Source organism: Streptomyces sp. SAS_270 (assembly GCF_052543295.1).
Genome location: NZ_JBMNDS010000006.1, coordinates 1 through 56,759, shown reverse-complemented (window position 1 = coordinate 56,759; position 56,759 = coordinate 1). Strand labels below are relative to the sequence as shown.

The window sequence follows — 56,759 nt, the reverse complement described above, 5'->3', positions numbered from 1 at the left end:
CGCGGAAGGTCCGCCAGTCCTCGCGGTCGAGGTCGTACGCGACGAGGTACCAGCGGCGGCCGGTCGACACGAGCCGGTAGGGCTCGGTCAGGCGCCGCGACGGCGTGCCGTCCCCGGAGCGGTACGCGAACCGCAGCCGCTCCTGCCCGGCCACCGTCGAGGCCATCACGGTCAGCGTCTCGGGCGCGATGCTCGCCCCGTCGCCGCTGGTCAACGGGGTGGTCGCGGCCTGGAGGACGGACACCCGGTGCCGCAGCCGGCTCGGCAGCACCTGCTCCAGCTTGGCGAGGGCGCGTACGGAGGCCTCGTCCACGCCCTCGACGGCGTGCCCGGCGCCGGCCCGCAGGCCCACCGCGATCGCCACCGCCTCCTCGTCGTCCAGCACGAGCGGCGGCATCGCCTTCCCGGCCACCAGCCGGTACCCGCCGTCGGAACCCTTGGTGGCCTGCACCGGATACCCCAGCTCGCGCAGCCGGTCGACATCGCGGCGGACCGTGCGACGGGACACCCCGAGCCGCTCGGAGAGCTCGCCGCCGGGCCATTCGCGGGGGGTCTGGAGGAGCGAGAGGAGCTGAAGCAGCCGTGCCGGCGTGTCGGTGGTCATGAGGCCCCCTCGGGCGGGCGTTCGTCACGGTCGTCGTTCCGTGTTGTCGTCATGTCTTTCAGATTGCCGCACAACTAGGACACGATCTGACCTAATGGGGTCCTAATCTTCGATGCATGACCTCCACCGAGACCCCTCCGAGCACACCGGCCGCCGAGGCCGCCGGGGCCGCCGCAGCGGACACCACCGACCGGCGCCGCTGGTTCGCGCTCGCCATCGTGATGACCGCCGCCTTCATGGACCTGGTCGACGTCACGATCGTCAACATCGCGATCCCGTCGATCCAGCGCGACGCGGGCGCGTCGTTCAGCCAGATCCAGTGGATCACGGCGGGCTACGCGCTGGCCTTCGCCGCCGGGCTCATCACCGGTGGACGGCTCGGCGACATCCACGGCCGCAAGCGGCTGTTCCTCATAGGCGTCGGCGGATTCACGCTCGCCTCCGCGCTCTGCGGCTTCGCCGCGAACCCGGAGATGCTCGTCGCCTCGCGCATTCTGCAGGGCGGCATGGCCGCGATGATGGTGCCGCAGGTGCTGTCGATCGTGCACGCGACGTTCCCGGCGCACGAGCGCGGCAAGGTCTTCGGGCTCTTCGGCGCGGTCGTCGGACTCGGCGCGGTGTCCGGTCCGCTGCTCGGCGCCCTGCTCACCGAGTGGAACCTGTTCGGGCTCGAATGGCGGCCGATCTTCCTCATCAACCTGCCGGTGGGCGTGGCCGCGCTGATCCTGGGCCGGAAGTTCATCACCGAGTCCAAGGCGCCGAAGGCGCTCAAGCTGGACCTCGTCGGCGTCGCGCTCGTCACCCTCGGCCTGCTGATGCTGCTCTACCCGCTCACCCGCGGCCGTGAGCTGGGCTGGCCGCTGTGGGGGTACGTGTCGATGGTCGGCGCGCTCGGTGTGTTCGCGGCGCTGGTGGCGTACGAGCGGCGGAAGGCGGCGCGGGACGGTTCGCCGCTGGTCGAGCTGTCGCTGTTCAAGGTGAAGAGCTTCGCCGCGGGCATCGCCGTACAGACCGTCTTCGGTGTCGCGCTCGGCATCTTCTTCCTGGTCTGGACGATGTACATGCAGTACGGGCTGGGCTGGACCCCGCTGCACGCCGGTCTGACCGGCGTCCCGTTCTCGATCGCCGTGTCGGCCGCGGCGGGCATGTCGGTACAGCTGCTGGTCCCGCGCTTCGGACGCAAGGTGCTCCAGGCGGGCGCCCTGATCATGGGGCTCGGCGTGCTCATCTACATCTGGGAGTCCGACCGGTACGGCATGGACATCGCCTCCTGGCAGATGGCGCTCCCCCTGGTGGTCATGGGCGCCGGGATGGGCTTCATCGTGGCCCCGCTGACCGACGCGGTGCTCTCGGAGGTCCCGCGCGAGCACGCCGGTTCGGCGTCCGGACTCATCAACACCGTGCAGCAGATGGGCAACGCGCTCGGACTCGGGCTGGTGTCCGTGGTCTTCTTCGGCGAGATAAGCGACCGGATCACCGCGGCCCAGGTGGGACCCGCCTTCGCGAACGCCTTCGAGCATTCGCTGGGCTGGGTCGCGGCGGTGATGGGCGTCATCTTCCTGCTGATGTTCGCCCTGCCGAAGCGGCCGGCGCAGCACGTGGAGGGTGCCGAGGACGGGGCGACGGAGGGGGCGGCGAAGGAGCCGGAGCTCGTCTCCTGACCCCTTCCGAACCAGAGCACTGCCTCATGGCCCCGCACCTCAGGTGCGGGGCCATGGCTGTTCCCTCACGCGTGACGAAAGTCCGTTCATGCCCACTTGAAGCCCGAACCTGTTTACTTTCCGGAAATCCGGGCGTAGCCTCCGACTGAAACCACAGGTTCGGGCATCAATCGGAGGCGAACGGACATGTACGCACCGGAGCGGCAGCAGGAGATCCTGCGGCTCGCCCGTGACGGCGGCCGGGTGGACGTCCTGTCGCTGGCCGAGGAGTTCCAGGTCACCGCGGAGACCATCCGCCGCGATCTGAAGGCCCTCGACCGCGCGGGCCTGGTACGCCGCGTGCACGGTGGTGCGATACCGGCCGGACGCCTGGACTTCGAGCCCGACCTCGCCGAGCGCGAGTCCACCGCGGCCGACGAGAAGGACCGGATCGCCAAGTCCGCCCTCGCGGAGCTGCCGGCCGAGGGCACGATGATCCTCGACGCCGGTACGACGGTCGCGCGGCTGGCCGGAATGATCCCGCTGGAGTCGACGCTCACCGTCGTCACCCACAGCCTGCCGAACGCGGCCCGCCTCGCGGACCATCCCGGCATCCAGCTCCACCTGGTCGGGGGGCGCGTACGGAACCGGACGCGCGCCGCCGTGGACGCCTGGGCGCTGCGCGCGTACGGCGAGATCCGCGCCGACGTCCTGTTCATCGCCGCCAACGGCTTCTCCGCCGAGTACGGACTGACCACCCCCGACCTCGCCGAGGCCGCCGTGAAGCGCGCCGCCGTGCACGCCGCGCGCCGTGTGGTCCTGCTCGCCGACTCCGCCAAGCACGGCCAGGAGCACTTCGCCCGCTTCGGTGACCTGAGCGATGTGGACCTGCTGATCACCGACAGCGGGTTGAGCCCCGAGGACGCCACCGCCATCGAGCGCGCCGGCACGGAAGTAGTACGCGCATGATCGTCACCGTCACCCCCAACCCCTCCCTGGACCGCACCTACGAGGTCCCCTCGCTCGACCGCGGCGAGGTCATCCGGGCCACCGGCGAGCGCATGGACCCCGGCGGCAAGGGCGTGAACGTCTCACGGGCGGTCGCCGCCGCCGGACAGCGCACGGTGGCCGTACTGCCCCTGGGCGGTGCACCGGGCGCACTCGTCGCGGACCTGCTCGACGCGCAGGGCATCGAGGTCGCGCCGGTCCCGGTCGCCGGGGCCACCCGCTCGAACATCGCGCTCGCCGAGGCGGACGGCGTACTGACGAAGATCAACGCTCCCGGTCCTGAACTGTCGGCGGCCGAGGAGGAACTGCTCCTGGAGACCGTACGACAGCAGTCCCGCGACGCCGCCTGGATCGCGTGCTGCGGGAGCCTGCCGCGGGGGCTCGCGCCGTCGTGGTACGCCACCCTGGTCGCGCGGGCGCACGCCGAGGGCGCGCGGATCGCGCTGGACACCTCCGGGCCCGCTCTGCTGGCCGCGCTGCGCGAGCGGCCCGACGTGGTCAAGCCGAACGCCGAGGAGCTCGCGGAAGCCGTCGGGCGCCCTCTCGCCACGGTGGGCGACGCGATGAAGGCGGCCGAGGAACTGCGCGAACTGGGCGCCCGCGCCGTGCTCGCGAGCCTCGGCGCGGACGGGCAACTGCTCGTCGACGGGTCGGGCGCCTGGTTCGGCAGCGCGCGCGTCGACGCCATACGCAGCAACGTGGGCGCCGGCGACTCCTCGCTCGCCGGCTTCCTGATCGCCGGCGGCAGCGGTCCCGAGGCCCTCGCCTCCGCCGTCGCCCACGGCGCCGCGGCCGTCCGACTTCCCGGCAGCGTCATGCCGACCCCGGCCGACCTCGACCCCTCCACCGTCACGGTCACCCCGGAGATCCCCATGGACCGCGCCCTGACGGAGCCGGTGTCATGAACACCGGACGACGCACCCGCGGCGCATGCGGTGAGCCGCACACCTGCGCGACGGGCGCGTTCCGTACGACGGTCGGCGAGTCCTGGGTGTCCCGTGCGTCCTGTACGGCGATGTCCGCACCCCGCACATCCCCTGAACCGGCCCAGGCGCGGCGGTACTCCCCGTTCCCCGCCGCAGCTGTCCGGAGGCGGGGCTTCCCCGGCCCCGCCTCCGCCCCTCGTGCCACCCCTGGCACTCCTGCCACCCCTGGCATCCCCATCCCCTCGGAACCCCCCTCCGGGTGCAGCACCCCCGTCCCCACCCCCGCCCACCACTCCCCTCGGGCGGCACGCGTGCGAAGGAGCCCGCGATGAGCGAGATGATCACCGCGGACCTGGTCGACCTCGACCTGTCCGCCGATACCAAAGAGGCGGCGGCACGCGCCCTCGCCGAGCGCATGGTGACCCTGGGCCGGGTGACCGACCTCGACGGCTTCCTCGCCGACGTGGCCGCCCGCGAGGCCCAGATGCCGACCGGCCTCGACGGCGGCATCGGCATCCCGCACTGCCGGAGCGCCCATGTCACCGAGCCGACGCTCGCCTTCGGGCGCAGCGCCGCCGGCATCGACTTCGGCGCGCCGGACGGGCCCGCCGACCTGATCTTCCTGATCGCCGCACCGGCGGGCGCCGACGACGCGCATCTCACGATCCTGTCGTCCCTGGCCCGCCAGCTGATGAACGCCGAGTTCACGTCCGCGCTGCGGTCCGTGGACGACGCGGGGGCCGCGGCCGCACTCATCCGCGGGGACTCGTCCCCGGCGGCCGCGGCCGCGTCGGACGGCACCCAGGAAGCCACGGACTCCGCGGCGGCGCCGGCCGGGACGGCTTCCTCCGACGCCGCCGCGGGCAGCACGGCCCCGGTGCCGGGCGCGACCGTCGAGGACGGACCCGCCCCGGCGCCGGGCGCCACCGGCGGCGAGGACGCGCGCCCCTTCCGTATCGTCGCCGTCACCTCCTGCCCCACCGGCATCGCGCACACGTACATGGCCGCCGAGTCGCTGGAGAACGCGGGACGCGACGCCGCCGACGTCGAGATCGTCGTGGAGACGCAGGGCTCGGCCGGCTTCGCCCGGCTCGACCCGGCCGTCATCGCCGCCGCGGACGGCGTGATCTTCGCCCACGACGTGCCCGTACGGGAAAAGGACCGCTTCGCCGGAAAGCCGACCGTCGACGTCGGCGTGAAGGCGGGCATCAACCGCCCCGCCGAGCTGATCTCCGAGGTCCGCGGCAAGGCGGAGCGCGGCGAGGTCACCGCGGGCGCCGCGTCGCCCGGCAGCCCCGTCGAGCGCGTCGGCGACTCCGGCGAGGGCTACGGCACCAAGCTCCGCAAGTGGCTGATGTCCGGCGTCAGTTACATGGTGCCGTTCGTCGCCGCGGGCGGTCTGCTGATCGCCCTCGGCTTCGCCCTGGGCGGCGACAACGGGTACCTGGTCGCCAAGATGCCGTCGGTCACCCAGCACTTCGACTGGGGCCAGATCGACAGCTGGGGTGCGCTCAGCTTCCAGATCGGCGTCGCGGCCTTCGGCTTCCTGGTCCCGGTCCTGGCGGGCTACATCGCCTACGGCATGGCGGACCGGCCAGGCCTCGTCCCCGGCTTCGTCGGCGGTGCGATCTCCCTCACCATCAACGCGGGCTTCCTCGGCGGTCTGGCCGCGGGGCTGATCGCCGGCGCGATCGTCCTGGCGATCCAGAAGATCGACATCCCGCCGGTGATGCGCGGCATCATGCCGGTCGTCGTGATCCCACTGATCTCCTCGATCGTCGTCGGCTTCCTGATGTTCGTGGTGATCGGCAAGCCGATCGCGTCCGCCCAGAAGGGCATGACCGACTGGCTCAACGGCCTCTCCGGAGCCAACGCCATCGGACTCGGCGTCATCCTCGGCCTGATGATGTGCTTCGACCTCGGCGGCCCCGTCAACAAGGTCGCGTACACCTTCGCCACCGCCGGTATCGCGGTCGCCAGCCCCAGCGACTCCGCCATGAAGATCATGGCCGCGGTGATGGCGGCCGGCATGGTTCCGCCGCTGGCCATGGCCCTCGCCACGACCGTGCGCGGCAAGCTCTTCACCGAGACCGAACGCGAGAACGGCAAGGCGGCCTGGGTCCTCGGCGCCTCCTTCATCTCGGAGGGCGCGATCCCGTTCGCCGCGGCCGACCCGCTGCGCGTCATCCCGGCCTCGATGGCGGGCGGCGCGGTCACCGGCGCCCTGTCGATGGCCTTCGGCGCCTCGCAGCGCGTCCCGCACGGCGGCGTCTTCGTGGTCCCGCTGATGGGCAACCCGTTCCTCTACCTCGTCGCCATCGCCGCGGGTGTCTGCGTCTCCACCGCCCTGGTGGTCGTCCTGAAGGGCATGCGGAAGCAGGCTCCCGGGGGCGCCGCCGAGCCGGCCGGGGCACCGATATCCGCCAAGGCCGACTCAAAGGAGCCGGTCGCGGCCTGAATTACCCTTTGCGGCAACGGTGAGTCATTTGCCGCACCTGCGAGATGCGTCACGGTCCGGGACCAAAGTCCCGGACTGTGGTGTCTACTGGAACGTATGCCCGAGCACGCGTCGATCCTCCAACTGACAGGCGTGGCCGTCCTCGCCCTGGCGACCGCCGTCTGGGTCGTCGGCCTGATACGGCTCCTGCGCCGGAACCGGTTCGAGGCCGCGGCGGTGCGCCCCGGCGACGCTCTGTGGGCCCTGCCCAGTCAGCGCCAGACGGGCCCCGGCGTGGAATGCGTCGAGCTGACCCCGGCGGAACGCGACGCATTCGCCGGTCTGGTACGCCAGTTCAGCGACGGCCGACCGTAACCGGAAGGCCCGCTTCGGCCGGATGGGCCGGCAGCCTCGCCAGGGTGATGGGCTAACTGCGCTGAGCCGCCCGGCGCTCCATCGCCTCGCGCGCCGCGCCCTCCGTCGGATAGACCTCGCACATGTGCCGTTTGTCCGGCGTCGCCGTGTGCTCGACCTCCCACAGGGAGATCTCCTGCCCGTCGCGCAGCAGGAAAGCGTGCTCGTACAGCGAGAAGCAGAGCCTCACCTGACCGGCCCGGCACGGGCGCCCGAAGGCCTGGGTGATCTGGTGGGCGGTCGCCGTGCGCAGCAGCGCGACGATGTCCGCACCCGGGCCGTCCGGATTCTCCGCCCGCCGCAGCAGCCGGCGCGCGTGATCCGCCGAGTCGTCGGGCACGTAGGCGTGCCGGGGCTCGGGGATCGGCGACAGCTGCACCATCACGGGCAGTTCGAAGTCGGGGGCGTCCGGCGGCAGCGGCAGCCTGGCCGTCGCCGCGCGCAGCTCCTCCTCGTCCACGTACACCTCGTGCTGCGGATGGCTGCCGGGTGCAGTGTTGTGAACGAGCTCCCACAGGGTGAGCGCCGAGCCGTCCACGAGCAGCCATGTGTGCCGGTACGTCTCGCGGTGCAGCCCCGCGCTGTGGTGCGCGGAGTGCAGTGAACTGTCGTGCGCCAGCGCGCAGTCGAGTCGCCGTATCGCGTCGTCGGGCAGCTCGAAGGAGTTCAGGGCACGCCCGAGAAGTCGCTCAAGGTGCTCCTCCGGAGACTCGGGCGACTCGGGTTGTTCGTACGCTGCCGTCTCGTACGGAACGCTCAAGGTTTCTCCCGGCGTTGCTGCATGTCACCTCGTGGGTGCATACCGTAGCCCCTCGGTCGGACATCATGTCCTCGAACCGAGAAAACGTCCGCACAGAAAACGAGCGGGCCGCGCGGCAAGTTCCCCCGCGGCCCGCCGAAGCGCCAAAAAGCCCTCGTCAGACGGCACTTCCCGCGGTCCACGCGCTCCACGCCATGTTCCAGCCGTTGAGACCGTTGTCCGGCGCGACCGTCTTGTCGGGGGAGTTCTTCACGACGACCACGTCCCCGACGAGGGAGTTGTCGAAGAACCAGTGGGCGGGCGTGTCGCCCTGCGCCCCCTGCACGTCCGCGAGCCCGACACAGCCGTGGCTCGTGCCCTCCCGGCCGAACGGCGGGTTCCCCTGGTTGTACCAGTAGTTGCCGTGCACGAACGTCCCCGACGTCGTCAGCCGCATCGCGTCCGGCACGTCCGGGATGTCGTACTCGCCGCCATAACCGACCGTCGAGCCGTTCATACGCGTCTGCCGGAACTTCTCGGAGATCACCATCTGCCCGTTGTACGTGGTGTGTTCCGCGCTGCCCGCCGAGATCGGGATCGACTTGAGGGTCCTGCCGTCGCGCACGACCGTCATGGTCTGCGTCTTCACGTCGACCGTGGACACCTGGGAGCGCCCGACGGTGAAGGTGACCGTCTTCTTCTGCACGCCGTAGATGCCACCGGCACCCTGCACACCGTCCAGGTCGATCTTCATGGTGACCTTGGAGCCCGCCTTCCAGTACTCCTTCGGCCGGAAGTCGAGCCGCTGCGTCCCGAACCAGTGCCCGACAACCTGCTGCCCGCTGCTGGAGGTGACCGTGATGTGCGACTGCACGGCCTTCTTCGCGCTGATCGCCTTGTCGAAGGTGAAGGACACCGGCATGCCGGCGCCGACCGTGGTGCCGTTGTCCGGCGTGTACGTGCCGATGAAGCTGTTGGCCGAATCGACGGTCGTGAAAATGGAGTTGGCGGCCGAGGTGCGGCCGTCGGAGTCCTTGGCGGTCGCGGAGATCCGGTACTTGGTGCCGCGCTCCAACTGCTTCGCGGGCTTCCAGCTCTTCCCGTCCCCGGAGACCGACCCGGCCACCTCCGTGCCCGCCTCCGCCACCGTCATCCTCACATCGGTCAGCTTCCCGTCGCTGACCTTCACCCCGGTGGCGTTGATGGACGCGCTCGTCGAACCGTCCTTGGCGGAGATCGCGATCTTCGCCGTCGACGTCTTGGTGCCGCCCCTGCCGTTCTTGCCGTCGGTGTCGGCGTTGGCATTGCCGCCGCAGGCGGTCAGGGTGAGGGCGCCGACCACCAGGGCGGCACAGGCGCCCAGTGCGCGCCGCGCTGTTATGTCCGGCGTTGCCACGGGCTGCTCCAAGTGTCGTGATGTGCGTGATCCGCTCCAGTACGTGGAGAGAGAGCGAGCCGTGGCGCGAAGGGTTCCCGCCCTCCGCGCCTGACGCCATCACGTGACAGAACCAGGACAATCAGCCAACCGTCGTCCCTAATCGCCGCCGTGTCCGCTGCCGCAATCGCTGCCGTGTCCGCTGCCGCGTTCGCTGCCGTAGAGCTCCCGGTACGAGGGCCATGACCCGCCGGGCCCGTCCACCGACTCGGCTGCGCGCACGGCCCGGACGATCGCGCGCGTGACCAGGTCCGCGCCCGCCGCGAGGATCTCGTTCAGCGCGAGGGGATTCCCGGCGGCGAGCGGCCGAGCACCCGTGGCCAGCGCGAACACCGTGTCCCCGTCGTTCAGCAGATGCACCGGCCGCACGGCCCGCGCGATGCCGTCGTGCGCCGTGCCCGCGAGCTTCTGCGCCTGCGCGCGCGTCAGGTCGGCGTCGGTGGCGACGACCGCGAGCGTGGTGTTCAGCGGGGGAGGGGAGTTCTTCGCGGCCGCCTCGGCCAGCCGCAGCCGCGCCGTCTCGTGGACCTCGTCCGACGGATATGCCATACGGCCCTGGAACAACTCCCCGTACAGCGCCCCCGTCAGCGGATCCACCGCCGATCCCGCCGCGTTGGCCACCACCAGCGCCGCCACCGTGATCCCCGAGTCGAGGACGGCACTCGCCGTTCCGATCCCGCCCTTGACCGCGCCGACGGTCGCTCCCGTGCCGGCGCCCACGCACCCCTCCCGCACCGGAGCACCGGGTTCGCTCGCGGCGGCGGCCTCGACCGCGGCCCGGCCCGTCGACGCGTCCGGCCTCGCCCGGAACTCGCCGCCGCGGCCCAGGTCGAAGACGCAGGCGGCGGGCACGACCGGGACGACGTGCGCCGGGCTCGGGCCCACACGTACCCCGCGTCCCCTTTCCTCCAGCCAGGCCATCACCCCGGACGCCGAGTCCAGCCCGTAGGCGCTGCCACCGGTCAGGACGACCGCCTCGACCTTCTGCACCAGGTTGCGCGGGTCGAGCGCGTCGGTCTCCTTCGTGCCGGGGCCGCCTCCACGTACGTCCACAGCCGCGATCGCGCCCCCCTCAGGGGTGAGCACGACCGTGCTGCCGGTGAGCCAACCGTCGCCGGTGCGTGTCGCATGCCCCACACGCAGGCCCGCGACATCCGTCAGAGCGTCAACTGTCATGCGCCCAGTGTTCCTTCGCTAGACGGCCTCCGCCTCCCCCCGCTCCGGGGCCCGCCCGATCAGCGTCACCCCGGCCACCACCGCCAGCGCCGCCACGATGCCGGCCGCGAGCACTCCCCAGTCGCCCAGGAACGTGCACACGAGGACCAGCAGCGCGGTCACCGGAAGGACGAGCTGCTGGGCGATGCCCACCTTGAAGTGGCGGGCATGCAACGCCCACACCGTCAGCAGGTACAGCGCCGTCGGCAGGGTCACCGCGCCGGACGCGGCAAGCGTCGAGATGTGCGCCTTGCCGACCGCCTGCTCCACCGCGACCTCCAGGCCCGCACCGATCGCCGCCGCCGACGCGAAGATCACGTAGTGGCCGTAACCCCACAGGAAGGCCTGCCCGTTGGAGCGCAGCCGACCGTGGATGGGGACCGCGAAGTAGATCCACCACGCGGAGAAGACGATCAGCAGCCCGCCCGCGGCGATCGGCAGCAACTCGCCCAGGGCCTCCTGCTCGTCCATGGCCGACTTCACGGCGACCGTGGCGGCGGCGATCGTCTCGCCCAGCACGATGATCGTGAACAGCCCGTACCGCTCGGAGATGTGGTGCGGGTGCCAGGACGTGGTGAAGCTCTTCTCCGCGTACAGCGGGACGCACAGCTCGGCGGCCACCATCACCAGGAACACCCAGGGAAGGGCGGGCTCCGGCAGGAACAAACCCACCCAGCCGACCTGGCACAGCAGCACACCGCCCGCATACCGCAGCGCCGTGGTTCTCTCACTGCCCTCGGCCGCGCGTGACGCCCGCAGCCACTGCGCGATCATCGCGAACCGCATGATCACGTAACCGAGCCAGACGAGCAGGAACGCGTGGTCCTCGAACGCCCGCGTCACCCCGGCGGCGAGCACCAGGACTCCGGCGATCTGGACCAGGGTGACGACCCGGTACAGCGCGTCGTCGTTGTCGTACGCGGAGGCGAACCACGTGAAGTTCATCCACGCCCACCAGATGGAGAAGAAGACCATCGCGTAGTTGAGGACGCCCTCACCCGCGTGCCCCTCGGCCACGGAGTGCACCAGTTGGACACCGGCCTGGGCGATGGCCACCACGAAACAGAGGTCGAAGAAGAGTTCCAGCGGCGACGCGACCCGGTGTTCCTCGTCCCGACCGCGTGCGGTCATGGTGCGCAGCGGTCCGCGCGGGACCGGCTGTGGCGTGGAAGCGGCTTCTGATGGGGAAGTGGACGTCATACGGCCAAGCACATCAGAAACTCCCGGGCCCGGGAGACGGCTCGGCACCCGAAGACGACGGGGCGGGCGCGGGCGTGGGCCGATGCGGCGGACCGGCTCCCCGTGCGCCGGCGGTGCGGTGCCGGCCGGGACCCCCGGTGGCGCGGCGCCGGCCGGGACCCCCGGTGGTGCAGCGCTGACCGGGACCCCCGGTGGTGCGGCGCCGACCCGGTCCCCAGCTGGACCAGGGGGCGGCGGCCCCTCGGCGTACCCTGGGGGCATGAGTACCGCCCCCGCCCCCGAACCGCGCGACCCGAAGAACGCGCTCGACTTCGACGACCCGCTGTACCGGCAGTCCTCAGACGACACGGACGACGGCTGGGGCGAGCGGCCCACCACCGGCGGCGACAGCGCGGCCGACCTGAAGCGCTTCCTCGACGAGAAGCCGCCCCACCACATCTGAGCCCGGGCCCGGCACCCCAGGGCCCCGAACCCCCGTGTCCGGGCCCCGAGGTGCCGTGCCAGGCGCGGCAACGCGCCGGCTACTCCCGGCTGTGCCCCGAACCGCGCTGCGCCACCAGGGCGTCGCGGATCTCCTTGAGGACCTCCAGCTCGGACACCTCGATGATCTCCTGCGTGCCCTCCTTCGCCTTCTGGCGGGCGGTCTGCCGGGCCAGGTACTTGGACATCGGCAGGACCATCAGGAAGTAGACGACGGCCGCGGTGATCAGGAACGTGAGCGTGGCGCTGAGGACCGTGCCCCACATGATCGGGATGCCGCTCGTGACCGCACCCGTCGCCTTGTCGACCGTGCAGGGCGACTTCAGGCACGAGCGGTACTTGTCGAGATCCTTGGTGCCGAACGCGCCGACCAGTGGATTGATGATGCCCTTCACCACCGAGTTGACGACATTCGTGAAGGCGGCGCCGATGACCACGGCGACTGCCAGATCGACGACGTTCCCACGTGTCAGGAAGGTCTTGAAGCCCACCCAGACGCCTGGCTTCTTCTCGCTCACCAAGAGGCCCCTCTGCACAAGTTGTGGAACAAACAGCTCCGCAACCTACGTCAGGGTCTGCCGGGCCTGTCCAATTGGGTAGCTCCAACGAGGGACTTGACACCTGGTCGGTGGTGCGTCCTGGGAGGCTCAGCACAGCGTCACCGCCAGCCGAGAGGTCGCGCTCGCCCCGGCCAGCCGCGCGGCCGCGGCCCGTGGGACCGACAGGACGAGCAGCGCTCCCGTCTCGGTGGCACCGATGTCCGGCACGTCGGTCACCCGCGCACCGGACGCGACCACCCGCGCCGCACCGCCGCTGTCCGCGGCGACCACGTCGACCCGGTCGCCCGGCCGCAGCAGCCGGACGGTGGCCGCGTCGGCGATCCGTACCGGCGCCGTCACCCTCTCGACCGCACGCCGCTCGCGCCCGGAGACAGAACCGGAGACAGAAGCAGGGGCTGAAGCAGGAGCGGAGGCGGAGGCCGGTGCCGCCGCGGGACGCCCTCGTGCACGCTCGGCGTCACGAGGGCCCGCCGCCACCAGCGCGGCCGCCGTGACCGCGAGCCCCGCGGCCACGGCTCGCCTCCGGTGCCGCAGCAGACGCCGCAGCAGATACGCGCCGCCCCGCACCCGCACGGGGGCGAAGTGCGGCACCTCGCACGTGGGAGGAGCGTCCGTGCCCAGCGGGCGTACCGAAGGAGAGACCGAGCGAGGGACCGAGCGAGAGACCGCGGAAGGGAGCTGTGCCATGGTGACCACCACCTGCGACGAGAGATCGGCTTGCGATCCCACGATGAGGCCTTGCGGCGAAGCCCGCCGCGGCCGGTGGGTTACTGGCGGGTTGTGGACAACTCCCTCACCCGAACGGGAAGTTCCGCCCCGGCGACCGGTGGTGGCGAGCGGTCGGCCGGAGGGTCACGGCAGCTCGAAGCCCGGGTCCATCCCGCCCAGCGCCCTGGTGCACGGACAATCCCGCGTCTCGTTCGCCGGCAGCCCCGCCACCAGGTCGAACAGCACGCTGCGCAGCCGGTCGACGTTCGCCGCGAACACCTTCAGCACCTCGTCGTGCGAGACGCCCTCGCCGGTCTCGGCACCCGCGTCAAGGTCGGTGACCAGGGTCAACGACGTGTAGCAGAGCTCCAGTTCACGGGCGAGAGCCGCCTCGGGGTGACCGGTCATGCCCACCACGGACCAGCCCTGCGCCCGGTGCCACAGCGATTCGGCGCGGGTCGAGAAGCGCGGCCCCTCCACCACCACGAGCGTGCCGCCGTCCACGGGCTCCCAGTCCCGGCCGCGGGCGGCCTCCAGCGCGGCCTTGCGGCCGACGGGGCAGTACGGGTCGGCCAGCGACACGTGCACGACGTTCGGCACGCCCCCACCGGGCAGGGGGTGCCCGTCGAAGTACGTCTGCGCCCGTGCCTTCGTACGGTCGACCATCTGGTCCGGAACGAGCAGCGTCCCCGGCCCGTAGTCGGGGCGCAGACCGCCCACCGCGCAGGGGCCGAGCACCTGGCGGGCGCCGACGGAGCGCAGCGCCCACAGGTTGGCCCGGTAGTTGATGCGGTGCGGCGGCAGATGGTGGCCGCGGCCGTGCCGGGGGAGGAAGGCGACCCGTCGCCCGGCGACCTCGCCGAGGAACAGGGAGTCGCTGGGCGGTCCGTAAGGGGTGTCGACCTGTATCTCGGTGACGTCGTCGAGGAAGGAGTAGAGGCCCGAGCCGCCGATGACACCGATCTCGGCCCTGGCCTGCGTCTTCGCCCCGGCCGGGCCCTGAGGATTCTCCGTGTTCGCCATGGACCGCACCCTAGCCGGGCCGGGGAACGCCGAAGACCCCGTCGTCGTATGACGACAGGGTCCCGTAAGAAGTGAGCCTTACGCGGCGGAGCTGCTGCTGCTGCTGGACGAGCCGCTGCCCGACGACTTCGCGTCCGAGGAGGACGAGGAGCTCGACGAGGACGTGGAAGTCGACGACGAAGAGCTCGGCGACGCGGACGTCGACGGCTTCGACGCCGGCGAGCTGCTCGACGAGGAGCCGCGGCTGTCATTGCGGTAGAAGCCGGAGCCCTTGAAGACGATGCCGACGGCCGAGAACACCTTCTTCAGGCGGCCACCGCAGTTGGGGCACTCGGTCAGGGCATCGTCGGTGAACTTCTGCACCGCCTCGAGGCCCTCGCCGCACTCGGTGCACTGGTACTGGTAGGTCGGCACTTGTCTTCCTCCTGGCACTCTCACTCAGTGAGTGCTAACGATCGTCCATATTAACCTGTGCGGCCAGCAAATGGAGTAACGTGCGTCACCTGCCCGCGGGCGGCGGTCAGGGCTTGACCGTCATGAGGGCCTTGTGCCCAAGTGAGAAGCCGCTTTGCGGCGGAGTCACAGTGACGTATTCCTGCGGAAACGGAATATTCGACACGTCACATCTCACCGATCGCGACAGGCTCGCGATGGGCCACGCCGCGCGTGACCACTCTGGTCGCGCGCGGCGGCGCGAGGTGCGAGCGCAAGGTCACCAGGGTCGCCAGAGCCAGTGCCGTACCGGCCATCGGCACCAGGAAACCTGCACCGTCCCAGAGGCGGTCCTCCAGTTGTCCGGCGACCGTGACGGCCGCCGCCTGGCCGAGCGCGACCGCGCCCGTCAGCCAGGTGAAGGCCTCGGTGCGGGCGGTCGCCGGCACCAGGCCCTCGACCAGCGTGTAGCCGGTGATCAGGGCCGGAGCGATGCACATGCCGACCAGGAGGCCGATTCCGGCGAGCACCACCACGGAGTGGGCGGCCCACAGCCCGGAGGCGGTCAGCGCGAGGGCCGCGTACCCGACGAGCAGCCGCCGCTGCGGGGCGATCTTCCAGGCGACGGCGCCGCAGACGACACCGGAGAGCATGTTGCCCGCGGCGAAGACGCCGTACAGGACACCGTTCAGCCCGGGTTCGCCGATCGACTCGGCGAAGGCGGCGAGCGAGACCTGCATGCCGCCGAAGACGGAGCCGATGCCGAGGAAGGTCACGATCAGGACGCGGATGCCGGGGACGCGCAGCGCGGAAACGTGCTCCACGCGCGCGTGGGTCGCGGGGGCGACGGAAGGCTGGGTGCTCTTCTGTGCGGCGAACAGAAGTCCGCCGATCAGGGTCAGTGCGGACTCGGTCAGCAGGCCCGCGGAGGGGTCCACGGTGGTGCACAGGGCGGTCGCCACCAGCGGGCCGAGCACGAAGGTCAGCTCGTCCGTGACGGACTCGAAGGCCGCCGCGGTGGTCATCAGGGGTGAGCCCTGGAGCTTCACGCCCCAGCGGGCGCGGACCATGGGGCCGACCTGCGGCACCGAGGCGCCGGTCGGTACGGCCGCCGCGAACAGCGCCCACAGGGGGGCGCCCGAGAGCGCCAGCGCGGTCAGCGCGAGACCGGAGACGGAGTGTACGAGGACGCCCGGCAGCAGGACGGCGCGCTGCCCGTGGCGGTCCGCCAGGCGGCCGCTGTAGGGCGCGAACAGGGCCATGGCGACCCCGGTGACGGCGGCGACGGCGCCTGCGGCGCCGTACGAACCGGTGGTGTGCTGCACCAGGAGCACGATCGAGATGGTCAGCATCGCGAACGGCTGGCGTGCGGCGAAACCGGGAAGCAGGAACGTCCAGGCGCCGCGGGTGCGCAGCAGCTGTCCGTATCCCGGGCGGGCGGGAGCCGACGAGGTCTTCGACGGCTCGGAGGTGACCGTGGATGCCACGGCCCGTGCCTTTCTGCCGCCTGGTAGCGCGCCCGTGCGGGGGCGCCGAGAGCTGTCCTCTTGCGCGGAACTGCGGTAGATGCCGGGCACCCCCTGCGAGGGCGCCACGACCGCCATACGGTCGCGCCAGCTCTGCGTCAGGCAGAGTTGGTTCGATCTAAGTCTGCCTTCATCCTACAGGGACGGGCGATGCGGTGCCTGTGAAAACGAGCACCATGATGACGCTCACCTGCGAATGCATATCGACGGGATATCGCCCGTTAATGCCCGTTGTCGCCCGTGCCCAGCCAGCCGGCCAGTTTGCCGCCCTGGCCGACGGCGCGCAGCCGCTTCTCCGCCGCGTCCCGGACCGGGTCGGTGGCCACCACGAGCAGTTCGTCGCCGCGCCGCAGCACGGTCGTGGGCAGCGGTACGAAGGACGTTCCGCCGCGTACGACGAGCGTGACGGCGGCGCCCGCGGGCAGGCGCAGCTCGTGGACCTCGACGCCGTGCATGCGCGACCCCTTCGGGATCGCGACGGACAGCAGGTGACCGCGCAGCCGCTCCAGGGGCGCCGATTCGATTCCCAGGTCGGCCGCCCCCGTGGACTCGCCCAGCCGCAGTTTGCGGGCCAGCCAGGGCAGGGTGGGCCCCTGGATGAAGGTGTAGACGACCACCAGGACGAAGACGATGTTGAAGATCCGCACGCTTCCCTGGATGCCGCTGACCATGGGGATCGTCGCGAGGATGATGGGCACGGCGCCGCGCAGGCCCGCCCAGGACATCAGGGTCTGCTCCTGCCAGGGCAGCCGGAACGGCAGCAGGCCGACCAGCACGCTCAGCGGTCGCGCCACCATGGTGAGGATCAGGCCTATGAGGAGTGCGGGCCAGATGTCGTCGCCCATCTGGTGCGGTGTGACCAGCAGGCCGAGCAGGACGAACATGCCGATCTGGGCGATCCAGCCGAGCCCTTCGGCGAAGCCGCGGGTGGCGGGCCAGTGCGGGAGTTTCGCGTTGCCGAGCACCATCGACGCGAGGTACACGGCGAGGAAGCCACTGCCGTGTGCCAGGGCGCCGGCGGCGTAGGCCGTGACCGCGATCGCCATCACGGCGATCGGGTAGAGGCCGGAGGCGGGCAGCGCCACATGTCTGAGCCCCCATGAGCCGAGCCAGCCGACCGCGAGACCGAGGGCCGCGCCGATGGCCAGCTCCAGGGCTATCTCGCCCAGCAGCACATACCAGTGCTCCACCGGACCGACCTCGGAGAAGGCGACGACCAGGATGACCACCGGAGCGTCGTTGAAGCCGGACTCGGCCTCCAGGACGCCCGTCACGCGCGCGGGGAGGGGTACTTTCCGCAGGACCGAGAAGACTGCCGCCGCGTCCGTGGAGGACACCACCGCTCCGATGATGAGTGCCTGGCGCCATTCCAGCCCGACGAGGTAGTGCGCCCCCGTGGCGGTGACGCCGACGCTCACCGCGACTCCGACCAGCGCCAGGGAGGTGGCAGCCGGCAGCGCCGGTCTGACCTCCTTCCACTTCGTTCCGAGACCGCCCTCGGCCAGGATCACGACCAGGGCCGCGTATCCGATGACCTGGGTCATCTCGGCGTTGTTGAAGTGGACGTCGCCCAGCCCGTCCTGGCCCATGGCGATGCCGATGCCCAGGTAGACGAGCAGGCTGGGGAGCCCGCTGCGCGAGGAGATCCGAACCGCCGCCACCGCGACGAGCAGAACGAGCGAACAGACGAGCAGGAGCTGGTTGAGGTGGTGGACAGTCAGCGGACCTTCCCTTCTCTGACCCGAGCACTTAGTTACCTTGTCTAGTTACCCTACCTAACTCTTGACGCTTTCTTGACACTTCGCAGGGCAAGATCGAACGGCCGTCCGCCCAGGGACCGACTCCGCGTCAAGGTGCGGTGGGCCCTGCGCCTATGGTTGCTCCAGCACTCCAGGACCGCCTGCCGCTCGCGTTAGGACAGCAAGGACAGCGATGCCCCCCAACACCACCGCCTCTTCCGGCCAAAAGCCCGGCAAGTCCGGCAGGAAGAAGGGGCGCAAAGCCCGTCTGTTCTTGATTGTCCTGGTTCTGGCCATCGTCGGAGGCGTCGCCTTCGGTGCGTACTGGAGCATCAGTACTGTGCGCGCCTCCTTCCCGCAGACCAAGGGCTCACTCACGCTCGACGGTCTGTCAGGACCCGTGGACGTGCAGCGTGACGGCAACGGAATCCCGCAGATCTACGCCGCCTCGGACGCGGACCTGTTCATGGCGCAGGGGTACGTCCAGGCGCAGGACCGGTTCTACGAGATGGACGTACGCCGCCACATGACCTCGGGCCGGCTGTCCGAGATGTTCGGCAAGGGCCAGGTCAAGGACGACGAGTTCCTGCGCACGCTGGGCTGGGACCGGGTGGCGAAGAAGGAGTACGACACCAAGCTGTCGGCCTCCACGAAGAAGTACCTCCAGGCGTACGCCAAGGGAGTCAACGCCTACCTGAAGGGCAAGGACGCCGAGGACATCTCCCTGGAGTACGCGGCCCTTGGCTTCACCAACGACTACACGCCCAAGGAGTGGACCCCGGTCGACTCGGTGGCCTGGCTCAAGGCGATGGCCTGGGACCTGCGCGGCAACATGCAGGAAGAGATCGACCGGTCCCTGATGACCAGCCGCCTCGGCCCGAAGCAGATCGCCGACCTGTATCCGGAGTACCCGTACAGCCGGAACAAGGCGATCGTCCAGGAGGGCGAGTACGACACGGTCACCAAGTCGTACGTCCAGGGCAGCTCCAGTACGGCATCCTCGACCGGCACGGCGGGTACCGGACTCACGGGCAACGCCACGGCGTCCGGTGCCGACCTGCAGAGCCAGCTGTCGGGGCTCTACGACGTGCTCGACGACGTGCCCACGGCCGTCGGCGTGAACGGCAACGGCATCGGCTCCAACTCCTGGGTCGTCGCCGGGTCGCACACCATCACCAACAAGCCGCTGCTGGCCAACGACCCGCACCTGTCGGCCTCGCTGCCCTCGGTCTGGTACCAGATGGGCCTGCACTGCCGGGGCATCTCCAGCAAGTGCCAGTACGACGTGTCCGGTTACACCTTCGCGGGCATGCCGGGTGTGGTCATCGGCCACAACCAGGACATCGCCTGGGGCATGACCAACTCCGGGGTCGACGTGACCGACCTCTACCTGGAGAAGCTCACCGGCAACGGCTACCAGTACGACGGCAAGGTGCTGCCCTTCAGGACCCGCGAGGAGACGATCAAGGTCGCGGGCGGCGACTCCAAGACGATCGTCGTCCGGGAGACCAACAACGGGCCCCTGCTGTCCGACCGCAACGACGAACTGGTCAAGGTCGGCAAGAAGGCCACCGTCGACACCGCGGCGCCCGACCGCGGCGACGGCTACGGCATCTCGCTGCGCTGGACCGCGCTGGACCCGGGCAACTCCATGGACGCCGTCTTCGAGATGGACAAGGCCTCCGACTGGAGCGAGTTCCGCAAGGCCTCCGCGTCCTTCGACGTGCCCTCGCAGAACCTGATCTACGCCGACACCAAGGACAACATCGGCTACCAGCTGCCGGGGAAGATCCCGACGCGCGGCGAGGGCGACGGCTCGCTCCCGTCGCCGGGCTGGGACTCCAAGTACCAGTGGACCGGTTACATCAAGCAGGCCGAACTGCCCTACGAGTACAACCCGAAGCGCGGCTACATCGTGACCGCCAACCAGGCTGTCGTCGACAAGGACAAGTACCCCTACACGCTCACCGCGGACTGGGGTTACGGCGCGCGCAGCCAGCGGATCACCGACCTGATCCAGTCGAAGATCGACGGCGGCGGCAAGATCTCCACCGACGACATGCGCCAGATGCAGCTGGACAACAGCAGTGAGATCGCCAAGCTCCTGGTGCCCAAGCTGCTCAAGATCGACGTCAAGGACAAGAACGTCCGCGAGGCGCAGAAGCTCCTGGAGGGCTGGGACTACACGCAGGACGCCGACTCGGCGGCCGCCGCGTACTTCAACGCGACCTGGCGCAACATCCTCAAGCTCGCCTTCGGCAACAAGCTGCCCAAGGAGCTGCGGGTCAAGGGCCAGTGCCTGTACGTCGACCCGGTGGACACCACGGGCCCCGTGGACGACGACGACGCCAAGGTCCGCGAGTGCGGTCAGCGCGACGCCGACCAGGCCCAACCGGACGGCGGCGACCGCTGGTTCGAGGTGGTCCGCAAGATCGTCGACGACGAGAAGAACGACTGGTGGACGGCGCCCAAGACGCGCCTGGACAAGCCGGCCGACACCCGTGACGAGCTGTTCGCGCGGGCCCTCAAGGACGCCCGCTGGGAGCTGACCGCCAAGCTCGGCAAGGACATCGACACCTGGAGCTGGGGCCGGCTGCACCGCCTGTTCCTGAAGAACCAGACCCTCGGTACCGAAGGGCCCCGCTTCATCAAGTACATGCTCAACCGCGGCCCCTGGAAGCTCAGCGGCGGCGAGGCGACGGTCAACGCGACCGGCTGGAACGCGGCGGGCGGCTACGGAGTGGTCTGGGTGCCGTCGATGCGGATGGTGGTCAACCTCGGGGACCTCGACAAGTCCAAGTGGATCAACCTCTCCGGCGCCTCCGGACACGCCTACAGCGCCCACTACACCGACCAGACGGACAAGTGGGCCAAGGGCGAACTGCTGCCGTGGTCCTTCTCCAAGAAGGCGGTCGACAAGAGCACGAGCGACACGCTGGTGCTCAAGCCCTGACGACCGGCGGATGATGAAGAGCGGATGACGAAAACGGCCCTCCACGCATGCGTGGAGGGCCGTTTCGCCTGCCGGGCGCGAGATCGTTCAGCGGAAGCGGCGCACTCCCGAGGGGGTCACCACCGCGTGCACCGGCCGGTCGTGCGCTTCCTCGGGGACGTGCTCTACGACCTCCGTGTCGTACAGGAGGACCACGAGGGCGGGATCGGCGCCCGCGCGCTCCAGCCGGGCCAGTACGCGGTCGTAGGAGCCCCCGCCGCGCCCCAGGCGCATGCCGCGCGCGTCCACCGCCAGCCCTGGCAGGAGCACGACGTCGGCGTCCCGCACGGCGTCCGGGCCGAGGCGCTCGCCGACGGGTTCCAGGAGGGCCATCTTCCCGCTGTGCCGGACGTGCGCGAGGGAGTCCTCGCCGGTGTAGGTGCCCCAGTCCAGATCGTTGTCGGGCAGGAGCGCGGGGAGCAGAACGCGTGCGCCCCGCGCGCGCAGCGCGTCCAGGAGCGCGAGAGTGCCGGGCTCACTCCCCACGGAGACGTACGCCGCCACCGTGCGCGCTTGCGCCAGTTCGGGCAGCCCGAGCGCGCGGGTGGCGAGCGCCGCCGCCGTTTCCCGCACGTCATCCGCCGTCAACCGGCTTCTCACCGTGAGGAACTCTCGCCGCAACATTCCCTTGTCAAGCTCTGATCCTGGTCCGGGCTGGCTCACAGGTGACTCCCGTATTCTTCCAAACATGCTCATATGAGAGCGAATTAACCGGAGACACAGATTCCGCACATAGCCACCGGATATGGTTGTGGGCATGACTGAGTCGCACCCCAGGATCAGCAAGGCTGTCATCCCCGCCGCAGGCCTCGGCACCCGGTTCCTGCCGGCCACCAAAGCCACTCCCAAGGAGATGCTGCCGGTCGTCGACAAGCCGGCGATCCAATACGTGGTCGAAGAGGCCGCGTCGGCGGGTCTGGACGACGTCCTGATGATCACCGGTCGCAACAAACGCCCCCTTGAGGACCACTTCGACCGCAACTACGAGCTGGAGTCGGCCCTTCAGAAGAAGGGCGACGCCAGCCGGCTCGCCAAGGTCCAGGAGTCCAGCGACCTCGCGACCATGCACTACGTGCGCCAGGGCGACCCCAGGGGCCTCGGTCACGCCGTCCTGTGCGCGGCTCCGCACGTCGGCCACGAGCCCTTCGCCGTGCTCCTCGGCGACGACCTGATCGACCCGCGCGACCCGCTGCTCGCGCGCATGGTCGAGGTCCAGGAGCAGCACGGCGGCAGCGTCATCGCGCTCATGGAGGTCGCCCCCGAGCAGATCCACCTCTACGGATGCGCCGCCGTCGACGCCACCGACGAGGGTGATCTGGTGAAGGTGACGGGCCTGGTCGAGAAGCCGGACCCGGCGGACGCCCCCAGCAACTACGCGATCATCGGACGCTACGTCCTCGACCCGCACATCTTCGACATACTGCGCAAGACCGAGCCGGGCCGCGGCGGCGAGATCCAGCTCACCGACGCGCTGCAGCAGCTCGCCGCGGACGAGAAGGTCGGCGGCCCCGTGCACGGCGTGGTCTTCAAGGGCCGCCGCTATGACACCGGTGACCGCGGCGACTATCTGCGTGCCATTGTCAGACTCGCGTGCGAACGTGAAGACCTGGGCCCGGACTTCCGGTCCTGGCTTCGCAGTTACGTAGCCGAGGAGATGTAGCAACTTTGAGCAGCGCCGCGCCCCGCGCCGTCGGCCAGGACCACCTCTGGTCGGTGACCGAACACCTGGAGGACATCCTCGCGACCGTCCGCCCCCTCGAACCCATCGAGCTGCAACTCCTCGACGCCCAGGGCTGCGTCCTGGTCGAGGACGTCACGGTGCCGGTCTCCCTGCCGCCGTTCGACAACAGCTCCATGGACGGGTACGCGGTCCGGGTCGCCGATGTCGCGGGCGCGAGCGAGGAGTACCCGGCGGTGCTGACGGTCGTCGGCGATGTCGCCGCGGGCCAGGCCGAGCAGCCCCACGTGGGCCCCGGCCAGGCCGCCCGCATCATGACCGGAGCACCGCTGCCGCCCGGCGCCGAGGCCGTCGTCCCCGTGGAGTGGACCGACGGCGGACTGGGCGGTGGTCCCGTCTCCGGGATGCGCGCCCACAGTGCGGCCCCCGACGGAGCCCGTGGCGAGGTGCAGGTGCACCGCTCGGCCGAGGCACGCGCGCATGTGCGCGCGCAGGGCAGCGACGTCAAGGCCGGCGACCGCGCCCTCGACGCGGGCACCGTCCTCGGCCCGCCGCAGATCGCACTGCTCGCCGCGATCGGCCGCGGAACGGTACGCGTGCGCCCGCGCCCGCGCGTGGTCGTCCTGTCGACCGGCAGCGAACTGGCCCAGCCCGACGAGGAATTGGGCCCCGGCCAGATCTACGACTCCAACAGCTTCGCCCTCTGCGCGGCCGCCCGTGACGCCGGAGCCATCGCCTACCGGGTGGGCGCGGTGGCCGACGACGCCGAGACACTGCGTTCCACCATCGAGGACCAGCTCATCCGCGCCGACCTGCTCGTCACGACGGGCGGGGTGAGCGTGGGGGCGTACGACGTCGTCAAGGAAGCGCTCTCCTCCGTGGGTGACGAGGACGAGCCGGGCAGCGGCATCGACTTCCGCAAGCTCGCCATGCAGCCCGGCAAGCCCCAGGGCTTCGGTTCCATCGGCCCCGAGCACATCCCGCTGCTCGCGCTCCCGGGCAACCCGGTCTCCTCGTACGTCTCCTTCGAGCTGTTCGTGCGCCCCGCGATCCGCACCCTGATGGGCCTGGAGGACGTCCACCGGCCCACGACCCGGGCGATCCTGGAGACGGCCAAGGCGCTGACCTCGCCCGGTGGCCGCCGGCAATTCCTGCGGGGGAAGTACGCCGACGGGAAGGTGACCCCGGTCGGAGGCGCCGGATCCCATCTGATCGCCGCCCTGGCCCAGGCGGACGCGCTGATCGTGGTCCCCGAGGACGACACCTCCGTCGAGCCCGGCGCCGAGGTCGAGGTGGTCCTGCTCGGCTGAGTGCCCCGACTTGGCGGTACCGTGTCGCGCACACAGGCCACGCGCCGCACCGCGACGGGCCCGGACCGGGAGCGCCACAACAGATGAGTACGGACCGACTGACACACATCGACGACGCGGGCGCCGCCCGTATGGTCGACGTATCCGGGAAGGACGTGACCGCGCGCACCGCCCGCGCCAGCGGCCGTGTCCTGGTCTCGCCCCGGGTGGTCGAGCTGCTGCGCGGCGAGGGGGTTCCCAAGGGAGACGCCCTCGCCACCGCGCGCATCGCGGGGATCATGGGTGCCAAGCGCACGCCGGACCTGATCCCGCTCTGCCACCCGTTGTCGGTGTCAGGTGTCAAGATTGATCTGTCGGTCGCGGACGACGCCGTCGAGATCCGCGCCACCGTGAAGACCACCGACCGCACGGGTGTCGAGATGGAGGCCCTCACCGCGGTCAGCGTGGCGGCCCTCACCGTGATCGACATGGTCAAGGCGGTCGACAAGGGAGCGGTCATCACGGACGTGCGGGTGGAGGAGAAGACGGGCGGCAAGTCGGGCGACTGGAGCCGGGCATGACCGCCGGGCCGTACCGCGCCCTGGTGGTCACCGCCTCCAACCGGGCCGCCGCGGGCGTCTACGAGGACAGGGGCGGACCGCTGATCGCGCAGGGGCTGGCGGCGTTCGGCTTCACGGTCGAGGGGCCGCAGGTCGTCCCCGACGGCGATCCCGTCGAGGCCGCGCTGCGCGCGGGCGTGGACGCCGGGTACGACGTCATCGTGACCACCGGCGGTACGGGGATCTCGCCCACCGACAGGACCCCCGAGGCCACCCGGCGCGTCCTCGACCACGAGGTCCCGGGCATCCCGGAGGCCATCAGGGCGTTCGGCAGGGAGAAGGTGCCGACGGCGGCGTTGTCCCGCGGGCTCGCCGGAGTCGCGGGAGCGACGCTGATCGTCAACCTGCCGGGTTCCACCGGCGGAGTACGGGACGGCCTGGCCGTCCTGGAGCCCCTGCTGATCCACGCCGTCGACCAGATCCGCGGCGGCGACCACCCCAGACCCGGCGGGGGTGCGAACTGAACACCCCATCCTGGCCCGTCGAGCTGGTGGACGGCGATGTGGTCCTCCGGCCCATAAAGCTGCGCGACCAGCGGGCCTGGCGCGAGGTCAACCGGCGCAACCGGGACTGGCTGCGCCCGTGGGAGGCGACGATCCCGCCGCCCACGCCCAGCGGTCCGATCGCGCACCGGCCGACCTATCGGCAGATGGTCCGGCATCTGCGCGCCGAGGCCAACGCGGGCCGGATGCTGCCCTTCGTGATCGAGTACCAGGGGCAGCTCGTCGGGCAGTTGACCGTCGCAGGGATCACCTGGGGATCGATGTGCTCAGGGCACATCGGCTACTGGGTGGACCAGGGGGTGGCGGGCCGCGGAGTGATGCCGACCGCCGTGGCGCTGGTGACCGACCACTGCTTCCGCACCGTCGGACTGCACCGCATCGAGGTCTGCATTCGCCCGGAGAACGGGCCCAGCCGCCGGGTCGTGGAGAAACTCGGATTCCGTGAGGAAGGCCTGCGGCCACGTTATCTCCACATCGACGGGGCCTGGCGCGACCATCTCGTCTTCGCGCTCACCGCCGAAGAGGTGCCGGAGGGGTTGCTCGCCCGCTGGCGGCGGGCACGCTCACAGAAGTCGCCGCGGAACACTCCGAGGAACACGGCGTAAGTGCCGGTGAGCGGGGTGGGTCGGACGGCGTGGCATAAATGAAATACATGTTCGAAATTGATCGCCCGGCGATCACCTGAGGGCATTAAATTCACGCTCCCGGCGGCCTGCTGATCGCATCGGTCACAAAAAAAGCTCGAAATATCAGCCAGATCGTGCGACACACCGGCCCAATTGGCAGATGGCCTCACGCAAACCCCTCTACCGTGTGAGGCGTGAGCAGCAGCGGCCTCATCTACGCAGTCATCGTCGGGGCCTGGGCCGCCTACTTGGTGCCGATGTGGCTCCGTAGGCAGGACGAGCTGAACGAAGCCCGTCCGACGGAACGCTTCAGCACCGCCATCCGGCTGCTGTCCGGACGGGCGGGAATGGAGCGCCGGTACGCCAAGGACCTGCGGGCGCGCTCCACCGACGAGGGGGAGCCCAGCGCCGAACCGGGCACGGTCACCGACTCGGTGGACGTCCGGGCCTTCGCCATGCCTCCGGCGCGGCCGCAGGTCTCGGCCCAACTGCCGTCTCGGGCCGAGCCGGAGCAGAAGCAGGCGCAGAAGCAGGCACCGCAGGCCGCTGCCGGACAGAGCGCCCAGCAGAGCGTCAAGCAGGCGTCCCAGGCGCCCGCCAGGCCCGTACCGCAGCAGTCGGCCAAGCAGTCTCCCAAGCAGTCTCCCAAGCCCACGGCCAAGTCCGCGCCCCGGCAGCCCTCGGCGGCGCGCCGCGCCGCCTCCGCGGAGGCCGCAGCCCGCGCCCGGCGCACGAAGGTGCTCGCACGCCGGCGGCGTACGACCGTCATGCTCTTCCTCGCCTTCACGCTCGGCGCGATCGTCGCGGCCGTCGGCGGGCTCGCGTTCCTGTGGGCGCCCGGCGTACCCGCGGTGCTGCTCAGCGCGTACATCGTGTACCTGCGCGCCCAGGAGCACCGGCGCTTCACCTACGTCATGGACCGCCGCCGCGCCGAGGTCGCGGCCCAGCGGCTGCGGGAGCGTCAGCCGCGCCGTCGGCCGCCCGTCGACCCCGGCGGCGACGAGCCGGAGGACGGACCAGAGAGCGAAACCGACCCCGGGCTGCTGGCACTGGCGGCCGACCGCCGCGCCCTCGTCGAGCAGACCGACCACGCCGAGTGGGTCGACCAGCAGCGCGAGCGCCAGCGGGGCCCCGGCCACGGAGAGAGCTGGGACCCGGTGCCGGTTCCGTTGCCGACGTACGTGACCGCGCCGGTCGCGCCCCGGGCCACGTCCAGCGTCGACCTGGGGGCTCCCGACGCCTGGAGCTCCGCGCGGTCGAGCGCCGCCGAGCCGAGCGCCTCCGGTGCGCAGAGCGCGCCGGAGGCCGAGCCCGCGGACGAGGACCAGTCGGACGACGCCGACTGCGACGGCAGGAGCGACGCCCGCCGCGCCGCGTCCGCCCGGCGCGCCCGCGAGCGCGGCCGCACGCCCCTGTTCGACCAGTACGAGGACGGGGACCGGCCGCGCGCGGCCAACGAGTGACATCGCCTCCGCCGGCCCACGGCTGACCAGCCAGGAACGGATTTCCAAGCACCCGGATGAGGATGCTAGAGTTTCACTCGTTGCAAGGGCCTGTGGCGCAGTCTGGTAGCGCACCTCGTTCGCATCGAGGGGGTCTGGGGTTCAAATCCCCACAGGTCCACCGCAATTGAGAACCCCGCCGGATTCGTCCGGCGGGGTTCTTGCATGTGCGTGTGGAAACGGGCGGCCGCAAGGCCGCCCGTTTCCTGCAGTGAGCAGCAGCGCTCTACAGCGGCTTGGCGAAGCAGCGGCTCTCGTCGTGGAAGCGGTAGTGGCCGAACTTGGTGCAGGGTTCGTAGCCGCTCGATATGTAGAGGGCTATCGCCTCGGGCTGCTTGGTGCCGGTCTCCAGGACCATGCGGCTGCGGCCCGCCGTGCGGGCGTCCAGCTCCAGGGCCGCGAGGATGCGGCGGGCGACGCCGAGGCCGCGGGCGCCCGGGATGACGTACATGCGCTTGAGTTCCGCGTCGCCGTCCGAGTACCCCTCGTCGTTCTCGTCCTGGGTGCGCCAGCCGCCCGTCGCCACGGGAAGGTCCTGCCCGTCGTAGGCGATGAGATACCGGCCGAGCGGTGGCTCGAACATCGACGCGTCCAGCGGGGTGGCGTCGCCCTCGTCGCCGTAGCGCTCGGCGTATTCGAGCTGCACCTCGTCGTTGAGCTTGACGGCGTCGGGATGGTCGAAGGGGACCGGACGGATATTCATGCGTGGCATCGTACTTCTATGCGTCGGGATGGGTCGATGGATTAAGTATCGTGCCCGGGTGCTGACTGTTACCTCTGTGAATGTGAACGGGCTCCGGGCCGCCGCCAGGAAGGGCTTCGTGGAGTGGCTCGCCGAGACCTCCGCGGACGTGCTGTGCCTGCAGGAGGTGCGGGCCGAACCCGGGCAGCTGACCGAGGACGTGCGGGCGCCCGAGGGGTGGCACGTCGTCCACGCGCCCGCCGCCGCCAAGGGGCGGGCCGGTGTCTCCCTCTATACCCGGCGCGAGCCCGACCGCGTCCAGGTCGGCTTCGGGTCGGCGGAGTTCGACTCCAGCGGGCGCTATGTCGAGGCCGACCTGCCCGGCGTCACCGTCGCCAGCCTCTACCTGCCCTCCGGTGAGGTCGGGACCGAGCGGCAGGACGAGAAGGTCCGGTTCATGGGGGAGTTCCTCGGCTATCTGAAGGGGCTGCGGGAGCGGGCGGCCGCCGACGGGCGCGAGGTCGTGGTGTGCGGCGACTGGAACATCGCCCACCAGGAGGCCGACCTCAAGAACTGGAAGTCCAACAAGAAGAACGCCGGGTTCCTGCCCGAGGAGCGGGAGTGGCTCGGGAGCGTGTTCCAGGAGGGCGGGTACGTCGATGTCGTGCGCGCCCTGCATCCCGATGTCGAGGGGCCGTACTCGTGGTGGTCCTACCGGGGGCGGGCCTTCGACAACGACGCCGGATGGCGCATCGACTACCACGTGGCGACGCCCGGACTCGCCGGCAAGGCCGTCAAGGGGTTCGTGGAGCGGGCGGCCACGCATGGCGAGCGCTGGTCGGACCACGCGCCGGTGACGGTGGTCTACGACCTGTAGGAACCCCGGACGGAAGCGGGAGCCGCCGTCAGGAGCCGTTCTCCTCCGCGGCCAGGCGGCGGTCCAGTGCCAGCGAGAGTTCGGCGTCGACCACCGCTTTGGCGAGCGGGCGCAGCTCGGCCGGGTCCCGTTCGGGGGCGTGGGTGTGCAGCAGGGTGGCGAAGAGTTCGGCCATGGCGTCGGCGTGCACGCGGACCTCGCGGCCGGCGGCCATGACGGCGGCGAGCGGGACGCCCGCGCGGACCAGCGCCGAGGAGACGTCGAGCAGCCGGCGGCTGATGTGGATGATCTCGTCGCCGTCCACCGCGAGATAGCCGAGGTCCAGGGCGGCGGCCAGGTTCTCCGGGGTCACCTCGCCCGCGAAGTGGTCGGCCAGGGCCTCCGGGGTGAGGTGGACGGGACTCTCCTCGCTGGGCCGGGCCAGGCCCAGGGCCTCGCCGGCGTCCCGGCCGGACTCGAAGGCGGCGGTGAGGTCGGCGATGCCCGAGAGGGTGTGGCCGCGCTCCAGGAGGGCGGCGACGGTGCGCAGCCGGGCCAGGTGGTGGTGGTCGTACCAGGCGATCCGGCCCTCTCTGCGGGGTGGCGGGAGCAGGCCGCGCTCCCGGTAGAAGCGCAGGGTGCGGACTGTTATGCCCGCCTCCTTGGCCAGCTCCTCCATGCGGTACTCGCGTTTTTCCGATCCCTCAGCCACTTGCGCACCCTATGTCGTACCCCGGGTAACTTTCCCGGCCGCTACCCCTACCCGTGAGTACAAGGTTCCTCTACTCTCCCCATTGTGCCAGTGTTCACTGGCAGAGTCGGGCGGTTAGGGAGGCGTCGGGATGGCCGAGCACGAGCATGTGCGGGTGGCGGTGGTCGGGTCCGGGTTCGGGGGGCTGGGGGCCGCCGTGCGGCTGCGCCGCGAAGGTGTCACCGACTTCGTCGTGCTGGAACGGGCCGGCAGCGTGGGCGGCACCTGGCGGGACAACAGTTATCCCGGGTGCGCGTGCGATGTGCCGTCGCATCTCTACTCGTTCTCGTTCGCGCCCAACCCGGACTGGCCGCGCACCTTCTCCGGGCAGGAGCACATCCGGGAGTACCTGGAGCACGTCGCCGATGTGTTCCGGCTGCGGTCGCACATCCGCTTCGACTGCGAAGTGAAGATGATGACCTGGGACGCGGAACACCTGCGATGGGTGATCGAGACCAGCAGCGGGACCCTCACCGCCGATGTCGTCGTCTCCGCCACCGGGCCGCTCTCCGATCCGAAGCTCCCGGACGTCGCGGGGATCGACTCCTTCCCCGGCAAGGTCTTCCACTCGGCCCGCTGGGACCACGACTACGACCTGCGCGGCAAGCGGGTCGCCATGATCGGCACCGGCGCGTCCGCGATCCAGATCGTGCCGTCCATCCAGCCGGAGGTCTCCCGGCTCACCCTCTTCCAGCGCACCCCGCCATGGGTGATGCCGCGCGTCGACCGGGCCATCAGCGGCGCCGAGCGGTGGCTGCACCGGCAGCTGCCCTTCACCACGCACGCGCGGCGCGGCCTCCTGTGGGGCATCCGGGAACTGCAGGTCCAGGCGTTCACCAAGCGGCCCGACGAACTGGGCATGGTCGAGCGGCTGGCCAAACGGAACATCGCCCGCGCCGTCAAGGACCCGGAGCTGCGTGCCAGGCTCACCCCCGACTACCGCATCGGCTGCAAGCGCATCCTGCTGTCCAACACCTACTACCCCGCGCTCACCCAGCCCAACGTGGACGTGGTCGCCAGTGGGCTCAGCGAGATCCGCGGCTCCACACTCGTCGCCGCCGACCGCACCGAGACCGAGGTCGACGCGATCATCTTCGGTACGGGCTTCCATGTCACCGACATGCCGATCGCCGAACGGGTCGTCGGGGCGGACGGCAGGACCCTGACGGAGACCTGGCAGGAGGGCATGAAGTCGCTGCGCGGCGCCACCGCGGCCGGCTTCCCCAACTGGATGACGATCATCGGACCCAACACGGGCCTCGGGAACTCCTCCATGATCCTGATGATCGAGTCCCAGCTGAACTACCTGGCCGACTACATGCGGCAGCTCGACGTCCTGGGCGGCCGGGTGGCGCTCGACCCGCGGCCGAGCGCCGTGCACGCCTGGAACCAGCGCGTGCAGAAGCGCATGGAGCGCACGGTGTGGAACACCGGCGGCTGCACGAGCTGGTATCTCGACGCGAGCGGGCGCAACACCACCATCTGGCCGGGCACGACGACCGAGTTCCGGGGCGCCACACGGCGCGTCGACCTCGCGGAGTACGAGGTGCTGCGCACGCCCGAGCCCCTGGCTCCGGGCGCGGCCCCCGCCAGGAACGCCCGCAAGAAGAAGGTGGAGGCCGGAGCATGAGCCGACTGACGCATGTGACGCAGGGGCCGTACGCGCCGCCCGCGGCGGAGCGCGAGCTGACCGCGGTCTCCGCGGACGGCGCGCGGCTGCACGTCGAGGTGCACGGGAGCGAGCATGCGCCCGCTGTGGTCCTCGCACACGGGTGGACCTGCTCGACCGCCTTCTGGGCGGCGCAGATCAGGGACCTCGCCGTCGATCACCGGGTGATCGCGTACGACCAGAGGGGGCACGGGCGCAGTCCCGCGAGCCCCGCGTGCACCACCGACGCGCTGGCCGACGACCTGGAGGCGGTGCTCGCGGCCACGCTCGCACCCGGCGAGAAGGCCGTGCTCGTGGGGCACTCCATGGGCGGGATGACGCTGATGGCCGCCTCCGCGCGGCCCCGTTTCCGGGAGCACGCGGCGGCCGCGCTGCTGTGCAGCACGGGCAGCTCGAAGCTGGTCGCCGAGGCGCTGGTGGTGCCGATGGGCGCCGGCCGGGCGCGGACGTGGCTCACCGGGAAGGTCCTCGGCTCGCGGGCGCCGCTCGGGCCCGTCACGCCCGTGGCCCGGCGGATCCTCAAGTACGCGACCATGGGCCCCGGTTCGTCGCCGGTGATGGTGGAGGCGTGCGCCCGGGTGGTGCACGCATGTCCGCGCGCGGTGCGGCACGCCTGGTCACGGGTCCTTGAGCTGATCGACCTGGATCACGGTGTACGGGAGCTGAAGGTGCCGACGGCCGTGGTCGCGGGCACGGCGGACCGGCTGACCCCCGTGGTGCACGCGCGGGCACTCGTCGCCGCGCTGCCGAACTGCGTCGGCAGCACCGAGCTCACCGGGGTCGGGCACATGACGCCCGTGGAGGCGCCGGAGCTGGTCGGCTCACGCATCCGGGAACTCGTGGCCACGTATCTCGTGAGTGCCGAGGACGCGGAGCTCGCGGTGGTCACAGAGGCTGCGGAGGTCGTGGAGAGCGCAGAGGTCGTGGACAGCGCGGAGATGAGGGAGGGCGCATGAGCAAGGTCAGCCTGGAAGGACAGGTCGCGGTCGTCACGGGGGCCGCGCGAGGTGTCGGCGAGCTCCTTGCGCGCAAGCTCTCCGCGCGCGGCGCGAGGATCGCGCTCGTCGGTCTGGAGCCGGACGAGCTCAAGCAGGTCTCGCAGCGGCTGCACAGTGACAGCCACTACTGGCACGCCGACGTGACCGACCACGAGGCGATGGCCCGGGTCGCGGAGGAGGTCAAGCAGCGGTTCGGGAAGGTGGACATCGTCGTCGCGAACGCCGGGGTCGCGAGCGGCGGTCCGTTCGCCGACTCCGATCCGGCCGCCTGGCGCCGGGTCGTCGAGGTCAACCTGATCGGCTCGGCGGTGACCGCGCGGGCCTTCCTGCCCGTCCTGATGGAGAGCCGCGGCTATCTGCTGCAGATCGCCTCGCTCGCCGCCATCACCCCGGCCCCCATGATGACGGCGTACTGCGCGTCCAAGTCCGGTGTGGAGGCGTTCGCGCACAGCCTGCGCGCCGAGGTCGGCTACAAGGGCGTACGCGTCGGGGTCGGCTATCTGTCCTGGACCGACACCGACATGGTGCGCGGGGCCGACCAGGACGACGTGATGCGCGAGCTGCGGCAGCGGCTGCCGTGGCCGTCCAACAAGACGTATCCGCTGGGCCCGGCCGTCGACCGTATCGTCGCCGGGATCGAGCGGCGGTCGAGCCATGTGTACGCGCAGTGGTGGCTGCGCGGGATGCAGGGCGTCCGGGGGTATCTGCCGGGGCTCATCGGGGCGGTGGGGCAGCGGGAGATGCGGCGGTTCGAGCCCCGTCTCGGCACCGTCCCCAAGGGGCTCGTCGGCGCTGGTGGGGCGGCGGACGAGGGGGAGCGCGGCGCTCTTTCTCACGGTGAGTAACTGGTCGAAATGCGCGCTTTGTTCGCCCGTGTCAGTCTGGTCGAGCCCAATCCCCTCACCCGCAAACGGGAGTGAACTTCCATGGGTATGAAGGACCAGTTCCAGGACAAGGCCGAGCAGATGCGCGACAAGGCCAAGCAGAAGCAGGGCCAAGGCCAGGACGAGGCGAGCGAGCGCTCGCAGCCGATGCGTGACGAAGCGCAGCGCGGCCAGCAGCGTGGCCAGCAGCAGCAGCGTGACCGAGGTCAGCAGCGTGACCGCGGTGACCAGGACACGCAGCGCGCCATGCAGGACGAGCAGGACCGGTTCGACCAGGACTACGACGTTTAACGTTGCACTTGGCTGAGCTGTGTTTGGGGCGCCCTCTTCTTGAAGAGGGCGCCCCATTCCGCTGTCCGTGCAACCGCGTCCCCGGGCGCGGTTGCACGGGGGGCTACTCCCTCGGCGGGAGTTTCGGGCGGGTTCGCGCCGGCACGTTTCCGTAGTCCGGGGGAGTCGCCGCGGGGTGCGTCGTCAGCAGGTCAAGGGAGAGTTGGATGGCGTCGTCCAGTTGGGCGTGGCGGCCTTCCGCCCAGTCCAGGGGGGTGCGGTGGATCTCGAGGTCGGGGGTGACACCGCGGTTCTCGATGGACCAGCCGTACGCGTCGAACCAGGCGGCGTTCATGGGGACCGTGATGACCGTGCCGTCGCCGAGCTGATGGCGGCCGGTCATGCCGACGACTCCGCCCCAGGTGCGCTGGCCGACGACCGGGCCCAGTTTCAGGAGTTTGAAGGCGGCCGTGATCATGTCGCCGTCGGACGAGGTCGCCTCGTCCGCGAGGGCGACGACCGGGCCGCGCGGGGCGTTCGAGGCGTACGACACCGGCTGGGCGTTGCGCGTCAGGTCCCAGCCCAGGATGGTGCGCGTGAGCTTCTCGATCACCAGCTCGCTGATGTGGCCGCCCGCGTTGCCGCGTACGTCGACGATGAGGGCCGGGCGGGAGACCTCCAGGCGCAGGTCGCGGTTGAACTGGGCCCAGCCCGAGCCGCCCATGTCCGGGATGTGCAGATAGCCGCAGCGGCCGCCGCTCAACTCCCGTACGACTTCACGGCGTTTGGCCACCCAGTCCTGGTAGCGCAGCGGGCGCTCGTCGATCAGCGGGACCACCGCCACCCGGCGTGAACGGCCCTCGCCCTCCGCCGGGGTGAACGTCAGCTCCACCGTCGTACCGCCCGCGCCCGCGAGCAGCGGGTACGGTCCCGTGACCGGGTCCACCGGGCGGCCGTCCACATGGGTGAGCACCGCGCCCTCCCGGATCCCCGTGCCGGCCAGCGGGGAGCGGGCCTTGGAGTCGGAGGAGTCGCCGGGGAGGATCCGCTTGAGCATCCAACTGCCGTCGCGGCGCACGAAGTTGGCGCCGAGCAGGCCCTGCCGGCGCTGGTAGTGGGGCGGGCCCTCGTTGCGGCGGGCGGCGGACACGTACGCGTGCGAGGTGCCCAGCTCGCCGAGCACCTCGCGCAGCAGATCGGCGAACTCGTCCGGCGACGCGACCCGTTCGACCAGCGGGCGGTACTGGTCGAGCATCGCGTCCCAGTCGATGCCGCACATCTTGGGTTCCCAGTAGTAGGCGCGGATGATGCGGCCCGCCTCCGCGTACGCCTGCCGCCACTCGGCGGCCGGGTCGGCGTCGTGCAGGATGCGGCGCAGGTCGATCCAGACCGTCGAGTCGCCGTCGCCGGACTCGGTGGAGGGGACGGCGCGCAGGTCGCCCTCGTCGACGACGACCAGGCGGCTGCCGTCGCCGCTCACCGCGAACCAGTCGAGGTGGTCGACGAGTTCGGACTTCTTCGCCTTGCTGATGTTGAAGTATTCGAGGGTGGGCCGGCCGGAGGTGTCGTCCGGGTTCGCGAAGGTCTCGCCCAGTGCGCCGGAGATGGGCCAGCGCAGCCAGACCAGACCGCCGCCCGAGACCGGGTACAGCGCCGAGTACTTGGAGGCGGTGACCGGGAAGGGTGTCACCCGGGCTTCCAGGCCCTCGATCTCGACGGTCGCGGTGGACCCGTCGCCCGGTTCCTCCTCGACCGGGTCCAGGCCGCCGGCGACCGGGCGCCCGTCCGGGTTGAGCGCGAAGGGGGAGGGCGTGGCGGAGGAGAGCGGGACGAGGTAGGGGCGGCAGCCCAGCGGGAAGGAGAGGTCGCCGGTGTGGACGTCGTAGACCGGGTCGAAGCCCCGCCACGACAGGAACGCCAGATAGCGGCCGTCGCGCGTGAAGACCGGGTTCTCGTCCTCGAAGCGGCCGTTGGTGACGTCGACGATCAACCGGTCCCCCTTGCCGGTGGGGGAGACGCGCGCCATCTTGATCTGGCGCAGCGAGCGGCCGATGCCGGGATGCGACCACGTCAGCCAGGCCCCGTCCGGCGAGAACGCGAGGTCGCGCACCGGGCCGTTGATCGACCGGATCAGCTCGGTGACCTCCCCGTTGGAGTCCTCGGTCGCGTCGATGAGGAGCAGCCGCCCGTCGTTGGAGGCGATCGCGAGCCGTTCGCCCCGCGGGTCCGAGACCAGTTCCTGCACGCGGCCCAGACCGCCGGAGGCCAGCCGGCGCGGCTCACGGTCGCCGGTCGCGCGCGGCAGATAGGCGATCTCGACCGCGTCCTCGCCCTCCGCGTCCGTGACGTAGGCGACCTGGCCGCCCGAGCCGAGCATCTCGGGAAGCCGGACGCGTACCCCCGGGGTGTCGACGATGGTGCGCGCGGGGCCGTCGCGGTGCGTGAGCCAGTACAGGCTGCCGCGGACGACGACGGCACTGGCCCGGCCCGTCTCGTCCACGGAGATGCTGTCGATGTGCCGGGCCGTCGGGACCGGGTACGTACGCCGTCCGGCGCGTGGCCCGCCGAGCCGTACGTCGAGGCGGCGCGGCACCGAGTCCGCGGCCAGGTCGTCGACGATCCACAGGTCGCCGGCGCACTGGTAGACGACGCGGGCGCCGTCGGAGGCGGCGTGCCGGGCGTAGAACGCGTCGTGGTCGGTGTGCCGGCGCAGGTCCGAGCCCTCGTACGTGCACGAGTACAGGTTGCCGATGCCCTCGTGGTCGGAGAGGAAGGCGATGCGGCCGCCGACGAACATGGGGGAGTGGAGGTGGCCTTCGAGGTCCGCGAGGATCCGCTGTCCGTGCAGCCAGAGGCGGCCCGTCGCGCCGCCCCGGTAGCGCTTCCAGGCGGCCGGTTCGTGCGGCGGGGTGCCGGTGAGCAGCAGGGTCTTGCGTTCGCCGTCGATGTCGGCGACGGCGATGTCGGAGACCGGGCCCCAGGGCAGCCGGCCGCCGGGATCGCCGTCGGGGTGCACGCTGTAGGCCCAGGTGAAGTACGAGAAGGGCTGGCCGTGCGAGGCGACGGCGAGGATGTCGCCGTCCGGGGACCAGCCGCAGACCTGGGTGTCCGCGCTCCCCCAATAGGTGAGCCGCTTCTCGGGACCGCCGTCCACCGGCGCGAGATGGATCTCGGGGACGAAGCTGCGCCAGCTCGTGTACGCGATGTGCCGCCCGTCGGGCGAGAACCGCGGGTGGCCGACCTTGGTGCGGTCGACCGTGAGCCGCCAGGCGCGGCCGGGCCCGTCCAAGGGAGCCACCCAGAGGTCGTCCTCGGCCGCGAAGCACAGCCGGTCGCCGCTGAGGTGCGGGAAGCGCAGATAGCCGGGGTCGGTCGGGCCGGCGGTCGTGGTCGGGTCGGTGGTCGCGTTCTCGTACGGGTCGCTGGCGTCGCTCACCTACTCATGCTTTTCCGGGGGACGGCCTCGGGCAACTTATGAAAACGCGACAGGAGTGACACAACCCACGTACGAAACGGTTTCGTTTCGCTAGCTCTCGGGGTATCTTCATGGATGTACGGAGGTACGAAACCGTGTCGTTCGGAGCAGGGACAGAGGAAGAGGAAGGTGAGTGGGATGACTGAGACCGCGACGGTGCGGCGCAGTCGGATCACGCCCGAGCGTGAGGCCGAGTTGTACATGGCCGTGCTCGACCTGCTCCGCGAAGTCGGCTACGACGCCCTGACCATGGACGCCGTCGCCGCCCGTACGAAGTCCAGCAAGGCCACGCTCTACCGCCAGTGGGGCGGCAAGGCCGAGCTCGTCGCGAAGGCCGTGCGGCACAACAAGCCGGGCGGCATGGGCCTCGCCGACATCGACACCGGGTCGCTCAAGGGTGATCTGCACGCCCTCACCCTGCGTTCGGACGACTGCGAGATGGAGCAGAACTCCGCGCTGATGCGGGGCCTGGCCATGGCGGTCCACAGCAACCCGGACCTGCTGAACGCGTTCAAGGAACATCTCATCGAGCCGGAGATGGCGGAGTTCCGTCGAGTCGTGCAGCGCGCGGTCGACCGGGGTGAGGTCCGTGCGAACAACCCGGCGATCGACTACATGATGCACATGATGCTGGGCGGGTTCGCCGCCCGCACACTGATCGACGAGAAGCCGCCGACGCAGGCCTTCCTCCTCTCGTACATCGACGCCGTGGTCCTCCCCGCCCTCGGCATCCGGTAGATCCCCGCAGTTCCCGATCCCCTTGCCTGTCCGAGTACCTGACGTCACCGCTCACGTCGTCGGGACGGTCACCCCTGCCTCCCCGCAGGGCTGATCACCCCTGCCCAGAACCGCCCCCACGACCTGACCGGGAGTACGTCTTCGTGGCCACGTTTCTCTACAAACTCGGCCGACTCGCCTTCCGGCGACGGCACTTCGTCGCCCTGATATGGGTGGCGCTGCTGACGCTCGCGGGCGTCGGCGCCGCCTCCGCGCCCACCGCGGGCTCCAGTTCCTTCTCCGTTCCCGGCACCGAGGCCCAGAAGGCCTTCGACCTGCTGGAGAGCCGCTTCCCCGGGACGACCGCCGACGGCGCGACCGCGCGGGTCGTCTTCAAGGCGCCGAGCGGCGAGAAGATGACGTCCGCGGCCAACAAGGCCGCCGTCCACAAGACCGTCAACGAACTGCGCGACGGCTCGGAGGTCACCTCCGTCACCGACCCCTACAAGTCCGGCTCCGTCTCCAAGGACGGCAGGATCGCGTACACGCAGGTCAGGTACGACGTCTCCGGCATGGAGCTGAAGGACGCCTCCAAGGACGCCCTGAAGGAGGCGGCGCAGGTCGCGCGGGACACCGGGCTGACCGTGGAGGTCGGCGGTGACGCGCTGCAGGCCGTGCCCGAGACCGGGTCCACCGAGGTCATCGGCATCGCGGTCGCCGCGGTCGTCCTCGTCATCACCTTCGGCTCGCTGATCGCGGCCGGGCTGCCGCTGCTGACCGCGCTGATCGGCGTCGGGATCGGTGTCTCGACGATCACCGCCCTGGCGAAGGCGCTCGACCTCGGCTCCACCACCTCCACGCTCGCGATGATGATCGGCCTCGCGGTCGGCATCGACTACGCCCTCTTCATCGTCTCCCGCTACCGCGCCGAACTGGCCGAGGGCCGGGAGCGCGAGGAGGCGGCGGGCCGCGCCGTCGGCACGGCGGGCTCCGCGGTGGTCTTCGCGGGCCTGACGGTCGTGATCGCCCTGGTCGGCCTGGCGGTCGTCAACATCCCGATGCTCACCAAGATGGGCGTCGCGGCCGCGGGCACGGTCGCCATCGCCGTCCTCATCGCGCTGACCCTGATCCCGGGCCTGCTGGGCTACGCGGGCAAGAAGGTCAAGCCCGCGGGCGAGAAGAGCAAGGTGCTCGGCGGCGGGCGCGCGGCCAGGAAGGCGGCGCAGAACCCCGACAAGCCGAACATGGGCACGCGCTGGGCGAGGTTCGTCGTACGGCGTCCGATCGCCGTCCTGCTCCTCGGTGTCGTGGGCCTCGGTGCCGCGGCCATCCCGGCGTCCTCGCTGGAGCTGGGCCTGCCCGACGACGGCTCGCAGCCGACGTCCACGACGCAGCGCCGGGCGTACGACCTGCTGTCGGACGGCTTCGGCCCCGGCTTCAACGGGCCGCTGCTGGTCGTCGTCGACGCGAAGGCGAGCAAGGACCCCGACGCGGCGTTCACCAGGGTCAAGGACGAGATCAAGGGGCTCAAGGGGGTCGTGACGGTGACCCCGCCGGCGCCCAACAAGGCCGGCGACACCGCGACGATCAGCGTCATCCCGAAGTCGAAGCCCTCCTCGACGCAGACCGAGGACCTGGTCCACGCCATCCGTGACGCGGGCGGCGACATCAAGGCCGACACGGAGGCGAGCACCCTCGTCACCGGCTCCACGGCGATGAACATCGACGTCTCGCAGAAGCTCAACGACGCGCTCATCCCGTACCTCATCCTGGTGGTCGGCCTGGCCTTCCTCCTGCTGATCGTGGTCTTCCGCTCGATCCTGGTCCCGCTGAAGGCGGCGCTCGGCTTCCTGCTGAGCGTGATGGCGGCCCTGGGCGCCGTCGTCGCGGTCTTCCAGTGGGGCTGGCTGGCAGGCCTGATGGGCGTCGAGGAGACCGGTCCGGTCATGTCGATGATGCCGATCTTCATGGTGGGCGTCGTCTTCGGTCTCGCCATGGACTACGAGGTGTTCCTCGTGACCCGCATGCGCGAGGCGTACGTCCACGGGGAGAAGCCCGGCCAGGCCATCGTGACGGGCTTCAAGTACGGGGCCCGTGTGGTCACCGCAGCCGCCGTCATCATGATCGCCGTCTTCTCCGGCTTCATCGGCTCCAGCGAGTCGATGATCAAGATGATCGGCTTCGGCCTCGCGATCGCCGTCTTCTTCGACGCGTTCGTCGTCCGTATGGCCATCGTCCCGGCCGTCCTCGCCCTGCTGGGCAAGAAGGCCTGGTGGCTCCCGAAGTGGCTCGACCGCGCCCTGCCGAACGTCGACGTCGAGGGCGAGGGTCTGCGCGCGCACGACCGCCCGAAGGACGACGACGCGGACGAGGACCGGGAGTTGGCACGGGTCTGATCCCTCCCGGCCGGCACGAGAAGGGCGCCCCGCTGCTCGGCGGGGCCCCCTTCCGCCTTGGAATTCGTTCGTGACGCATGTAACGGGCAGCTAGCCTGCGTTTCATGACGTCTTCGGAATCAGGAGCCCACCCCCGCTTCGCCGAGGCCCTGCGCGAGCTGGGCCTGGACGAACTGCCCTCGCAGGTCCGGCACTTCCCGGAAGGCGCCCGTACCGCCGCCGAGGCCGCCGCTGCGATCGGCTGTGAACTGAGCCAGATCTGCAAGTCGCTGATCTTCGCGGCGGACGGGGTACCGGTGCTCGTCCTCATGGACGGGTCGTCCCGCGTCGACCTGGAACTCGTCCGGCAGGCGCTCGGCGTCGAGAAGGTCACCCGGGCCAGGGCCGACGTCGTACGGGAGACGACCGGGTACGCGATCGGGGGCGTGCCGCCCTTCGGGCACCGTACGAAGACCCGTGTCCTCGCCGACCGTTCACTGCTGGACCACGACGTGGTGTGGGCGGCGGCCGGGACCCCGCACGCCGTGTTCCCGATGGAACCGAAGGCGCTGATCGCGCATGCCGGCGCGGCGCTCGTGGACGTGCGCGAGCAGACCTCGTGACGCCCCTGGTGACCGCGGCGGTGCTGTTCGCCGCGGTCACCCACGCGAGCTGGAACGCCATCGCGCACCACATCACCGACAAGCTGGTCGGCTTCACACTGATCGCGGGCGGCGGGGCCCTGATCGGGATGGCCATGGCGCCGTTCGTGCCGTTTCCGGCGGCCGGGGCGTGGCCGTATCTGATCGCCTCCGCCGTCATCCATGTCGCGTACTACGTACTGCTCATGCGGTCCTTCCGGCTGGGGGACTTCGGACAGGCGTACCCGATCGCGCGCGGGACCGCGCCGCTGGTCGTCACGGGGCTCGCGGCGCTGTTCGCGCACGAGGTGCCCGACGGCTGGGCGGCGGCGGGCATCGCCGTGTCGTGCGCCGGGCTGACCGGGGTGGCGCTGTGGGGGCTGCGCGGGAGCCGTCCCAACTGGGCGGCGATCGGGGCGGCGCTGGCCACCGGGCTGACGATCGCGGCGTACACGGTGGTCGACGGGCTCGGCGTGCGCGCGTCGGGCTCCTCCCTCGGGTACATCGCGTGGCTGATGGCGGTCGAGGGCGTGGTCGTCCCGGCGTACGCGGTATGGCGCTGGCGGGGCGGGACCGCGGCGATCCTGCGGCCCTTCGCCGGGGTCGGCTTCCTCGGAGCGGCGCTCTCCGTGTCGGCGTACGGGCTCGTCCTGTGGGCCCAGACCCGTGCGGAGCTGGCCCCGATCGCCGCGCTCCGCGAGTCGTCGATCATCGTCGGTGCCGCGATAGGCGCCGTCTTCTTCAAGGAGCGGTTCGGGGCGCCGAGGATCGCGGCGGCGGGGCTGCTGGTCGTGGGGATCGGGCTGATGCTGCACGCGGGATAGCGGGGCCGCGGCAGATCCCGGGGCCGGTGGCCCGTGCGGCGACGGCCCTGGAGGAGCACTCTGGAAGCAGCGGTTTCGGAGGTGATCGTCATGACGCACACCGCTGTGGGATGGCACATCGAGCTGGAGTTCGAGGAGGACGACCAGCGCACACGGGCGGCGGCCCTCGTACGGCTGCCCGACGGGAAGGAGGTGCGGGCGCACGGTTATGCCAGCCGCCACCGCTCGGACGAGAATCAGCCGAGGGTCGGCGAGGAGATCGCGGGGGCTCGCGCGCTGAACGAACTCGCGATGCAACTGCTGACCAAGGCGCACGACGAGATAGACCAGGCGTCCGGGAGGACATCGCACTCCCTGACCCGCTGACCGCCTACTCGCTGACCGCCTACCCGCTGACCGCCTACCCGCTGACCCGCTCTGACCGCGGTCCCCGGGACGGACTCAGAGCGATGACGCCGCCGCCCGCACCGCCCGTACCAGCGCCTGCGCCCGCGGGTCCGCCGTCACGCTCGTACGGAAGCCGTTGGTGACATAGCCGAAGGCGATGCCCGAGTCCGGGTCGGCGAAGCCGAGGGCGCCGCCGCGGCCCGGGTGGCCGAAGGAGCCGGGGCCGAGGAGGGGCGAGGCCGTGCCGTGCAGCATGTAGCCGAGGCCGAAGCGGGTACCCACGACCAGGACGCGGTCGGGGCCTGCGGAGGCTTCGGTGCGGGCCAGGTCGACCGTCCCGGGTGCCAGCAGCCGTACGCCGTCGACCTCCCCGAGCAGCGCGGCGTAGAAGCGGGCCAGGCCGACCGCGGTGGCGATGCCGTTCGAGGCGGGCAGGACGGCCCTGTGGTACGCGGGGTCGTTCTCGTCCGGCTGCGGGGTGATCGCGGCGAAGGCGCGGCGGGTGAGGGAGGACGGGTCGGCGTAGGCCTCGGAGACCGACCGCTTGGGGCGGGCCTTCAGCGCGCCGTCCGCCGCGGGGGCCTCGATCCGGCCGACCCGGCCCACGCGGGGCGCCTGTTGCTCCGGCAGGCCGACCCACAGGTCCAGGCCCAGCGGCCCGGCGATCTCGTCCGCGATCCACTCGCCGATCGTCCGGTCCGTGACGCGCCGGACCAGTTCGTTCGTCAGCCAGCTGTACGTCTGTGCGTGGTAGCCGTGGTCGGCGCCGGGCTCCCAGGCGGGCGGCTGTGCGGCGATCGCGGCGGCCGCGAAGTCGGGGTCCGCCGCCTCGGCCGGCGTCAGCGGACGGTCGAGGACGGGCACCCCGGCGCGGTGCGCGAGCACGTGCCGCACCAGCGTCCGCTCCTTGCCGTACGCCTTGTACTGCGGCCAGTAGCGGCCCACCGGAGCGTCCAGGTCGAGCTGCCCGCGCTCCACGAGCATCAGCAGTACGGCGGCGGCGACACCCTTCGTCGCGGAGCGCACGATCTGCGCGGTGCCCCGCTCCCACGGCTCGGCACCGTCGACGTCCCGCGTGCCGCCCCACAGGTCCACGACCTTGCGCCCGTCCCGGTAGACGGCGACGGCCGCGCCCCGGTCCCCGAGCACGTCGAAGTTGCGCGCGAACGCGTCCCTGACCGGTTCGAAGCCCTCGGCCACCGTGCCGTTCACGTCCACGCCCGTACTCCCGTTCAGTTCGCCCACGACACCGCCTACGACAATGGATGCAACACCCATTCATCGCCTGCGATTCCCAGGCCCGAGCGGCTCAGCCCAGCAGAACCGTGACGTCGATGTTGCCCCGGGTCGCGTTCGAGTAGGGGCAGACCTCGTGGGCCGCGTCGACGAGCTTGGTCGCGAGGTCCTGGTCCAGCACCGGGAGGGACACGCTGAGGGCGACCGCGAGGCCGTAGCCGCGCTGCTTGTTGGGGCCGATGCCGACCTTCGCGGCGACGGTGGAACCGGACAGGTCGTAGCCCGCGCGGCGGCCGACGAGGACGAGCGCGTTGTGGAAGCAGGCGCTGAACCCGGCCGCGAACAGTTGCTCCGGGTTGGTGCCGTTGCCGTCCCCGCCGAGCGCGTGCGGCATCGCGACCCGCAGCTCCAGTTGGCCGTCCTGGCTGGTCACATAGCCGTCCCGGCCGCCGTGCGCGGTGGCCTCGGCGACGTACATGATCTTCGTCGGACGGGTGTCGACGGCGGTGCCGTCACTCATCGCTGGACCTCCCCCGGAGCGGGCAACACAAGTGCGTGCAAGTACATCGTGCACAAGGTACCGGCCGGTAGGTTCGCGGGTCACGGCCAGGGGGTGGCAACCGCGGGTAACCCGGCGTCAGCTGCCTGCCCGGGTCAGCGCCCTGCCCCCTCACGAGGGATCAACGCGCCCCTCCCGGGGGATCAGCGCCCCGCCGCCCCGTCCGCCCGCTCCGCCAGCCGCCACAGCTCCCCGCGCAGCCTCGCCACCTCGTCCCCGCTCAGCCCGGTCGCCGTCAGCAACGCCCCGGGCACGCCCGCCGCGCGCTCGCGCAGCTCCTCGCCGCGTCCGGTGACCGCGACGAGCACCGAGCGCTCGTCGTGCGCCGACCGCTCACGGCGTACGAGACCGGCCGACTCCAGGCGCTTGAGCAGCGGCGACACCGTGCCGTAGTCGAGCCGCAGGGCCGCGCCCAGCTCCTTGACCGTGGTCTCGCCGTGCTCCCACAGGACGAGGAGGACCAGGTACTGCGGATACGTCAGGCCGAGTTCGTCGAGGAGTGGGCGGTAGGCGGCGGTCACGGCGCGCTGGGCCGCGTACAGCGCGAAGCACAGCTGCTCGTCGAGCAGCAGCGATCCGGCCCGCGCCTCGGAAGTGCCCGTCTCTTCGTTCGTCACGCGCCCATTGTCACGGAGCGCGGGTCGAACCCGAAGGGCAGCTCCAGGCGGTGCGCCCGCATCAGCTCCTCGTCCGACAGCAGCTCGCCGGTCTTTCCGTCGGCCGCGATCGTGCCCTCGCTCAGGACGAGGGAGCGCGGGCACAGCTCCAGCGCGTACGGCAGGTCGTGCGTGACCATGAGGACCGTCACGTCCAACGACCGCAGGATGTCGGCGAGTTCACGCCGGGAGGCGGGGTCGAGGTTGGAGGACGGTTCGTCGAGGACGAGGATCTCCGGCCGCATCGCGAGCACCGTCGCGACCGCGACCCGACGGCGCTGGCCGAAGGAGAGGTGGTGCGGCGGGCGGTCCTTGAACTCCGCCATGCCGACCTGGGAGAGGGCGCTGTCCACCCGGGCCTCCAGCTCGGGTCCCTTCATGCCCGCCGACGCCGGACCGAACGCCACGTCCTCCCGCACCGTCGGCATGAACAGCTGGTCGTCCGGGTCCTGGAAGACGACGCCGACCTTGCGCCGGATCTCGGCCATGTGCTGCTTGCCGACCGGGAGCCCGGCCACCGTCACGGTTCCGGCGCCACCGGCCAGGATGCCGTTGAGGTGCAGGACGAGGGTGGTCTTGCCGGCGCCGTTCGGGCCGAGCAGCGCTACGCGCTCGCCGCGGGCGATGGTGAAGTCCACGCCGAAGAGGGCCTGATGGCCGTCGGGGTAGGCGAAGGCGAGGCCGGAGACCTCCAGGGAAGCAGTCACAGGGTCCATCCCAACAGACACACGACAAGGGCGGCGACCGGCAGGGCGAGGGCGTACGACCACTGCGCCCGGGACGCGGTCACCTCGTCGATCACCGGCATCGAACCGGCGTACCCCCGGCTGACCATGGCCAGATGCACCCGCTCCCCGCGTTCGTAGGAGCGGATGAAGAGCGCGCCCGCCGACTTGGCGAGGACGCCCCAGTGCCGGACCCCGCGCGCCTCGAACCCGCGCGACTCCCGCGCGATCCGCATCCGCCGCATCTCGTCCGTGATGACATCGCCGTAGCGGATCATGAAGGAGGCGATCTGCACGAGGAGCGGCGGGAGCTTCAACCGCTGGAGGCCGAGCAGCAGTTCGCGCAGTTCGGTGGTGGAGGCGAGCAGGACGGAGGCGGCGACGCCGAGGGTGCCCTTGGCCAGCACGTTCCAGGCGCCCCACAGTCCGTTGACGCTCAGCGAGAGGCCGAGGACGTCCACCCGCTCGCCCTGCGCCACGAACGGCATCAGTACCGCGAAGGCCACGAACGGGATCTCGATCAGCAGCCGCTTGAGCAGGAAGGCGGCCGGGACACGGGCCCGGTGCGCGACGACCGCGAGCAGTGCCGCGTACAGCGCGAACGCCCACATGGCCTCGCGCGGTGTGGAGACGACCACGACCACGAAGGCGAAGGCCGCCGCCAGCTTGGTGTGCGGCGGCAGGGAGTGCACCGGCGAGTGCCCGTGCCGGTAGAGCTTGTGGGCGTGGCCCGCGCCCATGTCAGACGCCTTCGGGCAGGGACGCGGGGGAGGTGGCGTTCGTACGGCGCCTGCGGACCGCCCAGAAGATCCCGCTGCCCGTGAGGACGGTGGCGCCGACGCCGATCACACCCGCGAGACCGCCGGAGAGCCGGGCGTCCGCGATGTCCCTGACGCCGTATCCGGCGAGCGGGGAGTCCTCGGTGTGGTGCTTCTTGGTGTTCTGGTCGATGCCCTGGTCCTTGGCGACCTTCTCCAGGCCGTCGGGGCTGGCGGAGGCGTAGAAGCTGACGACGCCCGCGAGGAGGAGGGAGGCGGCGAGGCCGGTGAGCCACACCTTGCGGTGCGAGGAGCGGGCCGCCACGGGAACCGCCGCGGGCGCGTCGACCAGTTCGCCGCCGACGCGGAGCTTGAGGCGCTGCTGCAGCCCGCGGGCGCCGTACACGAGATCGGGTCGTACGGCGATGACGGCGCCGACGGTCAGCGCGGTGATCGCGGCCTCGCCGATGCCGATGAGGACGTGCACGCCGATCATGGCCGTGGCCACCTTGCCGATCGGCACGTCGGTGGTGCCGCCGAGCGCGTAGATGAAGGTGAAGCAGACGGCCGCGGCGGGCACGGACAGCAGTGCCGAGACGAACGCGGCCGCGGTGATCGACCGCCGCCCGCGCGGAAGCACCTTCACCAGGCCGCGGAAGACGGCGTAGGACACCACCGTCGTGACGATCGCCATGTCGGTGATGTTCACGCCGAGCGCGGTGAGGCCGCCGTCCGCGAAGAGGATGCCCTGCATCAGCAGGACCACCGAGACGCACAGGACGCCGGTGAAGGGGCCGACGAGGATCGCCGCGAGCGCGCCACCGAGCAGATGGCCGCTGGTCCCGGCGGCGACCGGGAAGTTCAGCATCTGCACGGCGAAGATGAACGCGGCGACGAGGCCGGCGAGCGGGGCGGTCTTCTCGTCGAGTTCGCGCCGGGCTCCCTTGAGGGACACGGCGACGGCACCGGCGGCGACCACTCCGGCGACCGCGGAGACAGGGGCGTTGATGAATCCGTCAGGCACATGCACCGTTCGATAATAGTGGCTTGTTGCGAACGGCTTGCAAGAGCGTGTGTCTATGAATTGGCTGCGGTGCTGCTCGATGGGGGTGCGGAGGCGGATTCGAGGGAATGTGCGACATTGGAGAAGCGGGCGGATTCACATCCTCCGCACAGGTTACGCAGCGTAAGGAGTCGGCTCATGTCCGCCGTCGAACAGTACGCACGCGCCCATATCGTCACGGACACCGCGGACTCCGTCGACGACGAACACCGAGCCGTCCCCGTCGCCCTGCGCTACGACCCCGAGACCGACCCCCGCCTGGTGCAGATCACGCTGCCCGGCCCGCACGAGTGGGTCTTCAACCGCGACCTCCTCGAACAGGGGCTGCGGGCCCCCGTCGCCAGCGGAGACGTCCGCGTCTGGCCGTGCGGACGCGTGCAGGCCGTCCTGGAGTTCCACTCCTCCCACGGGGTGGCGGTCGTGCAGTTCGAGTCGAAGGCGCTGATCCGCTTCCTGCGCCGTACGTACACGGCCGCCGGGACCCCGGTGGCCCGCTGAGCTCAGCTGCCCGCCCGCAGCAAGGCCGCCACGATCGGGCCCGCCGAGTCGCCGCCGTGGCCGCCGGCCTGCACGACACCCGCCGCCGCCAGGTCGCCCTTCCACGCGGTGAACCAGCCGTTCGGCTTCTTCTGGCCGTCGACCTCCGCCGAACCTGTCTTCGCACCGTCGTCCGGACCGAGGCCCGCCATCGCCTCCGCCGCCGTGCCGGCCGCCGCCGTGTACTGCAGGACCTCCCGCAGCTGGGCCCGCGTCGACGACGACATCGTGCCGGTCGCCTTCGCGAGCGAGCGGCCGTCCACCGACGGGGAGACCAGGTAGGGCTGGTGGAACACGCCCGTCTTCGCCGTCGAGACCACCGACGCCATGTTCAGCGGGTTCATGCGCACCGCGCCCTGGCCGATGAGCGAGGCCGCCATCTGCGCGTCGCGCTGCACGGGCACCGAACCGTCGAAGGACGGGACGCCGATGGCCCAGTTGTTCATGCTCAGGCCGTAGATCCGCTGGGCGGTCGCGGTCAGGTCGGCGTCCTTCAGCTTCTTCGCCTGGCTGATGAAGGCCGTGTTGCAGGACCGGGCGAAGCTGCCCTTGAACGTGCCGCCCTTGATCTCGAAGTCGTCGTCGTTGTGGAACTTCCAGTGGCCGTACGTGACGGTCTTGGGGCAGGGGTGCACCTTGTCCGCCTTCGCCAGGTTCTTCTCGAACAGCAGCGTCGACGTCACGATCTTCATCGTCGAACCCGGCGCCATCGAGCCCTGGAACGCCGTGTTGAAGCCGTGGGACTGGTTGGCGACGGCGAGGATCTCACCCGTCGAGGGGCGCATGACCACGACCGAGGAGCGCGCCTTCGTCAGCACCTGCTGCTCGGCCTTCGCCTGGATCGCCGGGCTCAGCGTCGTCCTCACGGTGCCGGGCGTGCCCTCGCTCAGCGTCAGCAGCGTCTTGTCGGGGGTCTTGTCCGCCCCCTTCTTCGCCGCCTTGCGCACCACCCGCAGCTCGATGCCCGCGCTGCCGCCGGCCTTCTTGCCGTACTTCTCCCGCAGTCCGTCGAGGACCGTGCCGAGGGAGGGGTACTTGGCCGCCGTCAGCTCGCCGCCGTCGCGGTCCAGCGCCTTGACCGGGGGCGTGCCCGAGGCGCCGGTCACCAGTCGGTCGCCCTCGGTCAGAGCCGGGTGCACCACGGAGGGCTCCCAACTCACCAGCGGCACCCCGTCCTTGGCGCGCCGCACGACCGTCAGCCTCGACTCGTACGCCAGCGGCTTGCTCTTGCCCTTGTACGTCACCGTCGCCTTCACCGAGAACGGGACGGTGGCCCCCTTGCGCGTCCCGCCGGTGAGCGTGACGCCGGTGATGTGCGCGTCCTTGGTGTAGCCGGTCAGGGTCTTCGCCGCCGCCGCCGAGTCGTCCGTGGCGGCGGCGGCCTTCGCGACCTGGCCGTGCTGCCAGGAGGTGAGGAAGGCCGTCGCCGTCGTGCGGATCTCGGTCGCCGACACCGGGCCCGACTTCACGGCCTTGTGGTCGCCCGTCGCCGACGTGCGGTCCTCGGCCGCGGCGCCGCCCCCGCCGTAGAGCGTGTACGCGCCGATCGCGCCGCCCGCGGCGACCACGGTGACCAGCCCGATCACGAGCGGACCGCGCTTACTGCCGGTGCGCTCGGAGGCGCGCCTTCTCTTGCCCACAGCTCCAGATCCTCCGTGCCGGTTCCCCTGGCGCCCCCCGGGTGCCCTCACGCATCACAACGAGAGGCACCACCCTAGGGTCCCGGTACGACACGGGTGACTTCAGCCACCAGTTCGTAGCACGTCCGCGACAATCGGGCCCGCCGCGTCCCCGCCGTGCCCGCCCTCCTGGGTCATCGCCGCGGCCGCGATGTCATTGCGGTAGCCGGTGAACCAGCTGTTGGACTTCGACTGGCCGTCGACCTCGGCGGAGCCGGTCTTCGCGCCGATGTCCCCGCCGAGCCCGGCCATGACCTGCGCGGCGGTGCCGCTGGTCGCGGTGAGCCGCATCATCGACCTCAGCTGCGCGACCGTGTTCGGCGACAGGCCGCGCGCGGTGGCCAGTTGGCGGTCGTCGACCTTCCGGGACACGATCACCGGCTGGCGGAAGGCGCCCGTGATCGCGGTCGCCGTCACCGACGCCATGTTCAGCGGGCTCATCTGGACCTGGCCCTGGCCGATGGCGTTGGCGGCGCGGTCCGGGCCCGCGGAGGCGGGGACCTTGCCGTCGAAGGACGCGATACCGGTCTTCCAGTTGTTCTGCCCGAGCCCGAAGTGCTCCTGCGCCTCGGTGGTCAGCGACGCGTCCGTGAGCGGATGCGCCTCGGTGCCGTCGACGAGCTTCACGAAGGCCGTGTTGCAGGACCGCGCGAAACTGTTGGCGAGAGTCGCGCCCGGGTTGGGCTTCATGCTCGTGAGGTTGTGGAAGGTCTGGCTCTGCCAGGTCGCCGTCTGCGGGCACGGCGCCGGGCTGCTCATCGACGCGACACCGTTGTCGATCAGCATCGCCGAGGTGATGATCTTCATGGTGGAGCCCGGCGCCAGCGTCCCCTGGAACGCCGCGTTGAACCCGTCCGCGCGGTGGTTCGCCACCGCCAGCACCTCACCGGTACTCGGCTTCACCGCGACCACCGACGACTCGTCGTACTCCTTGACCGCCTTCTCGGCGGCGCCCTGCGCGGTCGCGGAGAGCGTCGTGCGCAGCTTGCCGGCCCTGCCCTTGGCGAGGGTCACCAGCGTCTTGTCGGGCGCGTTGTCGTCCGCGCGCCGGATCGCCAGCTCGACGCCGGGGGTGCCGCCCGCCGTGTCGCCGTACTTGGCGCGCAGCTCGTCCAGGATCGGCCCGAGCGAGGGGAACTTCTCCTTGGTCAGGACGACGCCACTGCGGTCCACGGCCTCGATCGGCGGGCTCGACGCCTCGCCCGTGAACAGGGTGTCGTCCCTACGCAGATCGGGGTGGATCACGGACGGCTGCCAGTCGACCAGCGGAGCGCCGGTGCTGGCCCCGCGCACGACCTTCAGCTCGGAGTCGTACGCCAGGGGCTTGCTCTTCCCGTCGTACGACACCGTCGCGTCGACGGCGAAGGACACGGTCGTGCCGATGACGGTGTGGGTCTTGATCTTCACATGGGTGATGTGCGCGTCGGTGCCGTAGGCGGTCAGGAGCTTCTCGGCGGCTTCCGGGAAGTTCGTGTAACCCCCGGCCTCGGCCGGCTCGGCCTTCTCCCAGGCGGTGAAGAACTTGCTGCTGCTGTCCTTGACCTCGTCCTTCGACAGCGGCCCGCTCTTCTTGGTCACGGCCCCCGCCGGTCCCGAACCCCCCTCGTCCCCGCTGATCGCGGTCACCACGTTGTACGCGCCGTATCCGGCGCCCCCCACCATCACGGCGAACACCGTGCCGACGATGGCGGCCTTTGCCCCCTTGCGCATCGGGCGCTTCCCTCCCCGTGGACCCCTCCCCGAACTTCTGAACGCGTTCAGAAATGGTGGTCTGCATCGCACTGTATGCGGAGGGAGTGGCCCGTGGGGTAAGCGTTCTCTGAATCGTTAGACCCAGGTGTCCAGCCACATACGGGATCGCCAGGAATCGATCGGAATAGCCGTTCCGGTATAGAGCGGCCAGAAATAGATGAAGTTCCAGGCGATCAGCAGGACCAGGACGCCCGCGGCCGTCGCGCCCATCACCCGGCGGCGTTCGCCGGAGCCGGGTGGGCCGAGGATCGCGCCGATCATCATCGCCACGGCCAGGCACAGGAACGGCACGAAGACGACCGCGTAGAAGTAGAAGATCGTCCGCTCCTGGTACATGAACCAGGGCAGATAGCCCGCCGCGATGCCGCACGCGATCGCGCCCGCCCGCCAGTCGCGACGGAACGCCCAGCGCCACAGCACGTACAGCACCGCGAAGCAGGCCGCCCACCACAGCAGCGGGGTGCCGATCGCCAGGACCTCACGGGCGCACTTCTCGCCCGCGTCGACCGGGCAGCCGTCCTTGCCGGGCGCCGGGGACTCGTAGAAGTACGACACCGGGCGGCCGTCGACGATCCAGCTCCACGGGTTCGACTGGTACGTGTGCGGGGACGACAGGCCGACGTGGAACTTGTACACCTCGTGCTCGTAGTGCCACAGGCTGCGCAGCCAGTCCGGCAGGAACGTCCAGCTGCCGCCCTTGCCGTCGGTCGCGGCCCAGTTGCGGTAGTAGCCGCCGCTGCCGTTGGTCGGGGAGAGGATCCAGCCCGTCCAGGAGACCAGGTAGACGGCGACCGCGACCGGCACGGTGGCCAGGAACGCCAGGCCCGTGTCGTGCTTGAGGACGGCCGTGTACGGGTGCCGGGCGCCCGCGACCCGGCGCGCGCCCACGTCCCACAGGACCGCCATCACACAGAACGCGGCCAGGATGTACAGCGCGTTCCACTTGGTGCCCAGCGCCAGGCCCAGCATCAGACCGGCCGTCCAGCGCCAGGGGCGCCGGCCGAGGCGGGTCGTCTCGGCGATGTGCGGGTCCGGGCGTACGACACCGTCCGCGTCGGCGGGCAGCGCCGCCGCGAGCCGGGCACGCGCCCTGTCACGGTCGAGGACCAGGCAGCCGAAGGCCGCGAGCACGAAGAACATCAGCACGCCGTCGAGCAGCGAGGTGCGGCTCATCACGAAGTGCAGGCCGTCCACCGCCATCAGCGCGCCCGCCAGGCAGCCCAGGAACGTCGAACGGAAGATCCGGCGGCCGATCCGGCACAGCAGCAGAACGGAGAGCGTGCCGAGCACCGCCGTCATGAACCGCCAGCCGAACGGGTCGAACCCGAAGATCCACTCGCCGAGCCCGATGACGTACTTGCCGACCGGCGGATGCACGACGTACGCGGCGTCGCCGGTGGGGCTGACCTGGCTGCCGCCCTGCAGGACCAGGTCGTTGGCGTCCTTGGCCCAGTTGGTCTCGAACCCGCGGTGGATGAGCGCCCAGGCGTCCTTGGCGTAGTACGTCTCGTCGAATATCACCGCCTTCGGGCTGCCCAGGTGCCAGAACCGCATCAGCCCGGCCATCAGCGTCACGAGCAGCGGGCCGCCCCACCCCGACCAGCGCGTGATGCGCTCGCCCACCTCCTGGCGCAGGCCGAGCACGGCCCAGATACGCGGGCTGGGCCGGGTGTACGGCGGCACGAGGCGGTCACGCACATCGCTTCTCGACGGCGCCGTGTATCCGAAGCGGCGCAGCCGCTGCTGCCACGACGGCCGCTGCTCTTCGGCGGCCTGGCCCTGCCGGGTGTCCGTGGAGGACGCGGTACTGGTCACCGCGCCATCGTAGGGAACCCATCTGTGGGAGTCCCGTGCCTGGGCCCTGCGAGGATGGAACCGTGACAGGAACCAGCCCCACCGGAACCAGCCCCGCCGGAATCCTCGTGCTCGCGGGTACGCCCATCGGCGACGTCGCGGACGCGCCGCCCCGGCTCGCCCAGGAACTGGCCGGCGCCGATGTCGTCGCCGCCGAGGACACCCGGCGGCTGCGGCGCCTCACCCAGGCGCTCGGGGTGCAGACCTCGGGGCGCGTGGTGTCGTACTTCGAGGGCAACGAGTCGGCGCGCACGCCCGAGCTCGTCGACGCGCTGCTGGCCGGCTCGCGGGTCCTGCTCGTGACCGACGCCGGGATGCCGTCGGTGTCCGACCCCGGATACCGGCTGGTCGCGGCCGCCGTCGAGAAGGACATCAAGGTCACCGCCGTACCCGGCCCGTCCGCCGTCCTCACCGCGCTCGCGCTGTCCGGGCTGCCCGTCGACCGGTTCTGCTTCGAGGGCTTCCTGCCGCGAAAGGCCGGGGAACGGCTCTCACGGCTGAAGGAGGTCGCCGAGGAGCGCCGGACCCTCGTGTACTTCGAGGCGCCCCACCGGCTCGACGACACGCTCGCCGCGATGGCCGAGGCGTTCGGCGCCGAGCGGCGGGCCGCCGTCTGCCGCGAGCTGACCAAGACGTACGAGGAGGTCAAGCGGGGGCCGCTGGGCGAACTCGCCGCGTGGGCCGCCGAGGGCGTCCGCGGCGAGATCACCGTCGTCGTCGAGGGCGCACCCGAGAAAGCGGCCGGGGAACTCGACGCGGACGAGCTGGTACGCAGGGTGCAGGTGCGAGAGGAGGCGGGGGAGCGACGCAAGGAGGCGATCGCCGCCGTCGCCGCCGAGGCAGGGCTTCCCAAGAGGGACGTCTTCGATGCCGTCGTCGCCGCCAAAAACGCCGCCCGCAGCACGCCATAAGCGGGCAAAGGAGTAGCGTGAAAGGCAAAGCCCAGGCCTGGGACCAGGGGTGTTGCGACAAGGAAAGACCAAATCGCCTCCAACACTCGACAGGCTTGATGCGCATCCGCCGGTAGAAGCGTCCACTGGTTGAAGGGACGCACCCGTCCCTCACCTCCGCCCCGGCGGGGGTGCTGTCCAGCGGACAGAGGAGCTGGCATGAGCGAGATCGCAGGGCAGAGCGGCGGCAACGCCGCCGCGGCCACCGCCGTAGTTCACGAGTCGTATTCCTTCGCCTGCATGCGCTGCGGGCACGGCTGGGAGCAGTCGTACGAGATCGAGCACCACCGCGACGCCGAAGGCAGCGAGTTCGTGACGTACGTGGCGGACGGCAAGGTCGTGCCCTCGCCGCTGAGCCGGCCCTCCTGCCTGAACTGCGACAGCCATGTCGTGCGCATCATGCGGCCCGGCCAGGTGTCCTCCGCGCTCAACTCGCTGCATCAGCCGCACCGGGCCCCGGCGGCGCGGAAGGCCGAGGGGGCGCCCGAGGGGGCCCCGCAGAGCGGGGAGCACCACTGGCACCTGTCGGATCTGCTGCACCCCTTCCACCACCGCAAGGCCGGCTGACCGCCTCCGGGAGTCCGGTGGGCATGCCCCGTTCGTAGGATCGGGGCATGCCTTCGAACACCTCGGCCCGCGGCACCAACGACGCGCCCCCGCTTCCCGAGCCCCTCCGGGTGCCCGTCGCGGACTCCCACACCCACCTCGACATGCAGTCCGGCACCGTCGAGGACGCGCTCGCCAAGGCCGCGGCGGTCGGGGTGACCGCGGTCGTGCAGGTCGGCTGCGACCTCGCCGGGTCACGCTGGGCGGCGAAGACCGCGGCCGCGTACGACGCCGTCCACGCGACCGTCGCACTGCACCCCAACGAAGCGCCGCGTATCGTCCACGGCGACCCCGACGGGTGGTCCCGGCAGGGCGCCCGGCAGCCGGGCGGGGACACCGCGCTGGACGACGCCCTCGCCGAGATCGACCGGCTCGCCGCCCTTGCGCAGGTCAAGGGCGTCGGTGAGACCGGCCTCGACTACTTCCGCACCGGGCCCGAGGGCAAGGCCGCCCAGGAGCGTTCCTTCCGCGCCCACATCGAGATCGCCAAGCGGCACGGCAAGGCCCTGGTCATCCACGACCGCGACGCCCACGGCGACGTCCTGCGCATCCTCAAGGAAGAGGGCGCCCCCGAGCGCACCGTCTTCCACTGCTACTCCGGCGACGCCGCCATGGCCGAGGTCTGCGCCCGCTCCGGATACTTCATGTCCTTCGCCGGCAACATGACCTTCAAGAACGCCCAGCCACTGCGCGACGCGCTCGCCGTCGCCCCCGCGGAACTCGTCCTCGTCGAGACCGACGCGCCCTTCCTGACGCCCGCGCCGTACCGCGGACGGCCCAACGCTCCCTATCTCATTCCGGTCACGCTGCGCGCCATGGCCGCGGTGCGGGGGGTCGAGGTGGACGCGCTGGCAGAGGCGGTCGCGGCCAACACTGCCCGCGCGTTCGATTTCTGACGCATAACGCTTCCAGGCCTTTTCCGGGGGCGCGCGCGGGAGCGTGTCGCGACACTGCGTAGCGGCGTTGCTTGGGAGAGTGACGACCGCTCCGCTAGGTTCTGGTCGCCCTCGCCCCGATCAGGAGCCCCTGGAGCGTCGTCGTGAGCAACTCGCAGTACGAGACGTACGAGATGGACGGGTCGTACGAGATGGACGGGTCGTACGGGACGTATGACCCGGCGTACGAGAGTCCTGAGCCGCCGCCCTACGGCCAGGGTGAGCCCCTCGACACGTATCGGCCCGCGTACGAGGCGTGGGAGCCGGCGCCTTCCGCCGGGTCCGAGGCGCCGACCGAGCCGCGGCTTCCCCGGCAGGGGGCCGCGGGTGCCTCGGGGGTCCCAGGGGGCGCGGGCGACACCCTCTCCGAGGTCGGGGGGCGTGCCTCGGCGCGGCGGGAGGCACGGCGCAAGCGGACCGGCGAGCGGCCCGATCCGCTGCGGCGGCTCCTTCCGCAGGCGCTGGTCGTCGCCTTCCTCGCCGGCGGCACCTCCGCCTTCGTCGCCAACGACAAAGCCATCGAGCTCAGCGTCGACGGCAAGCCCCGCACGCTGCACACGTTCGCCGACGACGTCACCGAACTCCTCGCCGACGAAGGCGTACGGGTGGGGGAGCACGACATCGTCGCGCCCGCCCCCGGTACCGCCCTCGCCAGCGGCGACGAGGTCGCCGTCCGCTACGGGCGGCCCGTCCGCCTCACCCTCGACGGGCAGCGGCGCCAGGTGTGGACCACCGCGCACACCGTGGACGGGGCGCTCAGGCAGCTCGGGGTGCGGGCGGAGGGCGCCTACGTGTCGACCTCGCGCTCCCAGCCGATCGGGCGCGCCGGGCTCTCCCTCGACGTCCGCACCGAACGGACCGTCACCGTCATGGCCGACGGGCAGGCACGGACCATCCGCACCAATGCCGCGACCGTCGGCGACGCCGTCGCGGAGGCCGGGATCACCCTCCACGGGCAGGACACCACGTCCGTCGCGCCCGGGACCTTTCCTCGTGACGGGCAGACCGTCACCGTCATGCGGGTCACCGGGTCGAAGGAGGTCCGCGAGGAGCCGATCCCGTTCGACGTGCAGCGCACGGACGACTCCTCGCTCTTCCGGGGGACCGAGGTCGTCGAGCAGGCCGGGCAGGCCGGGGTGCGGCGGATCACGTACTCGCTGCGGATCGTCAACGGCGTCAAGCAGAAGCCGCGGCAAGTGAGGACCGAGGTGGTGCGGGAGCCCCGGACGCAGGTCGTGAAGGTCGGCACGAAGCCGCCGCCGACGTCTGTGCAGGGCGCGGACCATCTGAACTGGTCCGGGCTTGCCGCGTGTGAGTCCGGGGGGCGGGCGGGGGCGGTGGATCCCTCCGGTACGTACGGCGGGCTCTACCAGTTCGACACGCACACCTGGCACAGCCTCGGCGGCGCGGGGCGTCCTCAGGACGCGCCGGCCACCGAACAGACGTTCCGGGCGAAGAAGCTTTATGTGCGGCGGGGGGCCAGTCCTTGGCCGCATTGCGGGGGGCGGTTGCGTGGATGACATTGCTGGCGTGGGCGCCTGTCGTGGGGTGCGGTTCGTTGTGGGTCGGGTCCGTGCCGGTACGTCTTGCCCGTCGCCGCGTGGGCGTACTGCCCGGCACCCGA

Annotated in this window: 52 protein-coding genes and 1 tRNA gene (1 of these 53 running past the window's edge); 29 read left to right on the top strand and 24 right to left on the bottom strand. The window is 71.0% G+C overall.

The features are described 5' to 3' along the window. On the bottom strand, positions 1–604 hold the 5' portion of the coding sequence (locus tag ACN6LB_RS06200) for a helix-turn-helix transcriptional regulator (RefSeq protein ID WP_445024888.1). It extends 371 nt beyond the left edge of the window; 604 of the gene's 975 nt are visible here — the first part of the coding sequence; the start codon lies at positions 602–604; its stop codon lies beyond the left edge, outside the window. A gap of 116 nt (positions 605–720) precedes the next feature. Here ACN6LB_RS06200 and ACN6LB_RS06195 point away from each other — a divergent pair, with 116 nt between their 5' ends. The 5 genes from ACN6LB_RS06195 to ACN6LB_RS06175 all read left to right on the top strand — a co-directional run bounded on the left by ACN6LB_RS06195 (position 721) and on the right by ACN6LB_RS06175 (position 6,990). Continuing rightward, positions 721–2,265: an MFS transporter gene (locus ACN6LB_RS06195; protein ID WP_356133275.1), complete on the top strand. Its 1,545-nt coding sequence runs from the start codon at positions 721–723 to the stop codon at positions 2,263–2,265. 186 nt (positions 2,266–2,451) lie between these two features. Continuing rightward, positions 2,452–3,213: a DeoR/GlpR family DNA-binding transcription regulator gene (locus ACN6LB_RS06190; RefSeq protein ID WP_356133273.1), complete on the top strand. Its 762-nt coding sequence runs from the start codon at positions 2,452–2,454 to the stop codon at positions 3,211–3,213. Next, positions 3,210–4,157, top strand: a complete 948-nt coding sequence (gene pfkB / locus ACN6LB_RS06185) for a 1-phosphofructokinase (RefSeq protein WP_445024887.1) — start codon at positions 3,210–3,212, stop codon at positions 4,155–4,157. Before ACN6LB_RS06190 ends, pfkB begins: the two co-directional genes overlap by 4 nt. Positions 4,158–4,506: 349 nt before the next feature. Beyond that, a complete protein-coding gene (locus ACN6LB_RS06180) occupies positions 4,507–6,636 on the top strand; it encodes a fructose-specific PTS transporter subunit EIIC (RefSeq protein ID WP_445024886.1) in 2,130 nt (709 codons plus the stop codon). A gap of 96 nt (positions 6,637–6,732) precedes the next feature. Next, positions 6,733–6,990 carry a hypothetical protein gene (locus tag ACN6LB_RS06175; RefSeq protein WP_445024885.1) on the top strand — a complete coding sequence of 86 codons (258 nt, stop codon included), beginning with the start codon at positions 6,733–6,735 and terminating at the stop codon, positions 6,988–6,990. A gap of 52 nt (positions 6,991–7,042) precedes the next feature. Here the strand turns inward: ACN6LB_RS06175 and ACN6LB_RS06170 are convergent, their stop codons facing one another. The 4 genes from ACN6LB_RS06170 to ACN6LB_RS06155 all read right to left on the bottom strand — a co-directional run bounded on the left by ACN6LB_RS06170 (position 7,043) and on the right by ACN6LB_RS06155 (position 11,618). Further along, positions 7,043–7,789, bottom strand: coding sequence for a DUF6227 family protein (locus tag ACN6LB_RS06170; RefSeq protein WP_356133265.1), 747 nt, complete (start codon positions 7,787–7,789; stop codon positions 7,043–7,045). A gap of 157 nt (positions 7,790–7,946) precedes the next feature. Next, positions 7,947–9,164, bottom strand: a complete 1,218-nt coding sequence (locus ACN6LB_RS06165) for a L,D-transpeptidase (RefSeq protein WP_445024884.1) — start codon at positions 9,162–9,164, stop codon at positions 7,947–7,949. Positions 9,165–9,302: 138 nt separating this feature from the next. Then, a complete protein-coding gene (locus ACN6LB_RS06160; protein ID WP_445024883.1) occupies positions 9,303–10,379 on the bottom strand; it encodes a P1 family peptidase in 1,077 nt (358 codons plus the stop codon). Positions 10,380–10,397: 18 nt separating this feature from the next. Further along, positions 10,398–11,618, bottom strand: coding sequence for a low temperature requirement protein A (locus ACN6LB_RS06155; RefSeq protein WP_445024882.1), 1,221 nt, complete (start codon positions 11,616–11,618; stop codon positions 10,398–10,400). Positions 11,619–11,877: 259 nt separating this feature from the next. Here ACN6LB_RS06155 and ACN6LB_RS06150 point away from each other — a divergent pair, with 259 nt between their 5' ends. Further along, positions 11,878–12,060: a hypothetical protein gene (locus ACN6LB_RS06150; protein WP_356133257.1), complete on the top strand. Its 183-nt coding sequence runs from the start codon at positions 11,878–11,880 to the stop codon at positions 12,058–12,060. 79 nt (positions 12,061–12,139) lie between these two features. On the opposite strand, the gene ACN6LB_RS06145 is transcribed toward ACN6LB_RS06150, so the two are convergent. The 6 genes from ACN6LB_RS06145 to ACN6LB_RS06120 form a co-directional block, all read right to left on the bottom strand. Further along, positions 12,140–12,616: an MscL family protein gene (locus tag ACN6LB_RS06145; protein WP_445024881.1), complete on the bottom strand. Its 477-nt coding sequence runs from the start codon at positions 12,614–12,616 to the stop codon at positions 12,140–12,142. A gap of 129 nt (positions 12,617–12,745) precedes the next feature. Next, the gene (locus ACN6LB_RS06140; RefSeq protein ID WP_445024880.1) at positions 12,746–13,345 is read right to left on the bottom strand and encodes a hypothetical protein; all 600 of its coding nucleotides are present in this window, start codon (positions 13,343–13,345) and stop codon (positions 12,746–12,748) included. A gap of 165 nt (positions 13,346–13,510) precedes the next feature. Then, positions 13,511–14,389, bottom strand: a complete 879-nt coding sequence (locus ACN6LB_RS06135) for an S-methyl-5'-thioadenosine phosphorylase (protein ID WP_445024879.1) — start codon at positions 14,387–14,389, stop codon at positions 13,511–13,513. A gap of 78 nt (positions 14,390–14,467) precedes the next feature. Next, positions 14,468–14,803: an FmdB family zinc ribbon protein gene (locus ACN6LB_RS06130; protein ID WP_445024878.1), complete on the bottom strand. Its 336-nt coding sequence runs from the start codon at positions 14,801–14,803 to the stop codon at positions 14,468–14,470. Between the two features lie 206 nt (positions 14,804–15,009). Continuing rightward, positions 15,010–16,308 (bottom strand): MFS transporter, encoded by a 1,299-nt coding sequence (locus tag ACN6LB_RS06125; protein WP_445024877.1) that lies wholly within the window; start codon positions 16,306–16,308, stop codon positions 15,010–15,012. A gap of 260 nt (positions 16,309–16,568) precedes the next feature. Then, on the bottom strand, positions 16,569–18,068 hold the full coding sequence (locus ACN6LB_RS06120) for a potassium/proton antiporter (protein ID WP_445024975.1): 1,500 nt from the start codon (positions 18,066–18,068) through the stop codon (positions 16,569–16,571). Positions 18,069–18,279: 211 nt separating this feature from the next. Here ACN6LB_RS06120 and ACN6LB_RS06115 point away from each other — a divergent pair, with 211 nt between their 5' ends. Next, a complete protein-coding gene (locus ACN6LB_RS06115; protein ID WP_445024876.1) occupies positions 18,280–21,039 on the top strand; it encodes a penicillin acylase family protein in 2,760 nt (919 codons plus the stop codon). An 87-nt stretch (positions 21,040–21,126) separates the two neighbouring features. Here ACN6LB_RS06115 and ACN6LB_RS06110 read toward each other — a convergent pair whose 3' ends face one another. Continuing rightward, positions 21,127–21,702 (bottom strand): 5-formyltetrahydrofolate cyclo-ligase, encoded by a 576-nt coding sequence (locus ACN6LB_RS06110; RefSeq protein ID WP_445024875.1) that lies wholly within the window; start codon positions 21,700–21,702, stop codon positions 21,127–21,129. A gap of 133 nt (positions 21,703–21,835) precedes the next feature. Here ACN6LB_RS06110 and galU point away from each other — a divergent pair, with 133 nt between their 5' ends. The 7 genes from galU to ACN6LB_RS06075 all read left to right on the top strand — a co-directional run bounded on the left by galU (position 21,836) and on the right by ACN6LB_RS06075 (position 27,417). After that, positions 21,836–22,738: a UTP--glucose-1-phosphate uridylyltransferase GalU gene (gene galU / locus ACN6LB_RS06105; RefSeq protein ID WP_445024874.1), complete on the top strand. Its 903-nt coding sequence runs from the start codon at positions 21,836–21,838 to the stop codon at positions 22,736–22,738. 5 nt (positions 22,739–22,743) lie between these two features. Continuing rightward, the gene (glp, locus tag ACN6LB_RS06100) at positions 22,744–24,066 is read left to right on the top strand and encodes a molybdotransferase-like divisome protein Glp (protein WP_445024873.1); all 1,323 of its coding nucleotides are present in this window, start codon (positions 22,744–22,746) and stop codon (positions 24,064–24,066) included. Positions 24,067–24,149: 83 nt separating this feature from the next. Beyond that, the gene (gene moaC / locus ACN6LB_RS06095; RefSeq protein WP_356133231.1) at positions 24,150–24,626 is read left to right on the top strand and encodes a cyclic pyranopterin monophosphate synthase MoaC; all 477 of its coding nucleotides are present in this window, start codon (positions 24,150–24,152) and stop codon (positions 24,624–24,626) included. Continuing rightward, complete coding sequence (locus ACN6LB_RS06090) at positions 24,623–25,129, top strand: MogA/MoaB family molybdenum cofactor biosynthesis protein (protein ID WP_356133229.1); 507 nt, start codon at positions 24,623–24,625, stop codon at positions 25,127–25,129. Before moaC ends, ACN6LB_RS06090 begins: the two co-directional genes overlap by 4 nt. Positions 25,130–25,155: 26 nt before the next feature. After that, positions 25,156–25,773, top strand: coding sequence for a GNAT family N-acetyltransferase (locus tag ACN6LB_RS06085; RefSeq protein WP_445024872.1), 618 nt, complete (start codon positions 25,156–25,158; stop codon positions 25,771–25,773). A gap of 215 nt (positions 25,774–25,988) precedes the next feature. Continuing rightward, positions 25,989–27,257 carry a divisome protein SepX/GlpR gene (gene sepX / locus ACN6LB_RS06080; RefSeq protein WP_445024871.1) on the top strand — a complete coding sequence of 423 codons (1,269 nt, stop codon included), beginning with the start codon at positions 25,989–25,991 and terminating at the stop codon, positions 27,255–27,257. 86 nt (positions 27,258–27,343) lie between these two features. After that, positions 27,344–27,417: transfer RNA gene (locus ACN6LB_RS06075), tRNA-Ala, on the top strand. A 105-nt stretch (positions 27,418–27,522) separates the two neighbouring features. On the opposite strand, the gene ACN6LB_RS06070 is transcribed toward ACN6LB_RS06075, so the two are convergent. Beyond that, positions 27,523–27,999, bottom strand: coding sequence for a GNAT family N-acetyltransferase (locus tag ACN6LB_RS06070; RefSeq protein ID WP_445024870.1), 477 nt, complete (start codon positions 27,997–27,999; stop codon positions 27,523–27,525). A gap of 58 nt (positions 28,000–28,057) precedes the next feature. Here ACN6LB_RS06070 and ACN6LB_RS06065 point away from each other — a divergent pair, with 58 nt between their 5' ends. After that, positions 28,058–28,855, top strand: a complete 798-nt coding sequence (locus tag ACN6LB_RS06065; RefSeq protein ID WP_445024869.1) for an exodeoxyribonuclease III — start codon at positions 28,058–28,060, stop codon at positions 28,853–28,855. Between the two features lie 28 nt (positions 28,856–28,883). Here the strand turns inward: ACN6LB_RS06065 and ACN6LB_RS06060 are convergent, their stop codons facing one another. After that, a complete protein-coding gene (locus tag ACN6LB_RS06060; protein WP_356133367.1) occupies positions 28,884–29,513 on the bottom strand; it encodes a MerR family transcriptional regulator in 630 nt (209 codons plus the stop codon). Between the two features lie 163 nt (positions 29,514–29,676). Between ACN6LB_RS06060 and ACN6LB_RS06055 the strand changes: the two genes are divergently transcribed. The 4 genes from ACN6LB_RS06055 to ACN6LB_RS06040 all read left to right on the top strand — a co-directional run bounded on the left by ACN6LB_RS06055 (position 29,677) and on the right by ACN6LB_RS06040 (position 33,427). Beyond that, positions 29,677–31,215, top strand: coding sequence for a flavin-containing monooxygenase (locus tag ACN6LB_RS06055; RefSeq protein WP_445024868.1), 1,539 nt, complete (start codon positions 29,677–29,679; stop codon positions 31,213–31,215). Further along, positions 31,212–32,210 (top strand): alpha/beta fold hydrolase, encoded by a 999-nt coding sequence (locus ACN6LB_RS06050; RefSeq protein ID WP_445024867.1) that lies wholly within the window; start codon positions 31,212–31,214, stop codon positions 32,208–32,210. The genes ACN6LB_RS06055 and ACN6LB_RS06050 overlap by 4 nt, the downstream gene beginning before the upstream one ends. Next, complete coding sequence (locus ACN6LB_RS06045) at positions 32,207–33,097, top strand: SDR family oxidoreductase (RefSeq protein WP_445024866.1); 891 nt, start codon at positions 32,207–32,209, stop codon at positions 33,095–33,097. The genes ACN6LB_RS06050 and ACN6LB_RS06045 overlap by 4 nt, the downstream gene beginning before the upstream one ends. An 81-nt stretch (positions 33,098–33,178) precedes the next feature. Beyond that, positions 33,179–33,427 (top strand): hypothetical protein, encoded by a 249-nt coding sequence (locus ACN6LB_RS06040; RefSeq protein ID WP_356133177.1) that lies wholly within the window; start codon positions 33,179–33,181, stop codon positions 33,425–33,427. Positions 33,428–33,530: 103 nt separating this feature from the next. Here the strand turns inward: ACN6LB_RS06040 and ACN6LB_RS06035 are convergent, their stop codons facing one another. Next, a complete protein-coding gene (locus ACN6LB_RS06035; protein ID WP_445024974.1) occupies positions 33,531–36,764 on the bottom strand; it encodes a S41 family peptidase in 3,234 nt (1,077 codons plus the stop codon). 255 nt (positions 36,765–37,019) lie between these two features. Between ACN6LB_RS06035 and ACN6LB_RS06030 the strand changes: the two genes are divergently transcribed. The 5 genes from ACN6LB_RS06030 to ACN6LB_RS06010 all read left to right on the top strand — a co-directional run bounded on the left by ACN6LB_RS06030 (position 37,020) and on the right by ACN6LB_RS06010 (position 41,804). Beyond that, complete coding sequence (locus ACN6LB_RS06030) at positions 37,020–37,619, top strand: TetR/AcrR family transcriptional regulator (protein ID WP_445024865.1); 600 nt, start codon at positions 37,020–37,022, stop codon at positions 37,617–37,619. A 143-nt stretch (positions 37,620–37,762) separates the two neighbouring features. Continuing rightward, positions 37,763–39,994: an MMPL family transporter gene (locus ACN6LB_RS06025; protein ID WP_445024864.1), complete on the top strand. Its 2,232-nt coding sequence runs from the start codon at positions 37,763–37,765 to the stop codon at positions 39,992–39,994. 104 nt (positions 39,995–40,098) lie between these two features. Next, positions 40,099–40,596 (top strand): YbaK/EbsC family protein, encoded by a 498-nt coding sequence (locus ACN6LB_RS06020; protein ID WP_445024863.1) that lies wholly within the window; start codon positions 40,099–40,101, stop codon positions 40,594–40,596. After that, a complete protein-coding gene (locus ACN6LB_RS06015) occupies positions 40,593–41,438 on the top strand; it encodes an EamA family transporter (protein ID WP_445024862.1) in 846 nt (281 codons plus the stop codon). The genes ACN6LB_RS06020 and ACN6LB_RS06015 overlap by 4 nt, the downstream gene beginning before the upstream one ends. Before the next feature lie 90 nt (positions 41,439–41,528). Next, complete coding sequence (locus ACN6LB_RS06010) at positions 41,529–41,804, top strand: DUF1876 domain-containing protein (protein WP_356145942.1); 276 nt, start codon at positions 41,529–41,531, stop codon at positions 41,802–41,804. A 75-nt stretch (positions 41,805–41,879) separates the two neighbouring features. Here the strand turns inward: ACN6LB_RS06010 and ACN6LB_RS06005 are convergent, their stop codons facing one another. The 6 genes from ACN6LB_RS06005 to ACN6LB_RS05980 form a co-directional block, all read right to left on the bottom strand. Further along, positions 41,880–43,043, bottom strand: coding sequence for a serine hydrolase domain-containing protein (locus ACN6LB_RS06005; protein WP_445024861.1), 1,164 nt, complete (start codon positions 43,041–43,043; stop codon positions 41,880–41,882). A 91-nt stretch (positions 43,044–43,134) separates the two neighbouring features. Further along, entirely contained in the window at positions 43,135–43,581 is a 447-nt protein-coding gene (locus tag ACN6LB_RS06000) for an organic hydroperoxide resistance protein (RefSeq protein ID WP_356145935.1), read from the bottom strand. 182 nt (positions 43,582–43,763) lie between these two features. Beyond that, positions 43,764–44,237: a MarR family winged helix-turn-helix transcriptional regulator gene (locus tag ACN6LB_RS05995; RefSeq protein ID WP_445024860.1), complete on the bottom strand. Its 474-nt coding sequence runs from the start codon at positions 44,235–44,237 to the stop codon at positions 43,764–43,766. Continuing rightward, positions 44,234–44,992 (bottom strand): energy-coupling factor ABC transporter ATP-binding protein, encoded by a 759-nt coding sequence (locus ACN6LB_RS05990; RefSeq protein WP_445024859.1) that lies wholly within the window; start codon positions 44,990–44,992, stop codon positions 44,234–44,236. The genes ACN6LB_RS05995 and ACN6LB_RS05990 overlap by 4 nt, the downstream gene beginning before the upstream one ends. Then, positions 44,980–45,741: a cobalt ECF transporter T component CbiQ gene (gene cbiQ / locus ACN6LB_RS05985; protein ID WP_356145926.1), complete on the bottom strand. Its 762-nt coding sequence runs from the start codon at positions 45,739–45,741 to the stop codon at positions 44,980–44,982. Before cbiQ ends, ACN6LB_RS05990 begins: the two co-directional genes overlap by 13 nt. Position 45,742: 1 nt before the next feature. Continuing rightward, the gene (locus ACN6LB_RS05980; protein ID WP_356145923.1) at positions 45,743–46,789 is read right to left on the bottom strand and encodes an energy-coupling factor ABC transporter permease; all 1,047 of its coding nucleotides are present in this window, start codon (positions 46,787–46,789) and stop codon (positions 45,743–45,745) included. Between the two features lie 171 nt (positions 46,790–46,960). Here ACN6LB_RS05980 and ACN6LB_RS05975 point away from each other — a divergent pair, with 171 nt between their 5' ends. Further along, positions 46,961–47,320, top strand: coding sequence for an SsgA family sporulation/cell division regulator (locus ACN6LB_RS05975; RefSeq protein WP_445024858.1), 360 nt, complete (start codon positions 46,961–46,963; stop codon positions 47,318–47,320). Between the two features lie 2 nt (positions 47,321–47,322). Here the strand turns inward: ACN6LB_RS05975 and ACN6LB_RS05970 are convergent, their stop codons facing one another. The 3 genes from ACN6LB_RS05970 to ACN6LB_RS05960 form a co-directional block, all read right to left on the bottom strand. After that, complete coding sequence (locus ACN6LB_RS05970; protein ID WP_445024857.1) at positions 47,323–48,999, bottom strand: penicillin-binding transpeptidase domain-containing protein; 1,677 nt, start codon at positions 48,997–48,999, stop codon at positions 47,323–47,325. Between the two features lie 102 nt (positions 49,000–49,101). Then, complete coding sequence (locus tag ACN6LB_RS05965; protein ID WP_445024856.1) at positions 49,102–50,748, bottom strand: penicillin-binding transpeptidase domain-containing protein; 1,647 nt, start codon at positions 50,746–50,748, stop codon at positions 49,102–49,104. Positions 50,749–50,865: 117 nt separating this feature from the next. Then, a complete protein-coding gene (locus ACN6LB_RS05960) occupies positions 50,866–52,605 on the bottom strand; it encodes a dolichyl-phosphate-mannose--protein mannosyltransferase (protein WP_445024855.1) in 1,740 nt (579 codons plus the stop codon). 62 nt (positions 52,606–52,667) lie between these two features. On the opposite strand from ACN6LB_RS05960, the gene rsmI reads away from it, so the two are divergent. The 4 genes from rsmI (at position 52,668) to ACN6LB_RS05940 (ending at position 56,655) form a co-directional block, all read left to right on the top strand. Then, positions 52,668–53,555 (top strand): 16S rRNA (cytidine(1402)-2'-O)-methyltransferase, encoded by an 888-nt coding sequence (gene rsmI / locus ACN6LB_RS05955; RefSeq protein ID WP_356145908.1) that lies wholly within the window; start codon positions 52,668–52,670, stop codon positions 53,553–53,555. Between the two features lie 198 nt (positions 53,556–53,753). After that, positions 53,754–54,161, top strand: a complete 408-nt coding sequence (locus ACN6LB_RS05950; RefSeq protein WP_445024854.1) for a hypothetical protein — start codon at positions 53,754–53,756, stop codon at positions 54,159–54,161. Between the two features lie 47 nt (positions 54,162–54,208). Beyond that, on the top strand, positions 54,209–55,096 hold the full coding sequence (locus ACN6LB_RS05945; protein ID WP_445024853.1) for a TatD family hydrolase: 888 nt from the start codon (positions 54,209–54,211) through the stop codon (positions 55,094–55,096). A 143-nt stretch (positions 55,097–55,239) separates the two neighbouring features. Beyond that, entirely contained in the window at positions 55,240–56,655 is a 1,416-nt protein-coding gene (locus tag ACN6LB_RS05940; RefSeq protein ID WP_445024852.1) for a ubiquitin-like domain-containing protein, read from the top strand. The last annotated feature ends 104 nt before the right edge of the window (positions 56,656–56,759 follow it).

What these genes read in the sequence shown, in the direction of transcription:
- ACN6LB_RS06010 (WP_356145942.1), top strand. Translation starts at nt 41,529, where the DNA reads ATGACGCACACCGCTGTGGGATGGCACATCGAGCTGGAGTTCGAGGAG.
- ACN6LB_RS06055 (WP_445024868.1), top strand. Translation starts at nt 29,677, where the DNA reads ATGGCCGAGCACGAGCATGTGCGGGTGGCGGTGGTCGGGTCCGGGTTC.
- ACN6LB_RS05990 (WP_445024859.1), bottom strand. Translation starts at nt 44,992, where the DNA reads ATGGACCCTGTGACTGCTTCCCTGGAGGTCTCCGGCCTCGCCTTCGCC.
- ACN6LB_RS06180 (WP_445024886.1), top strand. Translation starts at nt 4,507, where the DNA reads ATGAGCGAGATGATCACCGCGGACCTGGTCGACCTCGACCTGTCCGCC.
- ACN6LB_RS06045 (WP_445024866.1), top strand. Translation starts at nt 32,207, where the DNA reads ATGAGCAAGGTCAGCCTGGAAGGACAGGTCGCGGTCGTCACGGGGGCC.
- ACN6LB_RS06190 (WP_356133273.1), top strand. Translation starts at nt 2,452, where the DNA reads ATGTACGCACCGGAGCGGCAGCAGGAGATCCTGCGGCTCGCCCGTGAC.
- ACN6LB_RS06050 (WP_445024867.1), top strand. Translation starts at nt 31,212, where the DNA reads ATGAGCCGACTGACGCATGTGACGCAGGGGCCGTACGCGCCGCCCGCG.
- ACN6LB_RS06040 (WP_356133177.1), top strand. Translation starts at nt 33,179, where the DNA reads ATGGGTATGAAGGACCAGTTCCAGGACAAGGCCGAGCAGATGCGCGAC.
- ACN6LB_RS06030 (WP_445024865.1), top strand. Translation starts at nt 37,020, where the DNA reads ATGACTGAGACCGCGACGGTGCGGCGCAGTCGGATCACGCCCGAGCGT.
- ACN6LB_RS06115 (WP_445024876.1), top strand. Translation starts at nt 18,280, where the DNA reads ATGCCCCCCAACACCACCGCCTCTTCCGGCCAAAAGCCCGGCAAGTCC.
- galU (WP_445024874.1), top strand. Translation starts at nt 21,836, where the DNA reads ATGACTGAGTCGCACCCCAGGATCAGCAAGGCTGTCATCCCCGCCGCA.
- ACN6LB_RS05945 (WP_445024853.1), top strand. Translation starts at nt 54,209, where the DNA reads ATGCCTTCGAACACCTCGGCCCGCGGCACCAACGACGCGCCCCCGCTT.
- ACN6LB_RS06090 (WP_356133229.1), top strand. Translation starts at nt 24,623, where the DNA reads ATGACCGCCGGGCCGTACCGCGCCCTGGTGGTCACCGCCTCCAACCGG.
- ACN6LB_RS06155 (WP_445024882.1), bottom strand. Translation starts at nt 11,618, where the DNA reads ATGACGTCCACTTCCCCATCAGAAGCCGCTTCCACGCCACAGCCGGTC.
- ACN6LB_RS06160 (WP_445024883.1), bottom strand. Translation starts at nt 10,379, where the DNA reads ATGACAGTTGACGCTCTGACGGATGTCGCGGGCCTGCGTGTGGGGCAT.
- ACN6LB_RS06175 (WP_445024885.1), top strand. Translation starts at nt 6,733, where the DNA reads ATGCCCGAGCACGCGTCGATCCTCCAACTGACAGGCGTGGCCGTCCTC.
- pfkB (WP_445024887.1), top strand. Translation starts at nt 3,210, where the DNA reads ATGATCGTCACCGTCACCCCCAACCCCTCCCTGGACCGCACCTACGAG.
- cbiQ (WP_356145926.1), bottom strand. Translation starts at nt 45,741, where the DNA reads ATGGGCGCGGGCCACGCCCACAAGCTCTACCGGCACGGGCACTCGCCG.
- moaC (WP_356133231.1), top strand. Translation starts at nt 24,150, where the DNA reads ATGAGTACGGACCGACTGACACACATCGACGACGCGGGCGCCGCCCGT.
- ACN6LB_RS06000 (WP_356145935.1), bottom strand. Translation starts at nt 43,581, where the DNA reads ATGAGTGACGGCACCGCCGTCGACACCCGTCCGACGAAGATCATGTAC.
- ACN6LB_RS06070 (WP_445024870.1), bottom strand. Translation starts at nt 27,999, where the DNA reads ATGAATATCCGTCCGGTCCCCTTCGACCATCCCGACGCCGTCAAGCTC.
- ACN6LB_RS06020 (WP_445024863.1), top strand. Translation starts at nt 40,099, where the DNA reads ATGACGTCTTCGGAATCAGGAGCCCACCCCCGCTTCGCCGAGGCCCTG.
- ACN6LB_RS05975 (WP_445024858.1), top strand. Translation starts at nt 46,961, where the DNA reads ATGTCCGCCGTCGAACAGTACGCACGCGCCCATATCGTCACGGACACC.
- ACN6LB_RS05965 (WP_445024856.1), bottom strand. Translation starts at nt 50,748, where the DNA reads ATGCGCAAGGGGGCAAAGGCCGCCATCGTCGGCACGGTGTTCGCCGTG.
- ACN6LB_RS05950 (WP_445024854.1), top strand. Translation starts at nt 53,754, where the DNA reads ATGAGCGAGATCGCAGGGCAGAGCGGCGGCAACGCCGCCGCGGCCACC.
- ACN6LB_RS06195 (WP_356133275.1), top strand. Translation starts at nt 721, where the DNA reads ATGACCTCCACCGAGACCCCTCCGAGCACACCGGCCGCCGAGGCCGCC.
- ACN6LB_RS06150 (WP_356133257.1), top strand. Translation starts at nt 11,878, where the DNA reads ATGAGTACCGCCCCCGCCCCCGAACCGCGCGACCCGAAGAACGCGCTC.
- ACN6LB_RS06140 (WP_445024880.1), bottom strand. Translation starts at nt 13,345, where the DNA reads ATGGCACAGCTCCCTTCCGCGGTCTCTCGCTCGGTCCCTCGCTCGGTC.
- ACN6LB_RS06135 (WP_445024879.1), bottom strand. Translation starts at nt 14,389, where the DNA reads ATGGCGAACACGGAGAATCCTCAGGGCCCGGCCGGGGCGAAGACGCAG.
- ACN6LB_RS06060 (WP_356133367.1), bottom strand. Translation starts at nt 29,513, where the DNA reads ATGGAGGAGCTGGCCAAGGAGGCGGGCATAACAGTCCGCACCCTGCGC.
- ACN6LB_RS06110 (WP_445024875.1), bottom strand. Translation starts at nt 21,702, where the DNA reads ATGTTGCGGCGAGAGTTCCTCACGGTGAGAAGCCGGTTGACGGCGGAT.